Source organism: Ruegeria sp. YTSA064 (assembly GCF_059610325.1).
The window spans coordinates 170,133-226,497 of record NZ_JBXWNK010000004.1 but is presented as its reverse complement, the minus strand read 5'-3'; the positions used below and the strand labels follow the sequence as shown (position 1 = coordinate 226,497).

Genomic DNA, 56,365 nt, shown 5'->3' with positions numbered 1-56,365 from the left:
GGGATCGCCTTTCAGGCGGCGTGTGATCTGGTATTCCGTGGGCGAGTGCAGCCCTCAGGATATACTGAACCGGTGCTGCACGCGCGCCGGTTAGAACTGAAGGCAAGCTTGCGCTAAGGGTAGGGGCGGGAACGAGGGGGCCGTCTGCCCCCTCGCGCTCCCCCGAGGATATTTTGGGCCAGATGAAAGGGATCGGGCATGGTTATTTCATTGCGCAAAGCGCGGACCATCATTCGAAAAGCGCTGGAAAAAGGGCGTGAGATGGAGCTGAAGCCCCTCTCGGTTGTGGTTCTGGATGCGGGCGGTCACGTGATCGCTTTTGAACGCGAAGACGGTGCCGCGCCGGGGCGGTTTGCAATTGCGCATGGCAAAGCATACGGATCGGTGATGCTGGGCATGGCGGGTACTGCGCAGATGCAGCGCGCCGAAGGGCAGGCCTATTTCATGGCGGCGGTGAACGGGGTTTACGGCGGTCAGGTTGTACCAGTCCCAGGCGGAGTTCTGGTGCGTGACCGCAAGGGTGCAGTGATTGGTGCCGTGGGTGTCACTGGCGATACGTCCGACAATGACGCCCAAGCCGCGCTCGTTGGCATCGAGGGTGCCGGGCTCGTGGGCGAGATCTAAAACCCTCGGTTCGATTTTACAGGTGATGTGCGCGGCTGAACACGCGCTTGCGCTGCCATGCAGGGTCTGTGTCGTTGCGCGCGGCTCGGGCTGCCGATAGGTTTTGCAGAATACCTGCGAAACAAAGGACTTGGAATGGCGCGCCCCGTTGTTGGAATTATCGGCAACTCTTACTTGATGAATGATCAGTACCCGACGCATGCGGGCGGGACGATGAATTCTGATGCGGTGTCCAACGTATCGGATTGTCTGCCTCTGCTGATACCTGCTGATCCGCGCTATGTATCGGTCGACGAATTGCTAGAGGTTTGCGACGGTTTTTTGCTGACAGGCGGGCGCCCCAATGTTCATCCTGAGGAATATGGCGAGCCCGCAACCGAAGCGCATGGTGAGTTCGACCGCGCGCGGGATGCGATCACGCTGCCTCTGGTCCGGGCTTGTGCCGAGCGGGGGCAGCCGTTTTTTGGGATCTGCCGAGGGTTTCAGGAAGTGAACGTCGCCTTGGGTGGCACGCTTTATCCCGAAATTCGCGATCTTCCTGGGCGCCAGAACCACCGAATGCCACCCGATGGCACGTTGGAGGAAAAGTTTGCCTTGCGGCACGTCGTGAAGATGACCGAAGGTGGAGTTTTCCACCGCTTGTTGGGTGCGGCTGAGGTGATGACCAATACACTGCACGGGCAGGGGATCAAAACATTGGGCGAGAATGTGGTGATTGACGGCCACGCCCCTGATGGAACACCCGAGGCGATTTATGTCAAGGATGCGCCCGGATTTACCCTGTCGGTCCAGTGGCATCCAGAGTGGGATGCGGCGAATGACCCGGTCTCGCGGCCGCTGTTCCAGGCGTTCGGACGCGCTGTACACGCTTGGGCGGAAGGGAATGAAGCGGCTCGTTTCCAGCGCACGGCCTGAAGGTGAATTGGCCCGACGCGGCGCCGGACCAAATCGTTCTTAGACCATCAAGTTGAACTGTTTGTTCAGCGGCAGGCTGCGCGCGCGCTCTCCGGTCAGATCAAACAATGCGTTCCCCAAAGCGGGCATCGAGGGCGGAGTACCCGGCTCACCGACACCACCCAGATGTTTCTGGGTTTCGAGTATCCGGACTTCTGTTACTGGAGTGTTGTGCATCCGAAGCCCGTCATAGTCCGGGAAGTTCAGTTGTTCGACTTCACCATCCGAGAAGGTGATCTCGCCTGAGGTCGCAGCCGAAAGGCCATAGATCATGCCGCCAATCATCTGCGCCTCAACTGTTGCCGGATCAAGCGCGAGGCCCACATCGCAGGCGATCCAGGCTTTGCGGATTCGGATGGTACCATCCTCGTCCACCACCTCGATCACCTGTGCGACCGGGGTCCCAAAGCTGTAAGTCATCGCCACGCCACGTCCGACACCATTTGGGGTCTTGCCGGTCCAACCTGACATCTCCTTGACGGCTTCAAGACATCCCGCAGCTGGGGCGAATTCGGTCTTGGTCAGTTCAATCCGAAAGTCCAGCGGATCACGCCCGGCGGCATGGGCCATCTCGTCCAAAAAGGTCTCGTGAAAGAAACCATTGTGGCTGTTGCCGACCGATCGCCAGAACCCAACCGGTACGGCCAGATCAGCGATGTGGCCGCTCATGCGATAATTCGGAACGGCGTAAGGTTGGTTGAAGAAACCTTCGACAAGGACTTTGTCGGGTCCCCCGCCGGAAAAGCCGGTATATCGCTTCACGGCTTGCTGGGTTGGGGATTGGGAGGCGACCTTGCCGTCGATCAGAACGGCTTTGCCGTCCTTCACCGCACCACGCATTCGGGCCATGGCACCTGGACGGTAGTAATCGTGGCGCATATCCTCTTCACGGCTCCAGGTGGTCTGAACCGGGGTGCCGGGCATCGCCATGGCGACTTTGGTTGCGATCTCGCCGAAATCCAGCTCGCCCCGGCGGCCGAAGCCTCCACCCAGATAAGTGGTGTGAATCTCAACTGCCTCGGTCTCAAGCCCGGCGGTGTTGGCCACCCGCATCTGGATCAGCGTCGGGGCCTGATTGCCGCACCACAGGTCCAGCTTGCTGCCGGTATAGAGCGCGGTGGCGTTCATTGGTTCCATCGTGGCGTGGGCCAGATAAGGAACAGTGTAGTCCGCCGTGATTTCGGTGGCCCCTTCGGGCAGAACATCTACATCTCCATCATCACGCATGGTCGAGTTCGAAGCGTCATCAAACGCTTTGGCGATCTGTTCAAACAATGCATCGGTTTCGGGAGGATAGGGGGCGTCGCCCCAATCTACGTCGATCGCCTCGACCGCCTGCATCGCAAGCCATGTGTTGTTGGCTATCACAGCAACGCCCGTGCCCAGATCAACGATTTTTTCGACCCCGGGCATGGTTTCGGCCGCGCTGGCGTCGAAGCCGTTCATCGTGCCGCCCAGCTTGGGGTTCATGCGGACCGAGGCGAATTTCAACCCCTCAGGCCGTACGTCGATACCAAAGGTTGCGGTGCCAGTAGACTTTCCCGGAATATCAACGCGCGGGAGGGATTTGCCGATCAAACGCCACTCTGACGGATCGCGCAGGGTGACCTCGGGCGGCTCGATCTGGCCTGCGGCCTCGGCTAGTTCGGTGTAGGGAATGCGCGTGCCGTCCGGTGCGATCACAGCGCCATTTTCGGTCTTGAGTTGGTCGCGATCAACGCCCAACTGGTCCGCAGCGGCCTGTTTCAACGTCTCGCGCGCGGTGGCTCCAGCCATCCGCATCCGTTCGAATCCGTCTTTCATCGATGTCGACCCACCGGTGACCTGCAGGCTGAGTGTTCGGCCCAAAACGCCCAGTGCCTCACCCAAATTGTGCTGGAAATCCGAGACGTCATAGCCTTTGTTTGGCAGGCTTTCCCCCATGAGGGCGTGGTTGTAATAGGCCGCAGCAGCAGGACCGTGCAGCACGCGGATATCGTCCAGTTCGACATCCAATTCTTCGGCGATCAGCGCCGCCCAGGTGGTCATCACGCCCTGACCCATCTCAGCACGCGGCGCGAACAGGGTCACGCCCTGCTGGTCGATCAGAACAAAGGGGCTGAGCGCGGTTTCACCTTCACGCGGCTTCAGCGGATTCGCGGCAGGACGAGTGACATAATAGGCGCCAAAGGCCACGCCACCGACAATGGCGGCTGATCCGATCAGGAAGGTGCGGCGCAGGATTTTTCCGATGCTTGCCATGAATCAGGCCTCCTTCAGTTTGGATGCGGCGTCGTTGATGGCGGCGCGGATGCGAGGATAGGTGCCGCAGCGGCATAGGTTGCCCTGCATGGCGTCGTCGATTTCAGCGTCCGATGGGGCCGGGTTTTCGGCCAGAAGGGCTGCGGCCTGCATGACCTGGCCCGACTGGCAATAGCCGCATTGGGCCACTTGGTGATCAGCCCAGGCCTTCTGGATCGTTGCCATGGCGTCAGGCGTACCAAGCCCTTCGACCGTGGTGACATCTCCCCAAACATCCGAAAGTGACACCTGGCAGGACCGCACGGCCTCACCATCAATATGAACTGTGCAGGCACCGCAGGCGGCCACGCCGCAACCGAACTTAGTGCCGGTCAGTCCAACCTCATCTCGCAGCACCCACAGCAAGGGCACATCATCAGGCAGATCAACCTGATGGGTCTTTCCGTTGATCTTTAGGGCCGTCGCCATGGCGCACCTCTCTTAGCTTTGGCTGGTTCCTGACATATTTAATGGAAAATGTCAGCTTGTCAATTGACAAAATATACAAGAAATGTCAGAGGTTCTCTCATGACGAGTGCAAGTGAAGAATCCAAGACTGCGGCCATTCTGAGTTCGGCTTTTCGAGCCTTCGCAGCTTATGGGTTTCGCAAGACGTCCATGGATGACATCGCCAAAGGGGCAGGGATGTCGCGGCCCGCAGTATATCTGCATTACAAAAATAAAGAGGCCATCGTCCGCGAGCTGACTCAGTATTACTACGACGAAAAAGTCATACTGGTGGCGGAGGCATTGGCCGGTGAAGGCTCATTGCCGGAAATTCTTGCAGGCGCTGTCCAAGCACAATCCCAAGGGATGGCCGAGATTTTGGCATCGCCCCATGGGCTTGAAATGCTCGATGCAACAAAGTCCATGTCGACCGACATCGTTCAGGAGGGTGAGGCCAAACTAACGCGTCTTTACGCGGATTGGTTGCGTCGTGAAGATTCTGCTGGTCGTGCGCATTTGCCGGTTGGCCCGGATGAGGCCGCAAAAACGATAACAACATCGCTGAAGGGCATCAAAATGACGGCCTCCAGCGCTGAAGAATTCGAGCAGGGCATTTCGCAATTGGCCACGCTGTTGGGCGCGGCACTGGAGATCAGGTAACGCGCTGACGGATTTTGTATTCCGGCTTGTCCCACAATTTGTTGGTGATGATGTCGGCAAGAATTTGGGCGGCCTGTTCCACATCACCTTCATCGATATACAACGGCGTGAAGCCGAAACGCATGATATCGGGCGCTCGGAAATCACCGATCACGCCACGCGCGATCAAGGCCTGCATGGCAGCGTAACCTTCATCAAAATGAAACGAGACCTGACTGCCGCGCTGGGCAGGATCACGGGGGCTCGCCAGGGATAGGTCGGGGCAGGTGGCTTCGACGCGAGCGATGAACAACTCGGTCAATTCGATGGATTTGGCACGCACATCGGCCATTTCGGCCATATCCCAGATATCCATCGCCGCCGACAAGGCGGCCATCTGGATGACCGGTGGGGTGCCAACCCGCATCCGCTCGATCCCGGCACCGGGACGATAGTCGAGATCGAAAGCAAAGGGTGCCTCGTGTCCCAGCCAGCCTGAAAGCGCCGGGCGCACTTTTCCAGACAAGCGTGGGGCCACATAGATAAAGGCGGGCGCACCCGGGCCACCGTTGAGATATTTGTACGTGCAGCCAACAGCGAAATCCGCATTGCAGCCGGACAGATCAACCGGGACGGCCCCCGCAGAGTGTGCCAGATCCCAGACCGTCACGACGCCATTGGCATGGGCGAGTTCGGTCAGTGCTTTCATGTCATGCATACGACCCGAGCGATAGTCGACTTCGGTCAGCATCAGAACCGCGACCTCTTCGGTGATGTGCTCGGCAACATCCTGAGGGTCGACCACGCGCAATTCATAGTCGGGCCCCAGTGACCGCAACAGACCGTCGGCCATGTATAGGTCAGACGGGAAATTGCCGTTGTCAGACAGGACGACCCTGCGAGTCGGGTTCAGTTCCAGCGCTGAGGCAACTGCCTGATATACCTTGATCGACAGAGTGTCACCCACCACAACGCTGCCAGGCTCAGCCCCGATCAGCCGTCCGATCCTGTCGCCCAGTCCGGTCGGCATACCCATCCACCCGGCCTTGTTCCAACCGGTGATAAGCATCTGCCCCCACTCATCCTTCAACATGCTCTCGACGCGCTTCGCCGCTGATTTCGGCAAAGGACCCAGAGAGTTGCCGTCCAGATACAACACGCCTTCGGGTAGATGGAACATGGATTTGGTTGTGGCGAAATCGGTCATGGATTTTCTTTTCTACTGCTTTGGTTCGGATGATTGACTTTGGCCTATCTGATCTGAACCAACCTGTCCATTCTTGGCATCTCGTGCCTTGCTGGCTTGAACGTGCGCTAACTTTTCAGGATGCGACAACCTTTGCTTTTGCCTTCAAAGTCAGAAAGCGATAACACAGCGCCCAGAAACGACATGCGTGGGTGTGTGTCACCGCTTTGGGGAAGGCCATGCGCCGGATCGATCTTCCACCTGTTTGGCTTGTGGGCTTCGCCGCGTTGGCTTGGGTGCAAGCGCGCGTGCTGCCGATGGGGCTGTCTCTGGACGGGGCGGTGACGGATTTGCTCAGCGGCATTCTTATCGGCGGCGGTATTATTCTTGCGATCATGGCTGTGGTCGAATTCCGTCGTCACCGCACCTCTGTTCTTCCGCATGAAACGCCGTCGGCGATGGTTCAATCAGGTATCTACAAACGCAGCCGCAACCCGATTTATTTGGGCGATGTGCTGATATTGGCGGGATTGATCTTGCGCTTCGACGCGGTGTTGTCGTTGGTGTTGCTTCCGATCTTTGTCTGGCTTTTGGAGCGCCGTTTTATCATTCCCGAGGAAGACCGGTTGCGCCGCACATTCCGAGCAGATTTCGCACGATACGAACGCAAAACACGGCGATGGATTTAAGGGTGTGGTCATCATGACACAGCGTCTCAATTGCTGCGCTTGCGAAATAATCTTGCGCAGGATACATGTCGGCTTGTCATTCTATGCTGAACACCCACCTGGCCTGAATCTAAAATTAGGGGGAACCGACTGGTGAAAATTGGGACGCCAAAGGAAACGTATAAGGGCGAGAACCGGGTCGCGATGACTCCGGACTCGGCCGTGCAGTTGCAGAAACTGGGTTTTGAATGCCTGATCGAAAAAGGCGCGGGCGCGGCTGCGGGGTTTTCGGATGCCGCTTATGAAGCTGCTGGCGTCGAGGTCATAAAGACCGCAGCCTCGCTTTGGAAGGCGGCAGATATCATTGCCAAGGTTCGTCAGCCTGATGCCACCGAGCTAAAGCGGCTGAACAAGGACAAGACCCTGATTTCTTTCTTCAACCCTGCCGGGAACGAAGAGGGAATGGAGGCCGCCAAGTCCAAGGGCGCGACTGTAATCGCGATGGAGATGGTGCCGCGTATTTCGCGCGCGCAGAAGATGGACGCGCTGTCTTCGATGGCCAATATTGCCGGTTACCGAGCGGTAATCGAAGCGGGCAACAACTTTGGCCGATTCTTTACCGGTCAGGTGACGGCGGCCGGTAAAGTTCCACCTGCCAAGGTACTGATCGTGGGCGCCGGAGTGGCCGGGCTGGCGGCGATCGGGACGTCGACTTCGCTAGGTGCGATCACCTATGCCTTTGACGTGCGCCCCGAAGTGGCCGAGCAGGTCGAATCCATGGGGGCCGAGTTCGTCTATCTGGACTTCGAGGAGGAACAGCAAGACGGAGCGGCGACCGGTGGTTACGCCTCGGTCCAGTCTGAAGAATTCCGCGAGGCACAACTGGCCAAGTTCCGCGAGCTTGCTCCGGAAATGGATATCGTCATAACCACTGCGCTGATCCCAAACCGCGAAGCACCCGAGCTTTGGACCAAGGACATGGTCGAGGCGATGAAGCCGGGTTCGGTCATCGTTGATTTGGCTGCAGAAAAGGGCGGCAACTGTAAGCTCACCGTGCCGGATGAGAAGATCGTGACCGACAACGGCGTGACCATCATCGGCTATACTGACTTCCCCAGCCGGATGGCAGCGCAGTCTTCGTCGCTGTATGCGACCAACATCCGACACATGATGACCGACCTGACGCCCGAGAAGGACGGCAAAGTCAATCACGACATGGAAGATGACGTGATCCGCGGCGCGACCGTGACCCACGAGGGTGAGATCACCTTCCCGCCGCCACCGCCCAAGGTGCAGGCAATTGCGGCGCAGAAAAAGCCCGAGGTCAAAGAACTGACCCCTGAAGAGAAAAAGTTGCAGGAGATCGCGGCCTTCAAGGCGCAAACCAAGCAGCAGTTTACCTTGCTGGGTGTCGGTGGTGCGCTGATGCTGCTGGTCGGGCTGGTTGCTCCGGCCAGCTTTATGCAGCATTTTATCGTCTTTGTGTTGGCGATCTTCGTGGGCTTCCAAGTGATCTGGAACGTCTCACACAGCTTACACACTCCGCTGATGGCGATCACTAACGCGATCTCGTCGATCATCATCGTCGGGGCCTTGATGCAGATCGGATCGGGGTCATTCCTGGTCATTCTGCTTGCGGCGCTGGCTGTCTTCATGGCCGGGATCAACATCTTCGGCGGCTTCCTCGTAACCCGGCGCATGCTCGCCATGTTCCAGAAATCTTAAGGAGGCCGGGCAAATGGAATTTGGCTTCACTACTGCCGCCTACGTTGTTGCGGCTGTTCTGTTCATCCTTTCGCTCGGCGGTCTGTCGAACCAAGAAAGCGCTAAGCGCGCGGTTTGGTACGGCATCGTCGGTATGGCGCTGGCGGTCTTTGCCACGCTGGTTGGCCCGGGTTCCGGCCTGTGGTTGCTGTCGCTGCTCCTGATCGTCGGCGGCGGTCTGATCGGTCAGTACGTGGCGCAGCGCGTCCAGATGACCGAGATGCCGCAGCTTGTGGCCGCGATGCACTCGCTGGTCGGTCTGGCGGCTGTGTTCGTGGGTTTCAATGCGCATTTTGAGATTGGCAACGTGGCGCAAGCCATGGCTATTGCTGACAGCGCGAAAGAAGCGGACCTGTCCAATCTGGGCGCCTTTGGCAAGCTGATTGCTAAGAAAACATCGGCCGAGTTGGCGATCCTGCATGTTGAACTGTTCCTCGGAATCTTCATCGGCGCGATCACCTTTACTGGTTCGGTCGTGGCCTATGGCAAGCTGGCCGGGAAGGTGACCTCGGCGGCGACCAAGCTACCCGGCGGCCACGCGCTGAACGCGGCAGCTGCGGGTCTCTCGCTGATCTGCCTGGTGTGGTACACCTCGACCGGTGGCTTCTTCCCGTTGTTCCTGATGACGCTGGCGGCGCTGTTTATCGGCTATCACCTGATCATGGGCATCGGTGGTGCCGACATGCCGGTGGTTGTGTCGATGCTGAACTCGTATTCGGGCTGGGCAGCGGCGGCCATTGGTTTCTCGCTGGGCAACGACCTGCTGATTGTGGTTGGTGCGCTGGTGGGCTCGTCTGGCGCGATCCTGTCTTACATCATGTGCAAGGCGATGAACCGTCACTTTGTGAGCGTGATCTTGGGCGGCTTTGGCGGCCCGCAGGGTGAACAGATGGCTGTTGAAGGCGAGCAGGTCGCGATTGAAGCTGACGGCGTGGCTGCGGCACTGAACGACGCCGATAGCATCGTCATCATCCCCGGTTACGGCATGGCCGTGGCACAGGCGCAGCAATCGGTCAGTGAACTGGTCCGTAAGCTGCGTGCCAAAGGCAAGAACGTGCGCTTCGCGATCCACCCAGTTGCGGGTCGTCTGCCCGGCCATATGAACGTTCTGCTGGCCGAGGCAAAGGTGCCGTATGATATCGTTCTGGAAATGGACGAAATCAATGATGACTTCCCTGACACGGATGTCGCCATCGTAATCGGCTCGAACGACATTGTGAACCCTGCGGCGCAGGAGGACCCCAACAGCCCGATCGCCGGGATGCCGGTTCTGGAATGCTGGAAAGCGAAGCAGGTGTTCGTGTCGAAACGCGGTCAGGGTACCGGGTATTCTGGAATCGAAAACCCGCTGTTCTTCAAGGAAAACACCCGCATGTTCTATGGCGATGCAAAGGCGTCCTTGGACAAGCTGTTGCCAATGATCGATTGATCACGGGACATGACCAAATTGCAAAGGGCGCCTTGGGGCGCCCTTTTCTTTTTTGATTGAGGGGGCTTTGCCCCCTTGGACCCCCCGGAGTATTTGGGGCCAGATGAAGCAAGCGGATATGGTATTACGGTGACGTTGGGCGATTGTTGGGAGGATTCAGATGCAGAAAGTGAATGGCATAGGTGGCGTGTTTTTTCGCGCTAAAGATCCGGAGGCTCTGAGTGCGTGGTATGAGGAGCATCTGGGAGTTAATCACTACGACCCCGTCCCCTGGAAACAGCGTGAAGGCTATACCGTGTTTGCGCCGTTTGCGCAGGATACCGATTATTTCGGCAGGGCTGATCAGCAATGGATGATCAATTTTCGTGTCGATGATTTGGATGCCATGATTGCACAGCTAGAGACTGCCGGAATTACAGTTGAAACGCATCCTGATTGGGATAGCGAGGTCGGCAATTTTGCACGTATTCACGATCCCGAGGGGAACCCCATCGAGCTCTGGCAGCCAAATCAATGACATAGCGGGTTGTATACCATTGTATCCTCTTAACTATATGAAATAAAAAGATAATTGATGTATTCCGTGAGCTGCGTATAGTGCCGGAAGCCTTGGGGAATGATCCATGACTCCGATAGATGACCATCCGCTGCGCTATGCGCTGGCCAATGAACTGCATGCGCGACCCTTTCCGGTGGCTTCAGCACCCTGCACCGTGGTATTTCTGGCGATCAAGAAAACGGATGCCGCAGCGGCCCGGGATCGCAATCTGGATATGGCGCATCTGATCGACTTGCTGAATCGCCACGGTGCGCAGCACCCGCAGCCAGGCGCGACGCATTATGCTGGTCAAATCGGGCGCCATTGGCTGAAATGGGAACAGCATACCGAGTTTGTGACATACACGGCCATTGCGCAGAATGTCAGTGATCGGGCTTTTAATCCCGCGGATTTCGAAGTGTTCCCGCCCGATTGGTTGATGGCTAGCCCGGGACGGCGGATCACATCGATCATGATGCGTGTGGTCGAGCGGTCAGAGGATGCCCTGGTCACGCAAGCGCTGTCGGACTGGTTCGAGCCTGAAAGCCTGGCTGTGGCTAGCGTTCTGGATGACTCGGCGATTTGCGCCAGCGATTTTCGTATCGACCCGACCGGTCACATGCGGTTTGCGCTGTTTGTTTCGAATTTTGCCGGTCAACGAAGAACCGGTCGAATTCTCCAGCGTCTTTGCGAAATCGAAACCTATAAAGCGATGTCCATGCTCGGCTTCGCCCGCGTCAAAGACCTGATGCCACGCATCGGTGAACTTGATAAGAAACTGTCCGATCTGATGGTCCAGATGACCGATGAATCCGCAGCCCCTGACGATCTGTTGCTGCAATTGTTGTCGACTTCGACCGAGTTGGAAACAATATCCGCGCGCACTTCGTTCCGTTTTGGGGCGACCGGAGCCTATGAGGCGATCGTCAACCAGAGGATAACGGTTCTGCGCGAGGAACGGTTTCAGGGTCGTCAGAACTTTGCTGACTTCATGATGCGCAGGTATGACCCTGCGATCCGAACAGTGAAATCCACCGAACGTCGCCTGCAAGCCTTATCCGACCGCGCCATTCGGGCGGGTGAGCTGTTGCGTACCCGGGTGGATGTTGAGCGTAGTGCGCAGAACCAGGCTTTGCTGGAAAGCATGGACCGACGCGCCGATCTGGCGTTGCGGTTGCAGCACACCGTCGAAGGGCTTTCAGTGGTTGCGATCAGCTATTATGCGGTCTCGCTTGTTAGCTACTTTCTGTATCCACTGACGAAGATCGGGATCAGCAAGGGGATGCTGACAGCAGCGGTGACAGTCCCGGTTGTACTGGGAGTTTGGCTTGCCATACGTCAAATTCGCAAGCGGTTGGAATAGACGGTATTTGCCAAATGCCGAAGGACCTGTAGAACCGTCATAATTTGGCAATATTCTCGAGGGTAATCCGTGATCGGTATATTGGCAGCATGGCGCGCAGTCGCCGCCATGTTCATCCTAAATGGTGCTTTGTTTGGCATTTGGGCCTCGCGCATTCCAGCGGTACGCGACCGGCTGGAACTAAGCCACGAGGCACTAGGGTATGGCCTACTGTTTATGGCAGCAGGTGCGGTTTGTTCTTTTCCTATCACCGGGAAACTGACGGATCGGTTTGGGGCTGTGGCGATCACCCGGATCATCGCGGTTCTTTATACTGCCTCGCTGATCCTGCTGGCGTTTGCGAATGGGTTCTGGGCGCTGACCGCGTTCCTGTTCGTATTTGGTGCATTTCACGGTTCGATGGACGTAGCCATGAACGCTTGGGCCGCCGAAGTTGAGCAGACCTATGACAAACCAGTCATGTCATCGTTCCATGCAATGTGGAGCCTCGGCGCAGGGCTAGGGGCTCTCAGCGGCTATGCTGCGGTTCAAATGGGGCTGAGCGTGGTTCAGCATTTCCTGCTGGCAGGGGGCATCGTTGTGGGGCTGGCATTGGCTCTGTCCTGGGTGCAATGGACGTCTCGTCGGTCGGAAGCCAAGAAAGGATCGGTTTTTGCATTGCCTTCCGGTGCTTTGGTGCTGGTTGGATTTACGGCACTCTGTGGAGCTTTGGGTGAGGGCGCGGTGGCAGATTGGAGTGCGATCTTCCTGCGTGACGTGACAGGTGCCGCTGAGAGCATTGCAGCGCTAGGCTATGCTATATTCTCGGTAACAATGGTGCTGTTTAGATTGGCAGGCGGTTTTGTAATTTCCCGATTTGGACCCGTGGCGACGGCACGTTTTGGCGGCATCTGCGCTGCACTGGGTGTGTATACCGTGGTATCAGCCAGTGAGGCAGGGCTCGCTCTGGCAGGGTTTGCCCTGATGGGGCTCGGCTATGCTGTGATCATGCCTTTGGCGTTTAGTCGTGCCGCAAATGATCCGCGTGTCCCACCGGGTCAGGCGATCGCTAGTGTCGCGACTTTGGGGTACGGAGGGTTGTTGATCGGGCCGCCCCTGATCGGGTTCTTGGCGGAATTGATGACCTTGAGATTGGCGTTTGCGGTTCTTTTGCCGCTGGCCGTCCTGATCATTGTGCTAGCCGGCGCGCTGAAGCGCGCCGACTGAAGTTGCTTAGCGTCCGCGAATACGCGGATCGAGCGCGTCGCGTAGTCCGTCGCCCAGATAGTTCACGCTCAACACGGTCAGCGATATTGCAAGTCCGGGCCAGAACACTCGCTCAGGGTATTGCTGCAAATAGTCGACGCCGTCGAACAGCAGGCGGCCCCATGTCGGGAAGTCCGGCGGGAAGCCGAGGCCGAGGAAGGATAGAGCGCTTTCTGTGATGATCGCCGTCGCGATACCCAAGGTTGCAGACACCATGATTGGAGACAACACGTTCGGCAGGATATGCCGCGTAATGATCTGCGTGTTGCTGGTGCCGATGGACCGTGCAGCAAGAACGAACTCACGTTCCTTGATTGCCAACACATCGCCGCGCACGATCCGGGCGGTGGGCATCCAAGAGGTGATCCCGATGGCGCAGACGATCAGTATGAAAATCCCGCGTTCCAGCCCGAATGCAGCGGACAAAGGCTCGCGAAACAGCAGCATCATCACCAACAACAAGGGCAACAGAGGCAGGGCCAGGAACAAATCGGTCAGGCGCATCAGCGGCCCATCAAGGCGTTTGAAGAACCCGGCGACTACTCCGATCAATGACCCAAGGAACAGAGCCAGCAGCATCGCAGTGATGCCCACTGAAACCGAGGTCTGCCCACCCGACATCATCCGCGCCAGAATATCGCGACCCAACTGGTCGGTCCCAAAGGGATGCGCCCAACTGGGACCTTGATTGCGCGAACGGATGTCGATCTGAGTGGGATCAATGCTCCACAAGTAGGGACCCAAATAAACACCGGCTACGATGAAGATGAACAGAATCGCTCCAATCATCGCGCCTTTGTGGGTTTTGAACTGGTCCCAGACATCGCGCCACTGGCTGCGGGGTGGCGTAGTCAGCTCTTCCATAACGTCAGTGGTTGGCAGAGCGGTCGAGGCGGGCGCAAGTCCTTCGTCCGGGACCAGCGTATCGGTACGATCATGATCAGTCATAGCGAATCCTCGGGTCCAGAATGCCGTAGAGCACATCGGCGATCAGGTTGAACAGCACGATCAGCACCGCAAAGATGAAGGTTAGCGTCTGCACCATCGGCAGATCATTGGCCTGGATGGCCCCGATCAGTAATTGGCCGATACCGTTCACCTTGAACACCTGCTCGGTGATGATGGCGCCGCCGAAGATGGCCGGGATACCCAGTGCAATCACGGTGACCACGGGGATCATTGAGTTGCGCAGGACATGGACCATGACCACGGTGTACTCGCTGAGGCCCTTGGCACGCGCGGTACGGACGTAATCCTGATTGAGATTGTCCAGCATCGAAGCGCGCATGAAGCGGCTCAACTGCGCAGTGATCTGCAACGCCAAAACCATGACCGGCATGATCATCTGTTTCAGCTGCAACATGAAACTGTCCCAACTGTTCACCACCAGGGTGGTATCGTAAATCGACGGAAACCAGCCGAGCTGAACCGAGAAGATCACGATTACCAGCACGCCCGAGAAGAAGGGCGGAACCGAGAAACCGACCATCGACACGAATGTGCCCATCTGGTCGAACCAGGAATACTGACGGTACGCGGAATAGATGCCGATGGGCAGGGCGATCAGAATGGCGACCACATAGGCGGTGCCAACAACCCACAGGGTCTGCGGGATACGCTGAACGACGATGTCCATGACGGGTGAACGAGTCTGCCACGAAATCACACGCAGATCACCTTCGGAAAAGGTCGTGCCAAACATCGCATCGATTAGCACCTGCGGTTCAATCCAGAAGAATTGCACGATCCATTTCCAGAACCGGATATGCATCGGCTGACCGAGGCCAAGTGCCTCGCGCATCTTCTCTTTGACTTCGGGGGGGACGGTGAGCGGGACCTGCGCCATCGGGTCGCCAGGTGCGAGTTCGAGGAGCAGGAAGATGACGAGGCTGATGAACAGAAGCGTCGGAACCGCCAGCACCAGTCGTCGAATGGTAAAGTTAAGCATTAAGAGGCGCCTTTATATGCGTCTTCTTGTTGGAGTGGTCTGCAACTGACCGCGCCCCGAAAGTGATCGGGGCGCGGTTTTGCAAGGCTAACGCTTAGGAACCTGTCTTGCGGTACCAGTCCGCAATGTTCCACAGCTCGCTGTCCCAAACATTCAGGACAACACCACCCAGAGTGTTTGCGTGCGCTGACAGACGACCGCGGTGAACCAGCGGGATCATACCGCCGTTTTCGACCATGATGTCATTCAACTGACGCGCGATCTGCGCGCGCTCATCCGCACCAGCGGTTTCGGCCAGCTGTGCGTGCAGCTTGTCATAGTCCGCGTTGCAGAAACGGCTGATGTTTTCGCCCTGCCACTGGCTTTCCGGCTTGGGTGCCTTATCGCACAGGCCGTTGCCCAGATAGGACTGCGGATCGGTGCCATTGAAGGTGTTCGCATACATCTCAACGTCTGCGTAGAACTTCTGGAAGGTATCGGGCGAGCCCGGATCTCCGCCGAAGAAGACAGATGCGTTGATATTGCGCAGCTCGGTTTCGATGCCGATCTGGCTCCACCACTCCTTGATCAGCGCTTGGAAGTCCTGACGGACGGCGTTGGTCGAGGTCTGATAGACCACTTTCAGTGGCACACCGTCTTTTTCACGAACGCCGTCGCCATCGGAATCGACGATGCCCGCATCATCAAGCAGCTTTTTCGCGCCTTCTATGTCCTGCGTGTCGCAGCTGAAGGTGTCGGAATTCACCGCTGCAGGTGCGGGAACCCAGTTACAGGTGACCTTACCGGCCTGACCGTATCCGATTTCAACCAGCAGTGGCCGGTCGATGGCCAGCGACATCGCCTTATATACAGCCGGATCCTGCAGGAACGGATGCGGATGCGTTGCAGTTGAACGCTCGCCTTCCGGCAGATCTGGCGACGGGTTGGTCTGGTTCAGCATGATGCGTTCAACCAACGGACCAAAGCCTGCAACCGGAGTACCTTTGCCGCCTTCCTGCATCTGCGCGATGACTTCAGGTGCCAGCTGCAGGTTCCAAGCATAGTCAAACTCGCCGGTTTCCATCACCGCACGGCCAGCTGCTGTCGCGTCGCCGCCGCCTTTGAAGGTCACGGTTGCAAAGGCTGGTTTCGCCGGGTCGCGATAGTTGTCGTTAGCCTTGAAGGTGATCACGTCATTGGGCTTGAATTCGGTGACAACAAATGGGCCGGTGCCGATCGGGTTAAAGTTCTGCTCGGTGCATTCGGGTGCTTTGGCCCCCATGCAATCCGCGAACTGGGCCGCCTGGATGATCGGGCTTTCGCCACCCACGAACGGGCCATAGGGGAACGGAGTCGGCGCATCGAATGTGACTTTGACAGTCAGATCATCGACAGCCTCAACATTGGTGACGCCTTCAAATTTGGTCACCTGCGCACAACCGCCTTCTGGGTCCATGCAATAATTTGCGGTAAACACAACGTCAGCTGAGGTGAACGGTGTGCCGTCTGACCATGTGATTCCCGGCGCGATTTTCCAGGTGATTGAGGTCAGGTCTTCGCTGACACCACCATTTGCAACCGTTGGGATCTCGGATGCCAGGAACGGAACCATTTCGCCGTCTTGGTTGTACCGGGCCAGGGGCTCAATCACCAACGAGGCTGATTCCACATCCTTGGTGCCACCCGAAAGGAACGGGTTCAGAATTGATGGGGCCTGCCAGTAAATAATGCTGACATTGCCGTCCGATCCGCGCTCGGCCATGGCCATTGGGGCCATTGCCGTGCTTGCAATCGCACCAAGCAAAAGGGTTTTGATTTTCATCATACACTCCATGTTGGACACGTACGTGTCTCGATTATCTCCGCGATGCCCGCGGATTTGGCGTTGCCGTCAAAAGGGGTAAGAGTATGGAAACAAACGAAAACGATAGTTTCGCCCACGTGTTTTCCGTCCTCTCCCCAGAACGGTTACGCGGCGTATCGAAACAGAGTTTTGGAAAATTGCAAGCCTTGCCGTGCGAATTTTGACCAATCGGTTTGACTTTTCACATCCCTCGGCCTTAGCGTTTGGCACTCAGTCCGAATAGCCGCCAAGGGGAGAGCGCGCGTGCTGGATCAGCCAATTGCCCAGATCAAAAAACTACGGGTCGAATTCCAAACAAAAGATGGCCCGGTGGTCGGGGTCGAGGATGTCTCGTTCGAGGTCAATCCGGGCGAAACCGTCTGTATCGTAGGCGAATCGGGGTCGGGCAAGTCGGTCTCATCCTTGTCGTTGATGCGCCTGGTCGAGTTCGGCGGAGGCGAAATTGCGGGCGGGCAGTTGCTGTTCGACCGCCGAGATGGCGAAGAGATGAATTTGGCCGGTGCCGATCAGGATCTGATGAAACAGATTCGCGGAAACGAGATCGGAATGATCTTTCAGGAGCCGATGACGGCCTTGAACCCAGTGTTCACCGTTGGACGGCAATTGACTGAAGGATTACGAATCCACAAGGACATGAACAAAGCGCAGGCCGAGGACCGCGCGCTGGAGCTGCTGCGGCAGGTGAGAATCCCCGAACCCGAACGGCGCCTGAAACAATATCCGCATGAACTGTCCGGCGGTATGCGCCAACGCGTGGTAATCGCCATGGCGATGGCATGTGAGCCGCGCCTGCTGATCGCGGACGAGCCCACAACAGCACTGGACGTGACCATTCAGGCCGAGATCCTGGCGTTGATGGATCGCCTCAAGCGTGAAACCGGCACAGCGGTCATGTTCATCACCCACGATATGGCTGTGGTTGCACAGATGGCGGATCGTGTTGTGGTCATGTTCAGGGGTAACAAAGTCGAAGAGGGTACGGTCAAAGAAATCTTCGAGAACCCGCAGCACGACTACACCAAGGCACTGTTGGCAGCGGTTCCGAAACTGGGTGAGATGCAAGGCAAAGCCGCACCTGAGCCAATGAAACTGCTGGGTGAGGAAGGCCAGACCATCGCGCCGATCCCGGGCACCAACGAGGTTCTGCTGACGGTCAAGAACCTGACCACGCGCTTTGCGGTGAAAGGCGGATTGCTGCGCCGGACTATCTCGAACGTGCATGCGGTCGAAGATGTCTCGTTCACGCTGAACCGGGGGCAGACCCTCAGCCTCGTGGGCGAATCTGGGTGCGGCAAGTCTTCGGCAGGGCGCTCGATCCTGCGGCTGGTCGAACCGATGGCGGGAGAGGTCGATCTAGACGGTGTCGACATCATGAAGCTGGATCCGGCTGGTCTGCGCAAGGCGCGGCTGGACATGCAGATGATCTTTCAGGATCCGTTCGCCTCGCTCAATCCGCAGATGCAGTTGGTCGATCAGGTGGCCGAGCCAATGCGCAACTATAGCGTTGCCTCCGGATCTGAATTGCAGGATCGCGTGGCGCAACTTTTCGACAAGGTGCAGCTGCCGCGCAGCTTCATGCGCCGTTTCCCGCATGAGATGTCCGGTGGTCAGCGGCAACGGATCGCGATCGCCCGCGCACTGGCGCTGAACCCCAAGCTGATCATCGCGGATGAGGCTGTATCGGCGCTGGACGTCTCGGTTCAGGCACAGGTGCTGAATCTGATGATGGAGCTGCAATCCGAACTTAGCCTCAGCTATCTGTTCATCAGCCACGATATGGCAGTAGTCGAGCGGGTCAGCCACCATGTCGGTGTGATGTATCTGGGGCGTATTGTCGAACTGGGTCCGCGTGCCCGCGTATTCGAAAACCCGCAGCATGCATACACGCAAGCCTTGATGAAAGCGGTTCCGATTGCGGACCCGAACAAGCGCAAGTCTGAAAAAGATCTGAACTTCAAGCCTATTCCGTCCCCGATTCATCCAATCGGTTACGAGCCGGAGCCATCGGAGTACAATGAGGTCGAGCCCGGTCACTTCGTGTTGACGACTGACAGCGGATATTAATTCCCATGGCCGAACGCCTGACGCCGCTTGAAATCATGGCCCGGCTGATTTCGTTCCCAACGGTCAGCCGCGACACAAACCTTCCGCTGGTGGATTGGGTCGAGGGGTATCTGCAAAGCCATGGAATCGACTCCCATCGCTGGCCGGATCCGGACCAGCCGCACAAGGCGGCAATTTTCGCGCATGTCGGCCCTTGGGAAGAGGGTGCTATCGTGCTGTCGGGGCACACGGATGTTGTGCCGGTCGATGGCCAACCCTGGGATACAGATCCTTTTGTTGTAACCGAGAAAGACGGAAAGTATTACGGGCGTGGCACCTGCGATATGAAGGGCTTTGACGCACTGGCGATTTGGGCTCTGGTTGAGGCGCATTACGCTGATGTGAAACGCCCCCTGCAACTGGCGCTGAGCTTTGATGAAGAGGTGGGATGCACAGGTGCGCCGCCGATGATTCAAGCTATGCAGAAGGTCTTACCCAAGGGCTCGGCAGTGATCGTGGGCGAGCCGTCAACGATGCAGGCCGTTACCGGACACAAAGGCGGGTTCGGCTACGACACACATGTGGTGGGGTTCGAAGTTCACAGCTCGATCATGCATACCGGTGTTAATGCGATCATGGCGGCCGCACCGCTGATCGATTGGGCCAATCAGCGCAACGCTGAAAATATGGCGGCGGAACCATCAGACATTGCCGCCGTATTCGACCCGCCGTGGACGACATGTCATGTCGGCATGATCGAGGGTGGCACAGCGCATAACATCACCGCCAAGGATTGCCGGTTCATGATGGATTTCCGGGTTGTACCCGGCGAACAAGCTGCACAATGGCGCAACGCCTATCTTGATCAGGTTCGGCAGGCCGAGGTGCAGATTCAGGCCGTTCATCCCGAAGCACGCATAGACGTGTCCGATCATTTCGCTGTGCCTGCATTGGTGCCTGAAACCGAAGGTGAGGCTGAGATACTTGTACGCTCTCTGACTGGCGACAATGCGACTCATGTCGTCAGCTACGGCACAGAGGCGGGACAATTCCAAGAGGCCGGGTACTCGGCGGTAATTTGCGGCCCCGGTGATATAGCCCAAGCGCATCAACCTAATGAATTCATAGAAGTTTCGCAGTTCAATGCGGGTCACAAATTCATGGAGCGTCTGGTCCAGCGTCTCTGCAAATAACACCTGAAGGGAGATCTAAGATGCCCGTCAAGAACCGGCTTGCCGAAATGCATGGTCAAATCACCAAGTGGCGCCGCCATCTGCATATGCACCCTGAGTTGCTGTACGATGTCGAAGAAACGGCGGGTTTTGTCGTTGATCGTCTACGCGAGATCGGAGTCGATGACATCACGCCTGGCATCGGTAAAACTGGTGTTGTCGCGGTGATCAAAGGGCGCGAAGATACGAAGGGTCGGGTTATCGGACTGCGTGCCGATATGGATGCTCTGCCGATTGAAGAGGCGACCGGGCTTGATTATGCCTCGACCGTTTCGGGCAAGATGCATGCATGCGGCCATGACGGGCATACCTCGATGCTGCTGGGGGCGGCGAAATATCTCGCTGAGACGCGGAATTTCGATGGCACCGTGGTTCTGATCTTTCAACCTGCCGAGGAAGGCGGGGCAGGTGGTCTGGCGATGTGCCAGGACGGGCTGATGGACCGTTGGGGCATCCAAGAAGTCTATGGGATGCACAATATGCCCGGGATGCCGGTTGGGGAATTCGCCATCCGCCCAGGCGCATTGCTGGCCTCATCAGACGAGTTCGAAATTGTGGTGACTGGCAAAGGCGGCCATGCTGCTGCGCCGCATGATGCGGTGGATACGACGCTGGTTGCATCGCATATTGTCGTTGCACTGCAATCGGTTGTGTCGCGTACCGTCGATCCGATCAAACGTGTCGTGCTGACCGTCGGAACATTTGAAACCGACAGCGCTGCTTCGAATGTGATCGCCCATACGGTACGTCTGCAAGGCACGGTTCGCACGCTTGATCCCGAATATCGCAAGATCGCGGAAGAGCGCGTGCGACGGATCGCTGAAGATACGGCCTCGGCCTTTGGGGCAACCGCGAAAATGACATGGACACCAGGGTATCCGGTGACCGTGAACTCCGAGGCTGAAACGGTTTTTGCTGCTGAAGCCGCAGAGGCGGTCTCAGGTAAGATCAACGACAGTACCGATCCGATCATGCCATCAGAAGATTTCGCTTACATGCTTGAAGAACGGCCCGGAGCCTACATCTTTATCGGGAATGGGGACACGGCCATGTGCCATCACCCAGAATACAATTTTGACGACGACGCCATACCCGCCGGTTGCAGTTGGTTTGCAGAACTGGTGGAACGACGAATGCCCGTCGCCTGATTTGGGAGGATCAGATGCCAATCAAGAACCGACTTGCCGAAATGCACGAAGAAATCACCGGTTGGCGGCGGGATATCCATCAACATCCCGAGATCCTCTATGACACCCACCGCACCAGCGCCTTGGTGGCCGAAAAGCTGAAAGAGTTCGGTTGCGATGAGGTCGTGAGCGGCATTGGCCGGACCGGTGTTGTTGGCGTGATCAAAGGTAAAACCGACACGCAGGGCCGCGTGATCGGGCTGCGCGCCGATATGGACGCGCTGCCAATGCAAGAACAGACTGGTCTCGACTATGCGTCGAAGACTGATGGCGCCATGCATGCCTGTGGGCATGATGGCCATACCGCGATGGTTCTGGGGGCGGCGAAATACTTGTCCGAGACGCGTAATTTCGATGGCACAGCCATCGTGATTTTCCAACCCGCCGAAGAGGGCGGAAACGGGGCCGAGGCGATGTGCAAGGATGGTCTGATGGACCGTTTCGGCATTCAGGAAGTCTATGCCATGCACAATGTACCCGGTGTGCCGACGGGTCAGTTCGCCATCCGGTCCGGACCACTGCTGGCGGCTGCGGATGAGTTCGACATTCATCTGGAAGGCCGGGGCGGCCACGCGGCCAAACCGCATGAAACCATTGATACGACAGTGGTGCTGTCGCAACTGATCGTGGCCTTGCAAACCATCGTTTCGCGCAATGCGGACCCGATTTTGCAGGCGGTTTTGTCGGTGACTTCGGTCGAGACGTCTTCGAAGGCGTTCAACGTGATCCCTCAATCGGCGCAGGTGCGCGGTACAGTGCGGACGCATTCGAACGAAATGCGCGACCTGATCGAGACGCGGCTGACCGAGGTGGCTCAGGGCATTGCCGAGACCTTCGGGGGCACAGTCAAAGTCACCTATACGCGCGGGGTTCCGGTGACGATCAACGCCGAGGAACAGACGGGTTATGCCGCCAAGGCCGCAATTTCGGTGGGCGGAACTTGCGGCGAAGCACCGATGGTGATGGGGGGCGAGGATTTCTCGTTCATGCTGGAAGAGCGCCCCGGCGCCTTTATCGTGCTGGGCAATGGCGATACCGCCGGGCTGCACCACCCCGAATACAACTTCAACGATGAGATCATCCCGCTGGGATGTTCATGGTTCGCCGAAATGGTCGAGCGCCGGATGCCCGCCGCTTGAATTAGGAGAGAGAAAAGATGCCAGTTAAGAACCGCTTTGCTGAATTGCAGGCCGAAATCACCGAATGGCGACGTGATATTCATGAAAACCCAGAGATTCTGTTTGAAACTCACCGCACCAGCGCCCTGGTCGCGGACAAACTAAATGAGTTTGGCTGTGACGAGGTCGTCACTGGGATCGGGCGCACCGGTGTTGTTGGTGTGATTAAGGGCAAATCTGATTCCAACGGAAAGGTCATCGGCCTGCGTGCTGATATGGATGCGCTGCCGATTCTTGAGGCGACGGGGCTGGCTTATGCCTCAAAGACCGATGGCGCGATGCATGCCTGTGGTCATGATGGTCATACAGCAATGCTGCTTGGTGCAGCGAAATATCTGTCGGAGACGCGCAATTTCGACGGCACAGTCGTTGTGATTTTCCAACCTGCCGAAGAAGGTGGCGGCGGCGGTCGTGAGATGTGCGAAGACGGCATGATGGAGCGTTGGAATATCCAAGAGGTCTACGGCATGCACAACTGGCCTGGCCGTCCGGTGGGCAGTTTCGCCATCCGTCCGGGTTCGTTCTTTGCTGCGACTGATCAGTTTGACATTACCTTTGAGGGCCGCGGTGGCCATGCCGCGAAGCCACAGGAGACCATCGACACAACCGTCATGACCGCTCAGGCGGTTCTGGCGTTGCAGACGATTGCTTCGCGCAATGCGGACCCGATCGATCAGGTTGTGGTGTCAGTGACGTCGTTCGAGACGTCTTCGAAGGCGTTCAATGTTATTCCACAAACGGTGCAGATCAAAGGTACCGTGCGTACCATGAGCAAAGAGATGCGTGATTTGGCGGAAAAGCGGATCAATGAGATTTGCAATGGTGTCGCGGCAACGTTCGGTGGATCGGCAGATGTGACCTATATTCGCGGGTATCCGGTCATGGTGAACAGCGACGAACAGACGGATTTTGCTGCCGGGGTAGCGAAGTCGGTCTCGGGCAGTTGCGATGAGGCACCCTTGGTTATGGGTGGTGAGGATTTCGCATTTATGCTCGAAGAACGTCCGGGCGCTTATATCCTGGTGGGCAATGGCGACACGGCGATGGTTCATCACCCGGAGTATAACTTCAACGATGAGGCTATTCCTGCCGGGTGCAGCTGGTGGGCTGAGATTGTCGAGCAGAGGATGCCTGCTGCTTGAAGGTGAGAGGCGAGGGGCCAGCCCCTCGCGCTCTCCGGGATATTTTTAACCAGAAGAAGCGGGATCGGTGCCCAAGGTCAGTGGAGTGAAAGGCGGTTGCACAGCGTGTCGATCACCTCGTCCAACGCGGATTTTTGCGTGTTGACGCAGGCTTGGGCTGCGGTTTGCGCTGCGGCAAGAACGTCCTTTTCCGACAGCCATAGGGCGACCGAATCTGAAAGGTCGCTGGCAGAATTGACCAAGACCGCGCCGCCGGTTTCGATCAAGGGTGCAAATGTTTCGGCAAAATTGAAGAAGCCCGGACCAGTGATTACTGCGGCCCCGGCTTGCGCAGGTTCAAAAGGGTTGTGGCCTCCGATCTCCTTGAGCGAGCCACCTAGGAAAACGATCGGGCAAAGTGCGTACCAGGTTCCGGTTTCGCCTAATGTATCTGCGACATAAACCTGAGTGTCTGACCTGATCGGCTGATCCGTACTGCGTTGAGCAGTCGACAGGCCGGCATCGCCTGCGAGTTTAATAACCTCATCCCTGCGTTCAGGGTGGCGCGGGATCAGTAGCAGCAGAAGATCAGGCCAACGCTGCAACAATAACCGATGAGCCGCCAGAACGATTTCTTCCTCACCTGAATGCGTCGAACTGGCGATCCACATTGGGCGTCCAGCGATCTGTGATTTGATCGCGTCTAGTGTTTCCTGGTGGACGGGCAGCGGATCAGACATGGCTTTGAGGTTCGTGCCGGGTTGGACACGTTTAGCATCAGCGCCCATGTCGATCAGGTTGTCGGCTGTTTTGGTGTTTTGAGTTAGAAACAGCTTGAACTGATCTAGAATGAAGCGTGCGGTTTTGGGGCGTTTTTTCCATCCAGTGGCTGATTTGTCTGACAGACGGGCATTGAGCAATGCCAGTGGCGCGCCATTCTTGGTGGCTTCAACAATCAATCGTGGCCAGATTTCGCTTTCAACGAAGATTCCTGCGCTGGGCTGCCAATGGTCCAGAAACCGGTGCACCGGAGTCGCGCTGTCCAGCGGTGGGTATTGATGGCGGGTGCGCGCAGGAAGGCGTTTCCCGATCAGTTCCGCGGAAGTCGGGGTACCTGAAGTGATCAGAAATTCGGCTTCCGGTAAGCTATTTCCCAATCGATTGATCAGGCTTAGGACTGAAAGGCTTTCACCTACACTGGCGGCGTGGAACCAGATCAGTTGCCCTTGCGGGCGAGGCAGACTGGCATGGCCCAGTCGTTCCTGCTGGCGAGTATTGGAGACGCCTGCAGCCTGCATTTTTCCACGGACTTTACGCCAGACCAGCGGTTCGGCGGTCGTCATCAGGCCGCAGTACAAATTGTACAGCAGAGTAGGCTGTGGGCTTTCGGGCATTTCAGCCGCCTGTATGGCTCATATGACGGCTCATTTGGCCGTCGATAGACTGCCTCGAGTAATCGAAGTCATGACCCTTGGGCTTGAGGTTGATAGCAGCCCGGATCGCCTTTTCAAGCGGTTGCTCCGTATCGGGATGGTCGCGCAGAGGACCGCGCAGATCCGCCATGTCTTCTTGACCCAGGCACATATACAGCTCACCCGTGCAGGTTAGGCGCACGCGATTGCAGCTTTCGCAGAAATTATGCGAAAGGGGTGTGATGAAACCTATTTTCTGACCCGTTTCTTCTAGCCGCACATAGCGCGCCGGGCCGCCGGTGCGTTCAGCCAGATCGGTGACAGCATAGTGGTTTTCGTATTCCTTGCGGACGTCTTTGAGCGACCAATATTGATCTAGGCGGTCCTCGTTGCCGATATCGCCCATGGGCATGACCTCGATCCAGGTAAGGTCCATGTCGCGCTCGGCACACCAGTCAGTGATCTTGGGCAGTTCTGGTTCGTTGAAACCTTTAAGCGCAACAGCGTTGATCTTGACACGCAGCCCGGCCTTTTGCGCCGCGTCGATGCCGTTCAGTACCTGTTTGAGGCGGCCCCAGCGGGTGACCTTTGCGAATTTGTCCTCGTCCAGAGTATCCAGCGATACATTCACACGTCGCACGCCCGCCGCATAAAGTTCTTCGGCGAAACGATGCAGTTGTGAACCATTGGTTGTCAGTGTCAGCTCTTTCAGGGCACCGCTATCCAGATGCCGTGTCATGCTGTTGAAGAAAGACATGATGTTCCGGCGCACCAGGGGCTCTCCTCCGGTGATGCGCAGCTTTTCGACGCCCAGGTTCACGAACGTGGTGCACATGCGGTCCAGTTCTTCCAGCGTCAGAAGGTCTTTTTTGGGGAGGAACTTCATATCCTCGGACATGCAATAGACGCAGCGAAAATCACAGCGGTCCGTGACGGAGACGCGGAGATAGGTGATGGCGCGGGCAAATGGGTCGATTAGCGGAGCTGTCATGGCTCATAGGTAAAGCGGAGGCCCGGCCGCGGCAAGGGCGAACTGAGTTTTGGGCTGGAACAGTCAAGCTGAGAAGAATAGGGTTTTCGGCATGAAACATGCTTTGGTTTTGGTTTGTGTTTTTGTCGCTGGCTGCGATGCGGTTCGGTCCGCCACGGACCGAGTGTTTAGTGGGTCATCCACAGCGCCTGTGACCGCGCCTGCCGCACCAGAGACTGCTGAGGAGGTGCCCGAACCTGTCGTCGCTACGGTCGGTTGGGCGGGTGCAAAAACGACGGTCGCAGGACTTGGCGATCCGAATACGCCGGGACGTTGGCTGCAAACGCCCCTGGTTAAGACCGAAATCAATGGTCGTATCGTTGTACCGCGTACAGGCGCGCAGGCCTATGTTGCGCTTATCCCTGCGCCGGGGCCTGAAGGCGGTGGAAGCCGTTTGTCACTAGAGGCAATGCGCGCATTGCTTGTGCCGTTTGATGAGCTGGTAGAACTGGAAGTCTATTCCGACTGAGCGCGCAGGTATTTGCCCGCTTCTTTGCGGGCAAATGGTTTCATGTTTGCGCCGTGCGTTTCAAGAAATGCGACGACGCGCTGTGAATCGTGCTTTGACAATTCGCGCAGCCACCATGCGATGGCTTTCTGGATAAACCATTCCCGGTCAGGGACATAGCTTGCAGCCCAACCAAGAATACGGTCGCGGCACTCCAACTCTTCCGGTTTTGGGTGGTTCTGTTTGGTCCAGGGCAAGGTGGCGACCAGCGCGGCACGCTTAGTCCACATGTGGTTTGATTTGGTCCACTGTTCGACCTGATCCAGCCGCGTCGGATCGGCTGTCAGGCGCTTTTGCATTGCCATGCAGGCATGGTCGGCCACCGCCCAGGCGTCGAATTCTGGCAGCCAGCTTTGCAACAGATCCCATACCGTGTCATCGGGGCGGATTCGGGCTTGGGTCAACAACTTTGCCGCAGCGACCCGTGCTTCATGGATGTTGGTCCGCCACAAACTGTCGGCGACGGCGACGCGGTCAGCGATTTCGAGTTCACGCCGCCACTCCTTGGTCAGATCGTTGAGCACCGGATTCGGAACACCCAGATAAGGACGATCAACCTTGTGATAGGCCGCCACCTGTTCTGCGCGTTCAGGATCGGCATGTGCTTTGATCTGATCCAGATAGGCCAGCATGTGCCGTCACTCGACCGTGACGGATTTTGCCAGATTGCGCGGCTGATCCACATCTGTACCTTTAGCCACCGCCGTGTGGTAGGCCAGCAGTTGCGCGGGCACCGAATAGAGGATTGGTGCAAGGCTGGTGTGCACATGTGGCATACGGATCGTACTCCAAACCCCATCTTCAGCCTCAGCGATACCGTCATCATCCGAGACAAGGATAACCTTGCCCTTACGCGCCATCACCTCCTGCATGTTCGAAACTGTCTTGTCGAAAACTGCGTCGCGCGGTGCCATGACAACAACCGGCATATGCTTGTCGATCAGGGCGATGGGGCCGTGTTTCAGCTCACCCGACGCGTAACCTTCGGCGTGGATGTAGCTAATTTCCTTGAGCTTCAGCGCACCTTCCATGGCCAGAGGGTACATGAGGCCACGGCCCAGGAACAGCACGTCGCGCGCCTCGGATAGACGTTGGGCAGATTGGCGAATAGCGTCGTTCTGATCCAGCGCTGCATTCAGAACTGTCGGCAAGCCGCGAAGGGCGGCCGCGTGATCGGCGATCTCTTCATCGTTCAGCGTGCCTCGATCTGCAGCGGCTTTGAGGGCAAGCATCAGCAACACGCTAAGCTGACAGGTGAACGCCTTGGTCGAGGCAACACCGATCTCAACACCCGCATGGATTGGTAAAGCCATATCGCTTTCGCGCGCAATCGAGCTTTCGGCGACATTGACGACCGAGACGATCTTGTCTGCCTTGCCTTCGCAATAGCGCAGGGCAGCAAGCGTGTCGGCGGTTTCGCCTGACTGGCTGACAAACAGCGCAAGCGTCCGGTCCGAGATCGGAGGCTCGCGATAGCGGAACTCGCTGGCGATATCGACTTCAACTGGCATCTTGGCCAGTTGTTCGAACCAGTATTTCGCCGTCAGGCAGGCATAGAATGCAGTACCGCAGGCCACCATGGTCAGACGGTCCAGCTTGGTGAAATCCAGATCGTCACCGGGCAACACCACCTGATCGCCTCCGGTCGGAAGATACGAGCGGATGGCTTCGGCCACCACAACAGGCTGCTCGGCAATTTCCTTGGCCATATAGTGCTTGTGGCCGCCTTTGTCGGCACGGGTCTGATCGATTTGAATTTGCCGGATTTCGCGGTTGGCAAGCTCACCGATTTCGGTTCGAATCTCCAGCGAAGTGCGGGTCAGTACCGCCCGATCACCTTCTTCAAGATAGGTGATGCGATCGGTTAGCGGGGCCAATGCGATAGCGTCCGAGCCGACAAACATCTCACCATCGCCATGACCTATCGCCAGAGGCGAGCCCTTACGCGCTGCGACGATCAGATCTTCTTGCCCGTCGAATAGGAAGGCGAGTGCGAATGCGCCTTTGAGCCGGTCGATCGTATTGAACGCAGCGTCAATCGGCGATTGTCCTTCGGACATGTACCGTTCTGTCATCAAGGCAACGGTCTCGGTGTCAGTGTCCGTGACGAAGTCAACACCATGTTCAGCCAACTCAGCCCGCAGTTCGCGATAGTTTTCGACGATACCATTGTGCACAACAGCGACAGGTCCCGCCCTATGCGGATGCGCGTTGTTCACTGATGGCGCCCCATGGGTCGCCCAGCGGGTATGACCGATGCCGGATTTCCCGGCCAATGGCTCATGCACCAAAAGGTCGCTCAGGTTCACCAACTTGCCAACAGCCCGACGACGCCCAAGCGCGCCATCATTAACAGTAGCGATACCCGCACTGTCATAGCCGCGATACTCAAGTCGCTTCAGTGCTTCGACCAGAATAGGGGCGGCTTCGTGGCTGCCCAGAACACCAACAATTCCACACATAATTCAGGCTCCTTTGTCGCGGCGAGCCTTCTTCGCCTTCAACATTTCAAACAATTTGCGCGCGTAGCCGGGCTTATTCTCTTGCTTGGCACGCGCCACGGCCAATGCGTCTGGCTCAACATCCTTGGTGACTACGGTCCCCGTGGCGGTCATCGCGCCGTCACCCAGAGTGACCGGGGCCACAAGCATCGTGTTCGATCCGATGAACACGTTTTCCCCGATGGTCGTTTTGTGCTTCATCACGCCGTCATAGTTGCAGGTGATGGTTCCAGCACCGATATTTGTAGCCGCCCCAACCGAAGCGTCGCCGATATAGCTGAGGTGATTCACCTTTGCGCCTTCTGCGATCTCGGCGTTCTTGATCTCAACAAAGTTGCCGATTTTCGCGTTTTCAGCCAGCTCTGCACCCGGGCGTAGGCGGGCATAGGGTCCGACCACGGAACCTCGGCTGACATGGCAGCCTTCGAGATGCGAAAACGCCCGGATCGTTGCGCCGCTTTCCACGGTTACACCGGGGCCAAAAACCACATTTGGTTCAATGACAGTGTCGCGACCAATCACGGTATCTGCTGCCAGATACACAGTACCAGGTGCCATCAAAGTGACTCCCAGATCAAGTAGTTCGGAGCGCGCCTGTTCTTGGAACACTGCATCCGCTGCCGCCAGATCCGCGCGGGAGTTCACACCCAATGTCTGCGCTTCATCGCAGGCCACGGCAGTTACGTTAAGACCCTTGTAGCGGGCTATCTCAACGACGTCGGTCAAATAATATTCACCCGAGGCATTGTCGTTTCCAACCGCATCGATAAGTGAGAAAAGGGTTTCAGCGTCACACACCAAAAGGCCTGAGTTACAGAAGGTTATGGCGCGTTGTTCGTTAGTGGCATCCTTGAATTCAACAATCCGCTCGAGCGAGTCACCATCCATGACCAAGCGACCATAACGGGCGGGATCTGCAGCTTCGAACCCAAGAATGACCAGATCGTTTTTTGTGCGCGCTTCAATCATTCGCTGCAGGGTGTCGGGCTGCAGAAACGGGGTATCGCCATAGAGGACAACCACGTCCCCCTGAAAACCATCCAGCGCGGCACGCGCCTGCGCAACCGCGTGGGCCGTGCCAAGCTGCTCTTCCTGCACCGCAATGCTGGCGTTTTCATCTTCGGCTTCAGCCACGCGTGCAACGGCTTCCGCGCCGTGGCCGGTAACAATCACGGTGCGCTCGGGAGTCAGGACAGCACCGGCACGCATGGCATGAACCAGCATCGGCACCTGAGCAATCGGGTGAAGGACTTTGGGAATATCAGAGTTCATCCTTGTGCCTTTTCCGGCGGCAAGAATGACAAGGGCATTGCTCATGAAATCATTTTCTCTTTTGTTTTGTTGTGGCCCGTTTTATCCGCTGTGGTCAAAGGCGCAAGCGGTTCGGCCATCAAAGAAGATTGCCGTTTGCAACACGACATGGCGGAATCCCGCCGGTTCAGGAGGTAAGAATGCGTACGGTAATCTTCGATTTGGATGGAACTTTGGCAGATACGTCCGGTGATTTGCTGGCCGCTGCAAACCACTGTTTTCGCGAGATGGGTCATGGAGATGTACTGATGCCCGAGCTTGATGCGGCGGTTTCGGTGCGCGGTGCACGTTTGATGTTGTCCCATGGATTGAAGCGGGTCGGCGCCTATGATGCGGATGTTGTCGAAGCCTATTATCCGGTCTTTCTGGAGGTCTATGGGCAAGCGATCGATACGCATACCTATTTCTATCCCGGTGCGCTTGAAGCCGTCGAAGCACTGAAAGGTGCGGGTTATGGCGTGGGTATCTGCACCAACAAGCCAGAAGGCCTTGCTGATCTGCTGCTGTCCCGGATGGGCGCGCGCGATCGTTTCGCTTCGCTGGTAGGGGCCGATACGTTGCCGGTGCGCAAACCTGATCCTGAGCCTTTGCGTGAAGCGGCGCGCCGCGCCGGGGGGCATCCCGATCATTGCGTGCTGATCGGCGACTCGGATACCGACCGGAACACGGCGCGGGCTGCAGGCGTGCCTTCGGTTCTGGTGACTTTCGGCCCGTCAGGCGATGAAATGGCCGCGCTGCAGCCCGAGGCGTTGCTGCATCATTTTGATGATTTACCGAAACTGGTCTCCGATTTGATCGGAGCGGCCGTGTGATCCCTTGACCCGCTTGAGACTCCGCACCAAAACAGACCTATGACCGAGACATTCACGGGTAATTTCACCCAGCAAGAGCCCATCCCCGAAGACGCCATTGAGGCTGCCGTGGCCGTCCTGCGCCATGGTCGGTTGCATCGCTATAACGTTGCTCCGGACGAATTGAGCGAAACTGCGCTGCTGGAACAGGAATTCGCCGCCCAGATGGGGGCGAAATACTGTCTGGCGGTCTCATCGGGAGGCTACGCTCTGGCCACAGCGTTGCGGGCAGTTGGCGTAAAACCGGGCGATCCGGTTCTGACCAACGCGTTCACTCTGGCGCCGGTGCCGGGGGCGATTGCGTCGGTAAGCGCAAAGCCGGTCTTTGTTGGTGTGACCGAAGCCCTGACCATCGATCTGGATGATCTTGAGGCCAAGCTGGATCAGGCTAAGGTGTTGATGCTGAGCCACATGCGTGGGCATCTATGCGATATGGATCGCCTGATGCAGATGTGTGATGCGGCGGGTGTGATCGTGATCGAAGATTGCGCCCATACCATGGGCGCTGCCTGGCGCGGGCAGCTGTCTGGGCGGCAGGGGGCCATCGGATGTTACTCGTGCCAGACCTATAAACATGTCAATTCGGGCGAGGGCGGGTTGCTGATCACGGATGATCCGGAACTGGGCGCCAAGGCTACGATGTTGTCCGGGTCTTACATGCTTTATGAACGCCATCTGGCAGCGCCCGGGCCGGAGGTTTTCGAGCAGATCAAATACACCACCCCCAATGTCTCGGGCCGGATGGACAATTTGCGTGCGGCGATCTTACGTCCGCAGTTGCGCGATCTGGACCGGCAGGTGCAGCGCTGGAATGAACGATATGATGAAATCGAGCATGGTCTGCGGGGAACACCCGGTTTGAAAATCGTAGAGCGGCCCGATGCTGAGACCTATGTCGGTTCGTCGATCCAATTCCTGTTGCTGGACTGGACGCCCGAGCGTATTGCCGAGGTCATCCAGCGCTGCGCCGCGCGCGGGGTTGAACTGAAGTGGTTCGGAGGGGCCGAGCCGTCGGGCTTTACCTCACGCTATGACAGTTGGCGCTATGCCGACAGTACCCCTATGCAGGTCAGTGATCGGATATTGGCCGGGATCATGGATATGCGCGTTCCGCTGACCTTCTCGCTAGAGGATTGTGGCCAGATCGCGCGCATTATCCGGGCTGAGGTCAGCGCGGTCTATCAGTCGTAATCCAGCGGAGTGCGCTTTCAGCGCACGCTCGACCTTTTTGGAAAACGCCGCCCCTTGCCGGGCGGCGTTTTGCGTTTGCCTGCGCGTCGTCGTTGACCGTAGGGGGAATCGCTGCTATTTGGTTATTGAACGCTTGTTCATTAATGCAATCGGAGGAGCCCTGCATGTTTATGGCCACAATGCAATTCGATCTGGGCGAGGACGTGAACGCCCTGCGTGAGATGGTTCACCGTTGGGCGCAGGAACGGGTCAAGCCGATGGCGGCCGAGATTGACGCCTCCAATGCCTTTCCGAACGAGCTGTGGAAAGAGATGGGCGATCTTGGCCTGCTGGGCGTCACCGTGCCAGAAGAGTATGGCGGTGCAGGAATGTCCTATCTGGCGCATACCATTGCAGTGGAAGAGGTGGCGCGCGCCTCGGCCTCGGTCTCGTTGTCTTATGGGGCGCATTCGAACCTGTGTGTGAACCAGATCAAGCTGAATGGGACGGATGAGCAGAAACAGAAATATCTGCCGCGCCTGATTTCGGGTGATCATGTGGGCGCGCTTGCAATGTCCGAGTCCTCGGCTGGGTCGGATGTGGTCTCGATGAAGCTGCGGGCGGAAAAGCGCAATGATCACTATCGCCTGAATGGCAACAAATATTGGATCACCAATGGGCCGGATGCAGATACTCTGGTCGTTTATGCCAAGACGGACCCCGAGGCCGGATCGAAGGGGATCACGGCTTTTTTGATCGAGAAAGAGATGAAGGGATTCTCGACGTCTCCGCATTTCGACAAGCTAGGGATGCGTGGTTCGAATACGGCTGAGCTGATCTTTGAAGACGTCGAAGTGCCGTTCGAGAATGTTCTGGGCGAAGAGGGCAGGGGTGTAGCCGTCCTGATGTCCGGTTTGGATTACGAGCGCGTCGTACTCGCTGGGATTGGGACAGGTATCATGGCGGCTTGTCTGGATGAGGTCATGCCCTATCTGGCCGAGCGCAAGCAATTCGGCAAGCCGATCGGGTCGTTCCAGCTGATGCAGGGCAAGATCGCTGACATGTACACCGCAATGAATTCAGCCCGGGCTTATGTCTACGAGGTCGCAAAAGCCTGTGATCGGGGGGATGTGACCCGACAGGATGCTGCAGCGTGCTGTCTTTATGCGTCGGAGCAGGCAATGGTGCAGGCGCATCAGGCCGTTCAGGCTTTGGGCGGGGCCGGGTTCCTGTCGGATTCGCCGGTCAGCCGGATTTTCCGTGATGCGAAGCTGATGGAGATCGGCGCGGGTACCAGCGAAATCCGCCGGATGCTGATTGGGCGCGAAATGATGAACAAGATGTTGTGACGAAAAACCCCGCAGTTCATTGAACCACGGGGCTTTTCGCGATTGGATCAGAAACGATGCACGTAGGACAGGCCAATCAGGAACGGGTCGATTTCGGCAGTGCCGATGTCGTTGCCGTCGAGTTTGACGTCCGAGTCGATGTCGAACCAGCGCACGTTCAGACGCACCGCGCCTTTCTCCGTGACCATGTAGTCCAGACCGGCCTGCAGCGAGACGCCAAAGGAATTGTCCAGATCCAAATCACCCAGGGGCGAGTCTTCTTCGAAGAAGATGGTGTAGTTCAGACCCGCGCCGACATAGGGTTTCCACGCGCTATTGGTCGGGAAATGATAGTTCAGCGAAAGGGTGGGCGGCAGGTGTTTGACGCTTCCGGCATCAACGCTGCCACCAAGAGTGACGTCATGTTTGTAGGGGGTCGAGGCCAGCAATTCGATCCCGAGGTTGTCCTGAACGAAGTACTCGACGGTGAAGATGGGGCGCGTGTCCGAGTCAACGTCGGCGTCAAACCCAGCGAGCGAGCCGTTATCGGATTTGGGATCCAGATAACCGACACCAACACCGACCGTCCAATCACCCTGCGATTGGGCGAATGCGGGGGCAGCCAGCGCGACAAGCACGGTGGAAAGGGTCAAAGCGGCGAGTTTCTTTGTCATATTCATGCCTTTGGTTGCGTCAATGTGGACCTTGTGGATGGCGCGATGCCGCCAAACTCTGATCTGCATCAATTTCGCATCGAAATTGCACCGATGAAGCATGGATCAACTGTCAGTAAAATAAGGGAGAATCTGAGTGTCTCCTGCTAGGGTCATACCGGGTCTGCGCAGTGATCAAATCTGGGCCATACCGGATCGATTGAATATGGCGCGACAGTGCCTTTCTCAGCCTTCAGAACAGGTTGCAATACTGGACCTGACGGCTTCTGATCCGCGTGAAGTTACGTTCGGCGATCTGGGTGAAATGGTAGATGGTATTGCGCGTGCTCTGATCAACGACGTCCGACCCGGCGATCGAGTGGGCGTGTTGCTGAGCCAGTCGCCCGGGTGTGCGGCGGCACATTTGGCAATCTGGAAAATCGGCGCGATTTCGGTACCCCTGTTCAAGTTGTTCAAACACGATGCGCTATCATCGCGTGTCGGTGACGCGGGCTTAAAATTTGTTTTGACAGATTCCGAAGGGGCCGCGCTTGTTGGTGATCTGGCCAAACCAGTGCTTGCCGATCAGATCGGGCAAGAGGGACCACCTGTCCCGTTTGCCGACACCAGCCCCGAGGAACCTGCGGTATTGATCTACACCTCTGGCACCACCGGGAGCCCAAAGGGGGCACTGCACGGGCACCGGGTACTGACGGGTCACCTGCCGGGCGTATCGATCAGCCACAATCATCTGCGTCAGGGCGATTGTCTGTGGACACCGGCCGATTGGGCCTGGATCGGCGGTCTGTTCGATGTGCTGATGCCCGGTCTAGCGCTGGGTGTACCGATCGTTGCGGCGAGGTTGGATAAGTTCACTCCCGAGGCCTGCGCGGATCTCGTCATGCGTGGCGGGGTACGGAATGTGTTCTTCCCGCCGACCGCCCTTCGTATGTTGAAAGCTGCGGACCAGACGATCCCCGGTTTGCGCTCGGTTGCGTCCGGCGGGGAGCCTCTGGGGGTCGAGATGTTGGCCTGGGGTAAAAAGGCGTTTGGCCTGACGATCAACGAATTTTACGGCCAGACCGAATGCAATATGGTCGTGTCCTCCTGTGCCGAGGATTTCCCAGCGCACCCCGGCTGTATCGGCAAGCCGGTGCCCGGGCATGAAGTTGCGGTGATTGATGGCGACGGCCGGCCGACCAATGAAGAGGGCGACGTCGCTATCCGGCGCGGCTCGGCCTCGATGATGCTGGAATACTGGAACCGGCCCGATGCGACGACTGAGAAGTTCCGTGGTGATTGGCTGATCACCGGAGACCGTGGCGTGTGGGAGGGCGACTATCTGCGCTTTGTCGGTCGCGATGATGACGTGATCACGTCGGCCGGATACCGCATCGGACCCGCTGAGATCGAAGATTGCCTGCTGACCCATCCGGCAGTGGCAACTGTGGGTGTGGTCGGTAAGCCTGATCCGCTGCGGACCGAGATCGTGAAGGCCTATGTGGTGTTGAAACCGGGCGCTGAGGCTGCGGAGCAGGAGTTGCAGGATTGGGTCAAGGACCGTCTGGCTCAGTACTCCTATCCGCGCGAGGTGGCGTTTCTGGACGAGTTGCCGATGACGGTGACGGGGAAGGTGATCCGCAAGGAGTTGAAGGCGCGGGCTGCGGGGGAGGTAATTACATGATGCGAATTGCAGTTGCTGCGATACTGGTTCCATCGCTTGTCTACGCTCAGGGCGCTTGGGTAGACCAGTCGTACATTCAACAGTGTTTTTCCCAGTCGCAGCAGGGCGATAGCTTGTCATCATGTCTAGGCGCAGCTGCCAATACCTGCCAAACGATACCGGGAAATGAAACAACCATTGGCATTACCGAATGTATTCAAGCTGAAACCCAAGTTTGGGATTCATTTCTGAACGAACAGTATAAACTGCGTAGGGCGGAACTGGCTGAGCAAAGTCCCGAACTTTCGGACCAGTTGCGAGATGCTCAACGCGCATGGATCGGGTTTCGGGACGCTGAATGCGCTCTGGCCTACGGCATATGGTCTGGTGGAACGATACGCTCGATTGTAGCCGCAAATTGCTTGCTGACCGAAACCGCTGAACGCGCTGTGGAATTGCGCGACTTGGGGAAGATGGAATGAAACTAAAATCCAAAGCCATACCAACCTCCGAGGGGTTCAAGGCGAACCGAGCTGCACATCTGGATGCGCTGGCACGTATCTCTGAGGCCGCCGAAGCCGCCCGCATGGGCGGAGGTGAGAGATCCCGCGCGCGGCATGAATCTCGGGGCAAGATGCTGCCGCGTCGCCGGGTGGCAAACCTTCTTGATCCGGGCTCTCCGTTTCTTGAAATCGGCGCGACGGCGGCGCATGGGATGTACGGGGGCGCCGCACCTTGTGCCGGGGTCATCGCCGGGATTGGCCGGGTGCAGGGACGCGAGGTCATGGTGGTGTGCAACGATGCCACCGTGAAGGGCGGTACTTACTATCCGATGACGGTCAAGAAACACCTGCGCGCGCAGGAGATTGCTGAGGAAAACCATCTGCCCTGCATCTATCTGGTCGATAGCGGTGGTGCCAACCTGCCCAATCAGGATGAAGTGTTCCCCGACCGAGACCACTTTGGCCGCATCTTTTACAATCAGGCGCGGATGAGCGCGAAGGGGATCGCTCAGATCGCTGTTGTCATGGGATCCTGTACGGCGGGCGGGGCCTATGTGCCCGCGATGTCTGATGTGACGATCATCGTGAAAGAGCAGGGGACAATCTTTCTGGCCGGGCCACCTCTGGTCAAGGCGGCGACGGGAGAGGTCGTCAGCGCCGAGGATCTGGGCGGCGGTGATGTACACACGCGCCTGTCGGGTGTGGCGGATTATCTGGCCGAGGATGATGCGCATGCGTTGGCTCTGGCCCGGCGCGCCGTCGGGTCGTTGGGCGGTGCCGGGCTGAAGCCCGGCCTACGGTTCGAGGCATCCGAGGAGCCAGATTACGACCCAGAAGAGGTACTTGGCGTTGTCCCTGCTGATCTGAGAACCCCCTATGACATTCGGGAGGTGATTGCGCGTCTGGTCGATGGCTCTCGGTTTGATGAGTTCAAGCCGCGTTTTGGCGAGACGCTGGTGACCGGTTTCGCCCATGTCAAAGGCTGCCCGGTTGGGATCATCGCCAACAATGGCGTGCTGTTTTCCGAGGCCGCGCAGAAGGGCGCGCATTTTGTCGAGCTGTGTTCTCAGCGCAAAACACCGCTGGTATTCCTGCAGAACATCACCGGCTTCATGGTTGGCCGCAAATACGAAAACGAAGGCATCGCGCGGCATGGGGCCAAGATGGTTACGGCGGTGGCGACGACGAGCGTTCCCAAGATCACCATGCTGGTCGGCGGTTCTTTCGGAGCTGGAAACTACGGCATGGCAGGTCGCGCCTATCAGCCTCGTTTCCTGTGGACCTGGCCGAATTCGCGCATCTCGGTGATGGGGGGCGAGCAGGCTGCGGGCGTTCTTGCCACCGTCAAGCGCGACGGGATCGAACGGCAGGGCGGCACGTGGTCGGCTGAAGAGGAAGCCGAGTTCAAACGTCCGACGCTGGACATGTTCGAGGAACAATCCCACCCGCTTTATGCTTCGGCCCGGCTCTGGGATGACGGCATCATCGACCCACGCAAAAGCCGCGACGTGTTGGCCTTGTCGCTGAGTGCTGCACTGAACGCCCCGATTGAGGAGACACGTTTCGGCGTGTTCAGGATGTAAGATGAGCGTTTCATTGAATGACGTCATGGCCCGCTATCCGGGTGCTCAGACTTTCAAGTTTGGTGACAACGCATCGCTGAGTGCTGAGCTGCTGGCGTTGGTGCGATCAGGCCGAAAAACGGCAACCTGTGGTGCGTTACGTGACTACCCCGATGGCAGTGCTGACACCCCCGTTGTTGGGCGGCAGGATATTGCGCTGGAATGGGATGATCGCCCGGCTTTGGTGATCGAAACGGTCGAGGTCTCGACCTGCCGATATTGCGATGTGACCGAAGACTTCGCATTGGCCGAGGGTGAGAATGAAACGCTTGAGGGGTGGCGCGAGGATCATCGCCGGTATTTCGAACGAAATGGCGGGTTTGATCCCGAGATGGAATTGCTGTGCGAACGGTTCCGCCTTGTCGAAGATCTGGCGGCTGAGGGGTAAGCTATGTTCAACAAAATCCTGATTGCTAACCGAGGCGAGATTGCTTGTCGGGTGATGGAAACGGCTCAGAAGATGGGTGTGTCCTGCGTGGCTGTGTATTCGGATGCCGATGCCTCGGCCAAGCATGTGCAGATGGCGGATGAGGCCGTGCATATCGGCGGCGCGGCCCCAGCTGACAGTTATCTGAAGGGTGATGTGATCATTCAGGCGGCGCTGGATACAGGCGCGCAGGCGATCCACCCGGGCTATGGCTTTCTGTCCGAGAATCCAGATTTCGTGGATGCGGTTGAGGCGGCAGGCCTGACCTTCATCGGACCATCGGCGGACGCGATCCGCAAGATGGGCCTTAAGGACGCAGCAAAGGTTCTGATGGAGCAGGCGGGCGTTCCGGTTGTGCCCGGCTATCATGGCGACAATCAAGACCCCGAACACCTAGCAGGCGCGGCGGAAACCATTGGTTATCCTGTTCTGATCAAAGCTGTTGCAGGCGGTGGCGGCAAAGGGATGCGTCTAGTCGAGAAGCCCGAGGAGTTCTCGGCTGCTTTGGACAGCGCGCGCGGTGAGGCCAAGACGGCCTTCGGTAACGATGCCGTGCTGGTCGAGAAATTCGTCGCCAAACCACGTCATATCGAGGTGCAGGTATTCGGTGACGGCACCCAAGCGGTGCATCTGTTTGAACGCGACTGCTCGTTGCAGCGGCGGCACCAGAAGGTGATCGAAGAGGCTCCGGCCCCCGGCATGACCGCTGAAATGCGCGAAGCGATGGGGCAGGCGGGCGTGCGTGCGGCAGAGGCGATTGGATACAAGGGCGCAGGGACGGTTGAGTTCATCGTCGATGCTTCGGACGGGTTACGCCCGGATCGGTTTTGGTTCATGGAGATGAACACGCGCCTGCAAGTCGAACATCCGGTGACCGAGGCAATAACGGGTGTCGATCTGGTCGAATGGCAGTTGCAGGTAGCTGCGGGTGAAAGCCTGCCGAAACAGCAGGGTGATTTGTCGATCAACGGGCATTCCTTTGAGGCGCGGCTTTATGCCGAGGACGTTCCCAAGGGTTTTCTGCCCGCGACGGGTACGCTGACCCATCTGCACTTCCCGCCGGAGTGCCGCGCCGATAGCGGCGTGCGGGCTGGGGATACGATCAGCCCTTGGTACGATCCCATGATTGCCAAGGTCGTGGTGCATGGCCCGACGCGAGCGGTTGCTTTGGAAAGCCTGCACCGCGTCTTGCGCCAAACCGAAGTTGCCGGGACGGTAACCAACCTTGCGTTTCTTGGGGCTCTGACGCGGCACAGCGGGTTTGCGTCGGGCGACGTGGATACCGGGCTGATCGGGCGAGACCTTGACGATCTTGTGCAGGAAGCTGGCGCAAGCAACGCGTCAACCGTGGCTGCAGCGATGACGGCGCTGGGTCTGGCCGAGACGGTATCAGAAACGGGCTTTACCCTATGGGCGCCATTACATCGCGCTGCGCAATTGCTGCGGGATGGAGAGGTTGTTGATCTGGATGTCCAGGTCGAAGGTCCGGATCGGCAGGTTTGGGAGATCGAAGGCACGCAGCTAATCGCGCAACGCCGTGGCGCTGGCTGGACCATCGATGGGACACCTATGCCAAATGTTGTCATGGCCGGGTCTCAGGTCACAGTATTTGACGACTATGGGCAGGTGTTTGAGGTTGTTGATCCTCTGGACCGCGACGCAAGCGCGGGGGGCGACACCAATGTGATCGAGGCGCCGATGCCAGGTCTGGTCAAAGCCGTCTTTGCCTCGGCAGGGCTGGAGGTGAAGGAAGGCGACCGGCTGGCCATTCTGGAAGCGATGAAGATGGAGCATTCTCTGCTGGCCGCCCGCGATGGCGTGGTCGCAGAAGTGCTGGCCGAAGCGGGCGCACAGGTCGAGGCTGGGGCAGCGCTGGTTCGGTTGGCCGAGGATTGATCTGTTCGGCCCGTGGATTGCGTGGCACAGTCGGGCCATCCGTAATTGAAACGATAAGAAACCGGGAAGGGATGCGCTGATGAAAGAACGGGTCGAGATTTTCGAGGTCGGGCCACGCGACGGCCTGCAGAACGAGCAGCGCGAGATCCCGGTGGCAAAAAAAATCGCCTTGGTCGATTGCCTCAGCCGTTGCGGGTTCAACCGGATTGAGGTTGCAAGCTTTGTCTCACCCAAATGGGTGCCGCAAATGGCGGGCAGCGGTGAGGTTCTGGCCGGAATAACGCGGACTGAAGGCGTACGCTATGCGGCGCTGACGCCGAATTTGCGCGGGTATGAGGATGCCTTGGCGGCCAAGGCGGATGAGATCGCGGTGTTTGCGTCAGCGTCCGAGGGGTTCTCGAAAGCGAATATCAACGCGACCATCGCTGAATCCATCGAACGGTTCGTGCCGATCCTTGAGGCCGCGCGGCATATCGATTTGCCCGTGCGTGGTTATGTGTCCTGCGTGACTGATTGCCCCTATGACGGCCCGACCCCGCCTGAAAAAGTGGCTGAGGTGGCGGACGCATTGTTCGCGCATGGCTGCTACGAGATTTCGCTGGGCGATACGATTGGGCAGGGGACCCCGGACAAGATCGCGCATATGCTGTTGGCCGTGCGCGAACGGGTCCCGGTCACTCGGCTTGCTGGGCATTTCCATGACACCAACGGGCGGGCGATCGACAATATCGATGCTTCTTTGGCGCTGGGTGTACGGGTGTTTGATGCCGCCGTCGGCGGGCTTGGGGGTTGCCCCTATGCGCCAGGTGCAGCGGGTAATGTGGCAACCGAAGCGGTGGCCGCGCATCTGGAACGGTTGGGATATGAAACCGGGTTGGACGCGTCTGTGCTGGAAGAAGCTGCAGACATGGCGCGGGCTATGCGAGCGGAATAGAAATGTACGAAACGATAACTTTAAAGACAGATGGTCGCGGCGTAGCCACGTTAACGCTGGATCGACCAGAGAAGCACAATGCGCTGTCGGCGCAGATGATTGCTGAACTGACACAAGCCGCCGGGCAACTGGCCAGTGATGAAGCTGTCCGGGTGGTGGTTCTGGCCGCGTCAGGCAAAAGCTTTTGCGCCGGGGGTGATCTGGGTTGGATGCAGGCGCAAATGGCCGCCGATCCCGATACGCGCTTCACCGAGGCGCGCAAGCTGGCCGAGATGCTGAATGCCCTGAATACGCTGCCCAAGCCTCTGATTGGCGCATTGCAGGGCAATGCGTTTGGTGGTGGAGTGGGAATGGCCTCGGTCTGTGATGTGGCGATCGGGGTGGATAGCCTGAAGATGGGCCTGACCGAAACGCGACTTGGCCTGATCCCGGCCACGATTGGCCCCTATGTTATTGCTCGTATGGGTGAGGCAAGGTCGCGGCGGGTCTTCATGTCCGCACGTCTCTTTGATGCAGCGGAGGCTGTCGAGCTGGGCTTGTTGGCGTGCGCGGTGCCCGCTGATGCCTTGGCAGAGGCGGTCGAGGCCGAAGTGCGTCCCTATCTATCCTGCGCGCCAGGCGCTGTTTCTTCGGCAAAGCAATTGATCCAATCGCTGGGACCACGCATTGACGATGCTGTGATCGACCACACCATTCGACAGCTGGTAACGCGTTGGGAAACCGACGAGGCGCAAGAGGGAATCAGGGCCTTTTTCGACAAACGAAAACCTGCATGGAATAGGTAGGTTTAGCCGCGTCGGGCCGTTTCAAGGTATTCTAAGCCATAGCCTGCTGGGCGATTGTAATAATGCCCATCTGCGCGTTTCTGTTCGGTTGACCCTCTGACCCCACAGAGATAGAGAATGTCCAGTCAACACGCCAATTGACGGCGCACCCTTTCGGGACATGCGCAGGAAAGGAGCTATACGTGGAAGACCTGTTGCGGGAGTACCTCCCGATCCTGGTGTTTCTGGCCGTCGCTGTAGGCCTTGGAATCGTCTTGATTCTCGCTGCTGTGGTGCTTGCCGTCCGCAATCCAGACCCTGAAAAAGTCAGTGCATATGAATGTGGCTTTAACGCATTCGACGATGCGCGGATGAAATTCGACGTCCGATTCTATCTGGTCGCGATTCTCTTCATCATCTTCGATCTGGAAATCGCCTTCCTGTTTCCTTGGGCCGTTGGCTTCAAAGACATCAGCGATGTTGGGTTTTGGTCCATGATGGTGTTTCTGGCGGTGCTGACCATCGGCTTTGCCTATGAATGGAAGAAAGGGGCCCTGGAATGGGAGTGATGACGGGCGCAAACACCGCGGGCGTCGACAAAGAAGTCGCCACCCAGGCCCTGAACGCCGAGCTGCAGGACAAAGGTTTCCTGCTGACCTCGACCGAAGACATCATCAACTGGGCCCGTACCGGTAGCTTGCACTGGATGACCTTTGGTCTGGCCTGCTGCGCGGTCGAGATGATGCATACCTCGATGCCGCGTTATGATGCGGAACGGTTTGGCATTGCCCCCCGAGCGTCCCCGCGTCAGTCGGATGTGATGATCGTGGCCGGAACCCTGACCAACAAGATGGCCCCAGCGCTGCGTAAAGTTTACGACCAGATGCCCGAGCCGCGCTATGTGATCTCGATGGGCTCCTGCGCCAATGGCGGTGGTTATTACCACTATTCCTATTCTGTCGTGCGCGGTTGCGACCGGGTTGTTCCGGTGGACATCTACGTGCCCGGCTGCCCTCCAACCGCTGAGGCGTTGCTGTATGGCCTGATGCAGTTGCAGCGCAAAATACGCCGTACCGGCACCATTGTACGCTGAGGGAGAGGGCAGATGAGCGAAACACTCAAAGAACTCGGCGCGCAGTTGGAGCTAAAACGAACCGATTGCGTTCTGTCCTGGGACGTGACGCATGGTGAGCTGAACGTCGATGTGGCCCCGTCGAATCTTGTGGAATTCATCGAATTCCTGAAGTCTGACCGCAGTTGCCAGTTCTCAACGCTGGTGGACATTACCGGTGTCGACTACCCCGAACGCGCCAAGCGGTTTGATGTGGTTTATCACTTTCTGTCGATGTACCAGAACCAGCGCATCCGCCTGCGGGTGTCGATCCGTGAAGAAGATATGGTGCCTTCAATTGTCGACGTTCATCCCTCGGCCAACTGGTTCGAGCGTGAGGTGTTCGACATGTTCGGCATCTTGTTCTCGGGTCATCCCGATTTGCGGCGCATCCTGACCGACTATGGGTTCCGCGGCTATCCGCTGCGCAAGGATTTTCCGACCACCGGTTATACCGAAGTTCGCTACGACGAGGCGCAAAAGCGCGTGGTCTATGAACCAGTGTCGCTGGTGCAGGAATACCGTCAGTTTGATTTCATGTCCCCGTGGGAAGGTGCGAACTACATTCTTCCGGGGGATGAAAAACAGGAGACTGAATAATGGGTGGCATCTGGTGGCTGATCCTGTCTGCACTGACCATCATTCCGATGGTGAAGATATTGCCGTTTTTCGGGATCAACAAATACTGGTGCCTGCTCTGTCTGGTTCCCTTTGGCACGATCGCGTTGCTGTGGTGGGTCGGGCTTAAACTGCAAGAGCTGGAGCGTCGCTGATGGGTCTGGGGGAGCTGATCGCGTTGGGGGCGCTGGGGGTTCTGCTGGCCGGGGCTGCTGCCAAAGCGGCTGAGGCGGAAAAGGTCCGGGTTCGGGCCGAAGCGAAGAAGAAACGAGGGCGTTGATGGACGGCTCAAGATACGATGACAGCAGCACGGACGCGCTGAGCGGGGAACAGAAGATCCGCAACTTCAACATCAACTTCGGCCCGCAACACCCTGCGGCGCACGGAGTTCTGCGTCTTGTGCTTGAGCTGGACGGTGAGATCGTCGAGCGTTGTGATCCGCATATCGGCCTGCTGCACCGTGGCACCGAAAAGCTGATGGAAAGCCGGACGTATCTGCAGAACCTGCCGTATTTCGACCGGCTGGATTACGTGGCGCCGATGAACCAGGAACATGCGTGGTGTCTGGCCATCGAAAAGCTGACCGGGGTTGAAGTGCCGCGTCGCGGTTCTCTGATCCGGGTCCTCTATTCCGAGATCGGCCGTATTCTTAACCACCTGTTGAACGTGACCACTCAGGCCATGGACGTCGGCGCGCTGACCCCACCGCTTTGGGGCTTTGAAGAGCGCGAAAAGCTGATGGTGTTCTACGAGCGTGCCTGCGGTGCCCGCCTGCACGCAGCTTATTTCCGCCCCGGTGGCGTTCATCAGGACCTGCCGCCGGAACTGCTGGACGATATCGAGGCGTGGAGCCACGAATTCCCCGCTGTTCTCGATGATATCGACGGTCTGCTGACCGAAAACCGCATCTTCAAACAGCGCAACGCCGATATCGGTGTGGTGACTGAGGATGACATTCAAAAATACGGCTTCTCGGGCGTTATGGTCCGTGGCTCGGGTCTGGCATGGGACCTGCGTCGCGCGCAGCCCTATGAATGCTATGACGAGTTCGAGTTCCAGATTCCCGTCGGCAAGAACGGTGACTGCTATGACCGTTATCTGGTGCGCATGGAAGAGATGCGCCAGTCGCTGCTGATCATCCGCCAGGCCATCGCCAAAATTCGCGACTGCCCAGGCGACGTTCTGGCACGCGGCAAGATCACCCCGCCGAAACGCTCAGACATGAAGACCTCGATGGAAAGCCTGATCCATCACTTCAAGCTTTATACCGAAGGCTTCCACGTCCCCGCGGGCGAAGTCTACGCCGCCGTCGAGGCCCCCAAGGGCGAATTCGGCGTCTATCTGGTCGCCGACGGCACCAACAAACCCTATCGCGCCAAACTCCGCGCGCCGGGGTTCCTGCATCTACAAGCCATGGACCACGTTGCCGGAGGCCACCAACTGGCCGACGTCGCCGCGATTATCGGCACCATGGACGTCGTATTTGGAGAGATTGACCGCTAATGCTCCGCCGTCTTCACGCCGAACAACCCGAAAGTTTCGCCTTCACCGCTGCTAACCAGCAATGGGCCGAAGCGCAAATAACCAAATATCCCGAGGGGCGTCAGGCCAGTGCGGTCATCCCGCTGCTGTGGCGCGCGCAGGAGCAGGAGGGCTGGTTGAGCCGTCCGGCGATCGAATCGGTCGCCGACATGCTTGGTATGGCCTATATCCGCGTGCTTGAGGTTGCTTCGTTCTACTTCATGTTCCAACTGCAGCCGGTTGGTTCGGTCGCGCATATTCAGGTGTGCGGCACGACATCCTGCCTGATCTGCGGAGCAGAGGATCTGATTGCTGTCTGCAAGGAAAAGATCGCTGCAAAGCCGCATGAACTGTCCGATGACGGCAAGCTGAGCTGGGAAGAGGTTGAATGCCTTGGGTCCTGCACCAACGCGCCGATGGCTCAGATCGGCAAGGATTACTACGAAGACCTGACGACCGAGAGCTTTGGCAAGATTCTTGATGATCTGGTGTCGGGCAAAGTGCCGACTCCGGGTCCGCAGAATGGTCGGTATGCGGCGGAACCTCTGAAAGGGCTGACCAGCCTGACGGAGTATGACAGTGGCCGGACGCAATACAACGCCAGTGTTCAGCTTGCGAGCGAACTGGGCGATACCGTCAAGCGTATTGACGGAACCGAGGTTCCAATCCTGACCCCGTGGCTGGGCAAGGATGGCAAAGCTGCTGCAACCAAAGCTGCTCCGAAACCGCCAAAAGCGCCAGCCTCGGCGAAACCTGCAGTGAAACAGGCAGCTGAGGCGAAAGCGGCGAAAGAGGAACAGCCCGAAACGCTGTCTGTTGCACGGGATGGCAAGCCTGATGATCTGAAAATGCTGAAGGGCGTAGGTCCAAAGCTGGAAGAGACTCTGAACGAGCTGGGCTTTTTCCACTTCGACCAGATTGCTGCATGGACATCAGAGCATGTGGCCTGGGTCGACACGCGCCTGAAATTCAAAGGCCGGATCGAACGGGACGGATGGATCGAACAGGCTGCAAAACTGGCAGCTGGTGAAGAAACCGAATTCGCTAAACGTGCCAAGGAAGATGGCACTTACGAGGACTAAGCAGGTGCCCGTGCGGGGCACCAGGACGAGATGGATAAAGACAGGGAACACGCCATAGCCCGCAAGGGTCGTCACATAGGCATCGTCATCGCCGTTACGATGGTGCTTTGGCTTGGCATGACCTTGTTCATAGGCCCCGCAATGGGTTTGCCGGGGCGCTATGCGCTGCTGTTTGATTTCGCTGCTCTTGCGGGATTCATCTATGCAGGTGTGAACATATTTCAACTCTGGCGCATGCGTCAGGACAGCTGAAGGTAAGACATGATGCTGAAGGATCAGGACCGGATCTTTACCAACATCTACGGGATGCATGAGCGCACGCTGAAAGGCGCGCAAGCCCGCGGGCATTGGGACGGCACAGCTGGCCTGATCAAAAATGGCCGTGACTGGATCATCCAGACAATGAAGGATTCGGGGCTGCGCGGTCGCGGCGGGGCGGGCTTCCCTACCGGCTTGAAATGGTCGTTCATGCCCAAAGAAAGCGACGGACGTCCGGCCTATCTGGTTGTGAACGCAGATGAATCCGAGCCGGGCACCTGCAAAGACCGCGAGATTATGCGTCATGATCCGCACACGCTGATCGAGGGGTGCCTGATCGCGTCTTTCGCAATGAACGCGCATACTTGCTACATCTACCTGCGCGGCGAATACATCCGCGAGCGTGAGGCTCTGCAGGCCGCGATTGACGAAGCCTATGACGCGGGTCTGCTTGGGAAGAATGCCGCTGGTTCCGGCTGGGATTTCGACTTGTTCCTGCATCACGGGGCGGGTGCGTATATCTGCGGCGAGGAAACAGCTCTGATTGAAAGCCTTGAGGGCAAGAAGGGCATGCCGCGGATGAAGCCTCCGTTCCCGGCAGGCGCGGGCCTTTATGGCTGCCCGACCACGGTGAACAATGTGGAATCGATTGCCGTTGTGCCGACCATCCTGCGCCGGGGCGCCGACTGGTTTGCAGGCTTTGGCCGTCAGAACAACGCGGGCACAAAGCTGTTTGCGATCTCGGGCCATGTGAACAACCCCTGTGTCGTCGAAGAAGCGATGTCGATTTCCTTCGAAGAACTGATTGAAACCCATTGCGGCGGTATTCGCGGCGGCTGGGACAATCTGCTGGCGGTGATCCCCGGTGGCTCGTCGGTGCCGTGCGTGCGCGGCGAAAACATGCGCGATGCGATCATGGATTTCGATTATCTGCGCGGAGAGTTGGGTTCGGGTCTGGGTACAGCCGCTGTGATTGTGATGGACAAGTCCACGGATATCATCAAAGCGATCTGGCGGTTGTCGAAGTTCTACAAGCACGAAAGCTGTGGTCAGTGCACGCCTTGCCGTGAAGGCACTGGCTGGATGATGCGTGTGATGGATCGTCTTGTACGTGGCGAAGCCGAGCTGGAGGAGATCGATATGCTCTTCGACGTCACCAAACAGGTCGAGGGCCACACAATCTGCGCGCTTGGCGATGCCGCCGCTTGGCCAATCCAAGGCCTTATCCGTAATTTCCGGGAAGAGATCGAAGACCGCATCAAGGCTCAGAAATCGGGCCGTATGGGTGCGATGGCAGCGGAGTAAACCTGATGGAAGCCTACGCCGAATATTCCCACGCAATTGCGTCATTGGTGATTTTCACCCTGATCGTTTTGTTCATGTCGCCGTTTTCGGCGCTCGCAAAAGCCGGCAAGGGGCTGGCACCAGGGGCGACCCCGGATCAGGACTATTCTGACAAGGCTTATCGTTTGAACCGCGCGTATCTGAACGGTACTGAAACGCTGCCTGCGTTTTTGACCGTTACAGTTGCGGCAATTCTGCTGGGTGTCAGCCCGTTCTGGGTGAACCTGCTGGCCTCGGTCGCGCTGTTAGCGCGGGTGGTCATGCTGGTGATCCATCTGCGCGGGATCGGCAAACCGCATAGCGGGGTTCGCTCTGTGTCTTATGTAGTTGGGTGGGCCTGCATGGCCGTTCTCGGCCTTATGGCATTGGTGGCTGCATTTTGATCCAGCCCGACGGATATCACTTGGCCGAATTGAATGTTGGTCGTTTGTTGGCGCCTACCGACGATCCACGCGTGGCCGAATTCATGGCCAACCTTGACCGCGTTAACGGACTCGGCAAGCGGATGCCGGGCTTTGTCTGGATGATGGAAGGTTCAGGTGAACCAGGAACCGGAAATACCGAAAACAGCATCGGAAGCGATCCGCAGTTTGTCGCAAATCTAACGGTCTGGGAAGATGTCGCCAGCCTTGAGAAGTTTGTTTGGGGTACCATCCACAAGCAGTTCTACGAACGTCGGCAAGAATGGTTCGAAATACTCGGCGAGCAACATTTTGTCATGTGGTGGGTGCCCAATGGTCACCAGCCTAGTTTGGAAGAAGCGCTGGAACGACTAGAGACGTTGCGCACAAAAGGTGCGAGCGAAAGTGCCTTTGGATGGGCAGAATTGAAACAGGCCAGCATGTGGCGCGACCACCGTTGCGTTCAGGTCGCGGCAGAGTAAGGGGATGGTGATGGACACGATATCCCAGACGCACCGGCAGATACCGCATGCGCCAGCCACGATGCAGGAGTGGTCATGATGGCGAAACGAGGAATTTTGGTGATGTCGGTTTTGGTGGGGGCACTGCTCTCCGCCTGCGGAGAGGCGCCATCACAGGCGACGCGGGTTGCGTTTGACGGCATTTATTTCAGGGCCAGCGCGAAACACGTGGACAAGAGAACCACACCTTCCGAGTTTACCGTGACAGTAAACGGCGTTTCGCAATCGTTCGACGGTGCGCGTGAAGCTGGCCGCTACGAAGCCACCAAGTTCTGCGTTCAGAATTTTGGCTCTTCCAGGATTGCCTGGAAGGTTGGACCGGATACGGAACCGCAAAACCTGCGTATTGAGAACGATAAACTGACCTTTGCCGGACGCTGCCAACGACCATGAGCAACCGTATCGCATATCACGGCAGGACCGGTGGCTTGTTATTGCATAGCAAGCGCGTCGACCATCGTCTTGGGAATCCCAAGACGAAAGGAAATGTTATGTCTTTGATACGACTGGTCGCCGCGATTTGCGTAATATCTTTCCCGGTTCTGGCTGAGGCGAAGCCACCCTTGCGCGAAGTCAAAGAGATCGACAACGAACTCTATTACATCGCGATCGCAAACGAGATTTCGGAGTATTGTCCGTCAATAAGCGGGCGTCGGCTCAAGGCGATTGGTGTCATGTGGGATTTGCGCTCGAAAGCGAACAAACTTGGATATTCGGACAAGGAAATCCGGGCTTATGTGGATTCGGATTCTGAAAAAGATCGTATGCGCGCCAAGGGCGAGAGCTATCTGGCGCAGAACGGCGTATCTTACGAAAATCCCAAAACCTTCTGCGCGTTGGGCAAGAAGGAAATTGAAAGAAACAGCGCCATCGGCGTGTATTTGAGGGCGAACTAGACCATGTCTGACCTCCGCAAAGTCAATATCGACGGACAGGAAATCGAAGTCGATGGCGCGATGACACTGATCCAAGCCTGTGAGCAGGCCGGGGTCGAGGTGCCGCGCTTTTGCTATCACGAGCGTCTGTCGATTGCCGGGAACTGCCGGATGTGTCTGGTCGAGGTCGTTGGCGGCCCGCCGAAACCTGCGGCCTCCTGCGCGATGCAGGTACGCGACTTGCGTCCGGGTCCGGAAGGGCAGGCACCTGTGGTCAAGACAAACTCACCCATGGTCAAGAAGGCCCGCGAAGGGGTGATGGAGTTTCTGCTGATCAACCACCCGTTGGATTGCCCGATCTGCGATCAGGGCGGTGAGTGTGACCTGCAGGATCAGGCGATGGCCTATGGTCTGTCAGGCACACGCTTCAAAGAAGCCAAGCGTGCCGTGGATGATCTGGACCTTGGCCCGCTGGTTGGCACCGCAATGACGCGCTGCATCAGCTGTACCCGCTGCGTGCGTTTCACAACCGAGGTTGCTGGGATTACCCAAATGGGCCAGACCGGGCGAGGGGAAGATGCCGAGATCACGTCGTATCTAAACCAGACTCTCGACTCGAACCTGCAGGGCAACATCATCGATCTGTGCCCTGTCGGGGCGCTGACTTCGAAGCCGTATGCCTTCACCGCCCGCCCTTGGGAACTGACCAAGACCGAAAGCATCGATGTCATGGATGCCATGGGCTCGAACATCCGCGTGGATACCAAAGGCCGTGAAGTGATGCGCTTCTTGCCGCGCAATCATGATGGTGTGAACGAGGAATGGATCAGCGACAAGACCCGCTTTGTCTGGGATGGTCTGCGCCGTCAGCGCCTGGATCGGCCTTACGTGCGGGAAAACGGCAAACTACGCCCGGCGTCGTGGCCAGAGGCACTGAACAAAGCCGCCGAGGCGCTGAAAGGGGCTGATAAACCTGCAGGCATCGTGGGCGATCTGGCCCCGGTCGAGGCCGCATTCGCGCTGAAACAGATGATCGAAGGGCAGGGCGGTGTTGTCGAATGTCGCACCGATGGTGCCAAGCTGCCGGCGGGTAACCGTGGGGCATATGCCGGTACAGCCGCGATTGAAGATATCGACAGCGCCGAGCGTATCCTTCTGGTTGGCACCAATCCACGTGATGAAGCGCCGGTTCTGAACGCCCGCATCCGCAAGGCATGGGCACACGGTGCCGAGGTGGCCTTGGTCGGGCCCGCCATCGATCTGACCTACGAGTATCACCATGTAGGCGACGACCGTGCTGCGCTGCAAACCGTCGTTGATATGGGTGGCAATGATGAGATCAAGAGCAAGCGCTCTCTGGTCATCGTCGGGCAAGGCGCGCTGCAAGAGGCTGATGGCTCTGCCGTTCTGGCCGCCGCACAAACCATTGCAAGCAATACCGAAAGTGGGCTTATCGTTCTGCACACCGCAGCATCGCGCGTGGGTGCCATGGATGTGGATGCGACCAGCGAAGGCGGCATGGATGCGGTAAGCGCGGCCGATGTGATCTATAATCTCGGCGCCGATGAGGTCGAGATCGGCGAGGGCGCATTTGTGATCTATCAGGGCAGTCACGGCGATCGTGGAGCGCACCGCGCCGATGTGATACTGCCGGGTGCGGCTTACACAGAAGAAAACGGCCTGTTCGTCAACACGGAAGGTCGACCTCAACTCGCGATGCGTGCAGGATTCGCCCCGGGTGAGGCCAAGGAGAACTGGGCCATCCTGCGTGCCCTTTCTGCCGAGCTTGGTGCAACACTGCCCTACGACTCTCTGGCGCAACTGCGCACTGTTCTGATCGAAGCGGTTCCGCATCTGGCGCGTATCGATGAAGTGATCGAGAATGACGTTCGGGCTCTGGACGCAGGCCCGTTGGGCAAGGCGACATTCCGCGATGCCGTCAAAGATTTCTATCTAACCAACCCGATAGCACGCGCCTCGCAACTGATGGCCGAGCTATCGGCACAAGCGCAGGCCCGCAAGACTGAGAAGATTGCGGCGGAATGAACCAGACACGTTTCATATCGCAGACAAACGCGGTGCCCGGGTGGCAGTTAGCCGCGCCGGAATTGCGTGTGAAATTGAAGATTAAGGGTGGCGTAAAGACGGCAGATGCTGTTTACACCAACGCGCCGACCCAGCCGCAGATTGCGCAGGCAACTGGCCTTTGCATCGCACGCGGAAAACGGAATACCCACGGTGTGAGGACCAATGGCTGAATTCTTTAACACCCCAGGCGGAATAGCCATCATTATTCTGGCGCAAGTGCTTGCAGTTGTGGCCTTTGTGATGATCTCGCTGTTGTTCCTCGTTTACGGCGACCGCAAGATTTGGGCAGCGGTCCAGATGCGCCGCGGCCCCAATGTGGTCGGCGTCTACGGCCTGCTGCAATCGGTGGCGGACGCACTAAAATATGTGGTGAAAGAGGTCGTCATTCCCGCGGGCGCTGACCGCACGGTGTTTATCCTCGCACCATTGACCAGTTTTGTTCTGGCGATGATCGCTTGGGCAGTGATCCCGTTCAACGATGGCTGGGTTCTGTCGGATATCAACGTCGCCATCCTCTATGTCTTTGCCGTGTCTTCATTGGAAGTTTATGGCGTGATCATGGGCGGTTGGGCGTCGAACTCAAAGTACCCATTCCTGGGATCGCTGCGCTCAGCCGCGCAGATGATTTCCTACGAAGTGTCGATCGGCCTGATCATCATTGGCATCATCATCTCGACCGGATCGATGAACTTCGGTGATATCGTTCGCGCGCAGGATGGCTCGTTTGGCTTCTTCAGCTGGTACTGGTTGCCGCATTTCCCGATGGTGTTCCTGTTCTTCATCTCGGCGCTGGCCGAGACCAACCGGCCACCCTTCGACCTTCCCGAAGCGGAATCCGAGTTGGTTGCCGGCTACCAGGTCGAGTACTCAGCCACGCCTTTCCTGCTTTTCATGGCGGGTGAGTACATCGCTATCTTCCTGATGTGCGCCCTGACCACGCTGCTGTTCTTCGGCGGCTGGCTGTCGCCGATCCCGGGCTTGCCCGATGGCGTGTTGTGGATGGTTGCCAAGATGGCGTTCTTCTTCTTCATCTTCGCGATGGTCAAGGCCATTACCCCCCGCTACCGCTATGACCAGCTGATGCGGCTGGGCTGGAAAGTATTCCTGCCGTTCTCACTGGCTTGGGTGGTCTTCGTGGCCTTCGCAGCGAAATTCGACTGGTTCTGGGGTGCGTTCGCCCGTTGGAGCGTAGGAGGCTGATCATGACTCAAATCGACTACACCCGCGCTGCCAAATACTTCCTTTTGCAGGACTTCTGGGTCGGCATGAAGCTGGGGCTGAAGTATTTCTTCGCCCCCAAAGCCACCGTGAACTATCCGCACGAAAAAGGACCTCTGTCGCCGCGTTTCCGGGGTGAACACGCCCTGCGCCGCTATCCGAATGGCGAGGAACGCTGCATCGCCTGCAAACTGTGCGAGGCGATATGCCCGGCGCAGGCCATCACAATCGACGCCGAACCACGCGAAGACGGTAGCCGCCGCACAACGCGGTATGACATCGACATGACTAAGTGCATCTATTGCGGTTTCTGCCAGGAGGCCTGCCCGGTCGATGCTATCGTCGAAGGCCCGAATTTTGAATTCGCCACGGAAACCCGGGAAGAGCTGTTCTACGACAAGGAAAAACTGCTGAATAACGGAGAACGCTGGGAAGCCGAGATCGCCCGCAATCTGGAAATGGATGCGCCGTACCGATGAGTGACAGCCCGACAAATCCGTTTGAGCTGATGATGAAGCAGGCTCAGGACATGGCCAAGGCGATGAACCCGGCGATGGAGAATTTTTCGCCCAAAGGGTTCGAGGCGCTGTGGCCGACCATGCCGAAAGAGGTCATGGAGATGATGTTCGGCAACACAGTCAACAAGGACGGGCTGGACGCCAAGACCCGGCTTTTGCTGACTCTTGCCGGGTTGACCTGTCAGGGCGCGCAAGCGGACTCGGCAGTGCGTCAGACTGTGCGCCACGCGTTGGAGGCTGGTGCCAAGAAACAAGAGATCGTGGAATCGATCGGCCAGATGTCGGTCTTTGCCGGCATCCCGGCCATGACCCGTGCGCTGGATCTAGCGCAAGAGGTCATGGGCGACAACGAGGATGAGGATCAATGACCGTCTTTGCCTTCTATCTGTTTGCCATCAGCGCCATCACCGGTGGGCTGTTCACGGTGATCAGCCGCCAGCCGGTGCACTCGGTCCTATGGCTGATCTTGTCCTTCCTGTCTTCGGCGGGACTGTTCGTGCTGCTGGGGGCCGAGTTTGTGGCGATGCTGCTGATCATCGTTTATGTCGGCGCGGTCGCGGTTCTGTTCTTGTTCGTGGTGATGATGCTCGACGTGGACTTTGCCGAGCTCAAGGCCGAGATGGCACGCTATATGCCGCTCGCCCTGCTGATCGGTCTGGTCATTCTGATGCAGTTCGTCATGGCCTTTGGGGCTTGGGACAGCGCTCAGGGCGCGGCGGCCAATCTGGCGCAGCCGGTCCCGGTCGACCGCCACAACACCGAGGCGCTGGGTGTCATCCTCTATGATCAATACTTCCTTCTGTTCCAATTGGCGGGGCTGATCCTGCTGGTGGCCATGATCGGCGCAATCGTGTTGACGCTGCGCCACCGTCAGGACATCAAACGTCAGGACATCATCGGCCAGATGATGCGCGACCCGGCCAAAGCGATGGAGTTGAAGGACGTGAAACCGGGGCAGGGGCTATAAGACGATGATCGGACTTGAACACTATCTTACGGTCGCGGCGACGCTGTTTGTCATCGGCATCTTCGGTCTCTTCCTGAACCGCAAGAACGTCATCATCCTACTGATGAGCATCGAACTGATGCTGCTGGCGGTGAATATCAACCTTGTGGCATTTTCCAGTTTCCTCGGCGATCTGGTCGGGCAGGTGTTTACGCTGTTCGTTCTGACCGTGGCGGCGGCCGAGGCGGCGATCGGGCTGGCCATTCTGGTCTGCTTCTTCCGCAACCGCGGCACCATCGCGGTTGAAGACGTCAATATGATGAAGGGGTAAGAGAACATGGAAACCACCATCCTCTTTGCCCCGCTGGTGGGCGCGCTGCTCTGCGGGTTTGGCTGGCGCTTTATCGGCGAGAAAGCCGCCATGTGGACCGCAACAGGCCTGCTGTTTCTGGCCTGTCTGCTGTCTTGGATCGTGTTCTTCGCGTTCGACGGGGTTACGCAACAAATCGAGATCATGCGCTGGATCGAGAGCGGATCTTTGTCGACAAGCTGGGCTATTCGTCTGGACCGTCTGACGGCGATCATGCTGATCGTGGTGACGACCGTCTCGGCGCTCGTGCACCTCTATTCCTTCGGCTACATGGACCACGATCCGCAATGGCGCGAGGGCGAGAGCTATAAGCCGCGTTTCTTTGCCTATCTGTCCTTCTTCACCTTCGCCATGCTGATGTTGGTGACCGCAGATAATCTGGTTCAGATGTTCTTTGGCTGGGAAGGCGTGGGCGTTGCCTCGTATCTTCTAATCGGCTTCTACTATCGTAAGCCGTCGGCCAATGCCGCGGCGATGAAAGCGTTCATCGTCAACCGAGTGGGCGACTTTGGCTTTGCACTGGGGATTTTCGCGCTGTTCTTCCTGACGGACAGCATCAACTTTTCCGACATCTTCGCGTCGGCGCCCGCGCTGGCAGAAGAAAAGCTGCACTTCCTGTGGGGGGAGTGGACCGCGATTGAAGTGATCTGCGTCCTGCTGTTCATCGGCGCGATGGGTAAATCAGCGCAGTTGATCCTTCACACCTGGTTGCCCGACGCGATGGAAGGCCCAACGCCTGTATCGGCACTGATCCACGCGGCGACGATGGTGACCGCGGGTGTGTTCCTGGTCTGCCGCATGTCGCCGCTGATGGAGTTCGCTCCGGGAGCGACCGGGTTCATCACTTTCCTTGGCGCATCGACCGCGTTCTTCGCCGCGACTGTGGGTCTGGTTCAGACCGACATCAAACGCGTCATCGCCTATTCGACCTGTTCTCAGCTGGGATACATGTTCGTGGCCGCTGGCGTCGGCATGTATTCAGCGGCGATGTTCCACCTGCTGACACACGCATTCTTCAAGGCGCTGCTATTCCTTGGCGCAGGCTCTGTCATCCATGCAATGCATCACGAGCAGGAAATGACCGAATATGGTGGCCTGCGGAAGAAGATACCTTATACGTTCTGGGCGATGTTGATCGGCACTCTGGCGATTACTGGCGTGGGTATTCCGCTGACCACTTTCGGCTTCGCCGGTTTCCTTTCCAAAGATGCCATCATCGAAAGCGCGTATGC

59 protein-coding genes (2 of these 59 only partly in view) are annotated in these 56,365 nt (G+C 57.8%); 47 read left to right on the top strand and 12 right to left on the bottom strand.

The window, feature by feature from the left end; all coding sequences use genetic code 11:
• The 3 genes from AC2FI7_RS08010 to AC2FI7_RS08000 form a co-directional block, all read left to right on the top strand.
• Window positions 1–117, top strand: the 3' portion of a protein-coding gene (locus tag AC2FI7_RS08010; protein ID WP_010442817.1) for a malate synthase G. The gene continues 2,019 nt to the left of window position 1, outside the view; the window shows 117 of its 2,136 coding nt (coding positions 2,020–2,136); the start codon falls outside the window, past its left edge; the stop codon is at window positions 115–117.
• An 81-nt stretch (window positions 118–198) separates the two neighbouring features.
• Entirely contained in the window at window positions 199–624 is a 426-nt protein-coding gene (locus AC2FI7_RS08005; RefSeq protein WP_010442816.1) for a GlcG/HbpS family heme-binding protein, read from the top strand.
• A 135-nt stretch (window positions 625–759) separates the two neighbouring features.
• Window positions 760–1,539, top strand: a complete 780-nt coding sequence (locus AC2FI7_RS08000) for a gamma-glutamyl-gamma-aminobutyrate hydrolase family protein (protein ID WP_029622151.1) — start codon at window positions 760–762, stop codon at window positions 1,537–1,539.
• Window positions 1,540–1,578: 39 nt separating this feature from the next.
• Here AC2FI7_RS08000 and AC2FI7_RS07995 read toward each other — a convergent pair whose 3' ends face one another.
• Window positions 1,579–3,819: a xanthine dehydrogenase family protein molybdopterin-binding subunit gene (locus tag AC2FI7_RS07995; protein WP_010442814.1), complete on the bottom strand. Its 2,241-nt coding sequence runs from the start codon at window positions 3,817–3,819 to the stop codon at window positions 1,579–1,581.
• Between the two features lie 3 nt (window positions 3,820–3,822).
• Window positions 3,823–4,287, bottom strand: a complete 465-nt coding sequence (locus tag AC2FI7_RS07990; protein WP_010442813.1) for a (2Fe-2S)-binding protein — start codon at window positions 4,285–4,287, stop codon at window positions 3,823–3,825.
• Between the two features lie 99 nt (window positions 4,288–4,386).
• Between AC2FI7_RS07990 and AC2FI7_RS07985 the strand changes: the two genes are divergently transcribed.
• Complete coding sequence (locus AC2FI7_RS07985; protein ID WP_010442812.1) at window positions 4,387–4,965, top strand: TetR/AcrR family transcriptional regulator; 579 nt, start codon at window positions 4,387–4,389, stop codon at window positions 4,963–4,965.
• Here the strand turns inward: AC2FI7_RS07985 and kynU are convergent.
• Entirely contained in the window at window positions 4,958–6,151 is a 1,194-nt protein-coding gene (gene kynU, locus AC2FI7_RS07980) for a kynureninase (protein WP_010442811.1), read from the bottom strand. The genes AC2FI7_RS07985 and kynU overlap by 8 nt on opposite strands.
• Window positions 6,152–6,369: 218 nt before the next feature.
• On the opposite strand from kynU, the gene AC2FI7_RS07975 reads away from it, so the two are divergent.
• The 6 genes from AC2FI7_RS07975 (at window position 6,370) to AC2FI7_RS07950 (ending at window position 13,098) form a co-directional block, all read left to right on the top strand.
• The gene (locus tag AC2FI7_RS07975) at window positions 6,370–6,819 is read left to right on the top strand and encodes a methyltransferase family protein (protein ID WP_010442810.1); all 450 of its coding nucleotides are present in this window, start codon (window positions 6,370–6,372) and stop codon (window positions 6,817–6,819) included.
• Between the two features lie 132 nt (window positions 6,820–6,951).
• Entirely contained in the window at window positions 6,952–8,523 is a 1,572-nt protein-coding gene (locus AC2FI7_RS07970; protein WP_010442809.1) for a Re/Si-specific NAD(P)(+) transhydrogenase subunit alpha, read from the top strand.
• Between the two features lie 13 nt (window positions 8,524–8,536).
• Entirely contained in the window at window positions 8,537–9,991 is a 1,455-nt protein-coding gene (locus tag AC2FI7_RS07965; RefSeq protein WP_010442808.1) for an NAD(P)(+) transhydrogenase (Re/Si-specific) subunit beta, read from the top strand.
• A gap of 160 nt (window positions 9,992–10,151) precedes the next feature.
• On the top strand, window positions 10,152–10,508 hold the full coding sequence (locus AC2FI7_RS07960; protein ID WP_010442807.1) for a VOC family protein: 357 nt from the start codon (window positions 10,152–10,154) through the stop codon (window positions 10,506–10,508).
• Between the two features lie 106 nt (window positions 10,509–10,614).
• Window positions 10,615–11,892, top strand: a complete 1,278-nt coding sequence (locus tag AC2FI7_RS07955) for a DUF3422 family protein (RefSeq protein ID WP_010442806.1) — start codon at window positions 10,615–10,617, stop codon at window positions 11,890–11,892.
• Between the two features lie 69 nt (window positions 11,893–11,961).
• Window positions 11,962–13,098, top strand: coding sequence for an MFS transporter (locus AC2FI7_RS07950; protein WP_010442805.1), 1,137 nt, complete (start codon window positions 11,962–11,964; stop codon window positions 13,096–13,098).
• Between the two features lie 6 nt (window positions 13,099–13,104).
• Here the strand turns inward: AC2FI7_RS07950 and AC2FI7_RS07945 are convergent, their stop codons facing one another.
• From AC2FI7_RS07945 to AC2FI7_RS07935, 3 genes are all read right to left on the bottom strand, one after another.
• Window positions 13,105–14,085 (bottom strand): ABC transporter permease, encoded by a 981-nt coding sequence (locus AC2FI7_RS07945; RefSeq protein ID WP_010442804.1) that lies wholly within the window; start codon window positions 14,083–14,085, stop codon window positions 13,105–13,107.
• Entirely contained in the window at window positions 14,078–15,085 is a 1,008-nt protein-coding gene (locus tag AC2FI7_RS07940) for an ABC transporter permease (protein WP_010442803.1), read from the bottom strand. The genes AC2FI7_RS07945 and AC2FI7_RS07940 overlap by 8 nt, the downstream gene beginning before the upstream one ends.
• 94 nt (window positions 15,086–15,179) lie before the next feature.
• Window positions 15,180–16,886 carry a peptide ABC transporter substrate-binding protein gene (locus AC2FI7_RS07935; protein ID WP_010442802.1) on the bottom strand — a complete coding sequence of 569 codons (1,707 nt, stop codon included), beginning with the start codon at window positions 16,884–16,886 and terminating at the stop codon, window positions 15,180–15,182.
• A gap of 285 nt (window positions 16,887–17,171) precedes the next feature.
• Here AC2FI7_RS07935 and AC2FI7_RS07930 point away from each other — a divergent pair, with 285 nt between their 5' ends.
• The 5 genes from AC2FI7_RS07930 to AC2FI7_RS07910 are packed head-to-tail and all read left to right on the top strand — an operon-like array spanning window position 17,172 to window position 23,710.
• Complete coding sequence (locus AC2FI7_RS07930) at window positions 17,172–18,992, top strand: ABC transporter ATP-binding protein (protein WP_496815642.1); 1,821 nt, start codon at window positions 17,172–17,174, stop codon at window positions 18,990–18,992.
• A 5-nt stretch (window positions 18,993–18,997) separates the two neighbouring features.
• A complete protein-coding gene (gene argE / locus AC2FI7_RS07925) occupies window positions 18,998–20,164 on the top strand; it encodes an acetylornithine deacetylase (RefSeq protein ID WP_496815643.1) in 1,167 nt (388 codons plus the stop codon).
• A gap of 20 nt (window positions 20,165–20,184) precedes the next feature.
• A complete protein-coding gene (locus AC2FI7_RS07920) occupies window positions 20,185–21,351 on the top strand; it encodes a M20 aminoacylase family protein (protein ID WP_496815644.1) in 1,167 nt (388 codons plus the stop codon).
• 14 nt (window positions 21,352–21,365) lie between these two features.
• Window positions 21,366–22,529 carry a M20 aminoacylase family protein gene (locus AC2FI7_RS07915; RefSeq protein ID WP_496815645.1) on the top strand — a complete coding sequence of 388 codons (1,164 nt, stop codon included), beginning with the start codon at window positions 21,366–21,368 and terminating at the stop codon, window positions 22,527–22,529.
• A 17-nt stretch (window positions 22,530–22,546) separates the two neighbouring features.
• Entirely contained in the window at window positions 22,547–23,710 is a 1,164-nt protein-coding gene (locus AC2FI7_RS07910) for a M20 aminoacylase family protein (RefSeq protein WP_010442797.1), read from the top strand.
• A 77-nt stretch (window positions 23,711–23,787) separates the two neighbouring features.
• Here the strand turns inward: AC2FI7_RS07910 and AC2FI7_RS07905 are convergent, their stop codons facing one another.
• The gene (locus AC2FI7_RS07905; RefSeq protein ID WP_010442796.1) at window positions 23,788–25,083 is read right to left on the bottom strand and encodes a 3-deoxy-D-manno-octulosonic acid transferase; all 1,296 of its coding nucleotides are present in this window, start codon (window positions 25,081–25,083) and stop codon (window positions 23,788–23,790) included.
• A gap of 1 nt (window position 25,084) precedes the next feature.
• The gene (moaA, locus tag AC2FI7_RS07900) at window positions 25,085–26,092 is read right to left on the bottom strand and encodes a GTP 3',8-cyclase MoaA (RefSeq protein ID WP_010442795.1); all 1,008 of its coding nucleotides are present in this window, start codon (window positions 26,090–26,092) and stop codon (window positions 25,085–25,087) included.
• 91 nt (window positions 26,093–26,183) lie between these two features.
• Between moaA and AC2FI7_RS07895 the strand changes: the two genes are divergently transcribed.
• Complete coding sequence (locus AC2FI7_RS07895; protein ID WP_496815646.1) at window positions 26,184–26,600, top strand: hypothetical protein; 417 nt, start codon at window positions 26,184–26,186, stop codon at window positions 26,598–26,600.
• Here AC2FI7_RS07895 and AC2FI7_RS07890 read toward each other — a convergent pair.
• The 3 genes from AC2FI7_RS07890 to glmU are packed head-to-tail and all read right to left on the bottom strand — an operon-like array spanning window position 26,588 to window position 30,457.
• A complete protein-coding gene (locus AC2FI7_RS07890; RefSeq protein ID WP_010442793.1) occupies window positions 26,588–27,271 on the bottom strand; it encodes a DNA alkylation repair protein in 684 nt (227 codons plus the stop codon). The genes AC2FI7_RS07895 and AC2FI7_RS07890 overlap by 13 nt on opposite strands.
• A gap of 6 nt (window positions 27,272–27,277) precedes the next feature.
• A complete protein-coding gene (glmS, locus tag AC2FI7_RS07885; RefSeq protein WP_010442792.1) occupies window positions 27,278–29,101 on the bottom strand; it encodes a glutamine--fructose-6-phosphate transaminase (isomerizing) in 1,824 nt (607 codons plus the stop codon).
• A 3-nt stretch (window positions 29,102–29,104) separates the two neighbouring features.
• Window positions 29,105–30,457, bottom strand: coding sequence for a bifunctional UDP-N-acetylglucosamine diphosphorylase/glucosamine-1-phosphate N-acetyltransferase GlmU (gene glmU / locus AC2FI7_RS07880; RefSeq protein WP_010442791.1), 1,353 nt, complete (start codon window positions 30,455–30,457; stop codon window positions 29,105–29,107).
• Window positions 30,458–30,591: 134 nt separating this feature from the next.
• On the opposite strand from glmU, the gene AC2FI7_RS07875 reads away from it, so the two are divergent.
• From AC2FI7_RS07875 to AC2FI7_RS07865, 3 genes are all read left to right on the top strand, one after another.
• Window positions 30,592–31,263, top strand: coding sequence for an HAD-IA family hydrolase (locus tag AC2FI7_RS07875; RefSeq protein WP_010442789.1), 672 nt, complete (start codon window positions 30,592–30,594; stop codon window positions 31,261–31,263).
• 39 nt (window positions 31,264–31,302) lie between these two features.
• Window positions 31,303–32,493: a DegT/DnrJ/EryC1/StrS family aminotransferase gene (locus AC2FI7_RS07870; RefSeq protein WP_496815647.1), complete on the top strand. Its 1,191-nt coding sequence runs from the start codon at window positions 31,303–31,305 to the stop codon at window positions 32,491–32,493.
• Between the two features lie 164 nt (window positions 32,494–32,657).
• Entirely contained in the window at window positions 32,658–33,821 is a 1,164-nt protein-coding gene (locus tag AC2FI7_RS07865; RefSeq protein WP_010442787.1) for an isovaleryl-CoA dehydrogenase, read from the top strand.
• A 47-nt stretch (window positions 33,822–33,868) separates the two neighbouring features.
• Here AC2FI7_RS07865 and AC2FI7_RS07860 read toward each other — a convergent pair whose 3' ends face one another.
• Entirely contained in the window at window positions 33,869–34,474 is a 606-nt protein-coding gene (locus tag AC2FI7_RS07860) for an OmpW/AlkL family protein (RefSeq protein ID WP_496815689.1), read from the bottom strand.
• A 136-nt stretch (window positions 34,475–34,610) separates the two neighbouring features.
• On the opposite strand from AC2FI7_RS07860, the gene AC2FI7_RS07855 reads away from it, so the two are divergent.
• From AC2FI7_RS07855 to nuoL, 28 genes are all read left to right on the top strand, one after another.
• Entirely contained in the window at window positions 34,611–36,137 is a 1,527-nt protein-coding gene (locus AC2FI7_RS07855) for an AMP-binding protein (protein ID WP_010442785.1), read from the top strand.
• Window positions 36,134–36,598, top strand: coding sequence for a lysozyme inhibitor LprI family protein (locus AC2FI7_RS07850; RefSeq protein ID WP_010442784.1), 465 nt, complete (start codon window positions 36,134–36,136; stop codon window positions 36,596–36,598). Before AC2FI7_RS07855 ends, AC2FI7_RS07850 begins: the two co-directional genes overlap by 4 nt.
• Window positions 36,595–38,202, top strand: coding sequence for a carboxyl transferase domain-containing protein (locus AC2FI7_RS07845; protein ID WP_010442783.1), 1,608 nt, complete (start codon window positions 36,595–36,597; stop codon window positions 38,200–38,202). Before AC2FI7_RS07850 ends, AC2FI7_RS07845 begins: the two co-directional genes overlap by 4 nt.
• Before the next feature lies 1 nt (window position 38,203).
• Window positions 38,204–38,629, top strand: a complete 426-nt coding sequence (locus AC2FI7_RS07840; RefSeq protein ID WP_010442782.1) for an ASCH domain-containing protein — start codon at window positions 38,204–38,206, stop codon at window positions 38,627–38,629.
• 3 nt (window positions 38,630–38,632) lie between these two features.
• Window positions 38,633–40,564, top strand: a complete 1,932-nt coding sequence (locus AC2FI7_RS07835; protein WP_496815648.1) for an acetyl/propionyl/methylcrotonyl-CoA carboxylase subunit alpha — start codon at window positions 38,633–38,635, stop codon at window positions 40,562–40,564.
• Window positions 40,565–40,643: 79 nt separating this feature from the next.
• A complete protein-coding gene (locus tag AC2FI7_RS07830) occupies window positions 40,644–41,498 on the top strand; it encodes a hydroxymethylglutaryl-CoA lyase (protein WP_010442780.1) in 855 nt (284 codons plus the stop codon).
• Between the two features lie 2 nt (window positions 41,499–41,500).
• Window positions 41,501–42,283, top strand: a complete 783-nt coding sequence (locus AC2FI7_RS07825) for a crotonase/enoyl-CoA hydratase family protein (protein ID WP_010442779.1) — start codon at window positions 41,501–41,503, stop codon at window positions 42,281–42,283.
• A 182-nt stretch (window positions 42,284–42,465) separates the two neighbouring features.
• Window positions 42,466–42,831, top strand: a complete 366-nt coding sequence (locus tag AC2FI7_RS07820) for an NADH-quinone oxidoreductase subunit A (protein WP_010442778.1) — start codon at window positions 42,466–42,468, stop codon at window positions 42,829–42,831.
• Window positions 42,822–43,355, top strand: coding sequence for a NuoB/complex I 20 kDa subunit family protein (locus AC2FI7_RS07815; protein ID WP_010442777.1), 534 nt, complete (start codon window positions 42,822–42,824; stop codon window positions 43,353–43,355). Before AC2FI7_RS07820 ends, AC2FI7_RS07815 begins: the two co-directional genes overlap by 10 nt.
• Window positions 43,356–43,367: 12 nt before the next feature.
• The gene (locus AC2FI7_RS07810; RefSeq protein WP_010442776.1) at window positions 43,368–43,973 is read left to right on the top strand and encodes an NADH-quinone oxidoreductase subunit C; all 606 of its coding nucleotides are present in this window, start codon (window positions 43,368–43,370) and stop codon (window positions 43,971–43,973) included.
• Entirely contained in the window at window positions 43,973–44,146 is a 174-nt protein-coding gene (locus tag AC2FI7_RS07805) for a hypothetical protein (protein ID WP_010442775.1), read from the top strand. Before AC2FI7_RS07810 ends, AC2FI7_RS07805 begins: the two co-directional genes overlap by 1 nt.
• Complete coding sequence (locus tag AC2FI7_RS07800; protein ID WP_010442774.1) at window positions 44,146–44,271, top strand: hypothetical protein; 126 nt, start codon at window positions 44,146–44,148, stop codon at window positions 44,269–44,271. The genes AC2FI7_RS07805 and AC2FI7_RS07800 overlap by 1 nt, the downstream gene beginning before the upstream one ends.
• Entirely contained in the window at window positions 44,271–45,494 is a 1,224-nt protein-coding gene (locus AC2FI7_RS07795) for an NADH-quinone oxidoreductase subunit D (protein ID WP_496815649.1), read from the top strand. The genes AC2FI7_RS07800 and AC2FI7_RS07795 overlap by 1 nt, the downstream gene beginning before the upstream one ends.
• A complete protein-coding gene (nuoE, locus tag AC2FI7_RS07790) occupies window positions 45,494–46,594 on the top strand; it encodes an NADH-quinone oxidoreductase subunit NuoE (protein ID WP_496815650.1) in 1,101 nt (366 codons plus the stop codon). The genes AC2FI7_RS07795 and nuoE overlap by 1 nt, the downstream gene beginning before the upstream one ends.
• Window positions 46,595–46,624: 30 nt before the next feature.
• Window positions 46,625–46,846, top strand: a complete 222-nt coding sequence (locus AC2FI7_RS07785) for a DUF5337 domain-containing protein (RefSeq protein WP_010442771.1) — start codon at window positions 46,625–46,627, stop codon at window positions 46,844–46,846.
• A gap of 12 nt (window positions 46,847–46,858) precedes the next feature.
• Complete coding sequence (nuoF, locus tag AC2FI7_RS07780) at window positions 46,859–48,157, top strand: NADH-quinone oxidoreductase subunit NuoF (RefSeq protein ID WP_010442770.1); 1,299 nt, start codon at window positions 46,859–46,861, stop codon at window positions 48,155–48,157.
• Window positions 48,158–48,162: 5 nt separating this feature from the next.
• Entirely contained in the window at window positions 48,163–48,579 is a 417-nt protein-coding gene (locus AC2FI7_RS07775) for an MAPEG family protein (protein WP_010442769.1), read from the top strand.
• The gene (locus tag AC2FI7_RS07770) at window positions 48,576–49,079 is read left to right on the top strand and encodes a DUF3291 domain-containing protein (RefSeq protein WP_010442768.1); all 504 of its coding nucleotides are present in this window, start codon (window positions 48,576–48,578) and stop codon (window positions 49,077–49,079) included. Before AC2FI7_RS07775 ends, AC2FI7_RS07770 begins: the two co-directional genes overlap by 4 nt.
• A gap of 75 nt (window positions 49,080–49,154) precedes the next feature.
• Window positions 49,155–49,511, top strand: coding sequence for a hypothetical protein (locus AC2FI7_RS07765; protein ID WP_010442767.1), 357 nt, complete (start codon window positions 49,155–49,157; stop codon window positions 49,509–49,511).
• A gap of 98 nt (window positions 49,512–49,609) precedes the next feature.
• A complete protein-coding gene (locus tag AC2FI7_RS07760; protein WP_029622146.1) occupies window positions 49,610–50,014 on the top strand; it encodes a DUF5333 domain-containing protein in 405 nt (134 codons plus the stop codon).
• A gap of 3 nt (window positions 50,015–50,017) precedes the next feature.
• Window positions 50,018–52,039: an NADH-quinone oxidoreductase subunit NuoG gene (gene nuoG / locus AC2FI7_RS07755; RefSeq protein WP_010442765.1), complete on the top strand. Its 2,022-nt coding sequence runs from the start codon at window positions 50,018–50,020 to the stop codon at window positions 52,037–52,039.
• Window positions 52,036–52,251, top strand: a complete 216-nt coding sequence (locus tag AC2FI7_RS07750; protein ID WP_010442764.1) for a hypothetical protein — start codon at window positions 52,036–52,038, stop codon at window positions 52,249–52,251. Before nuoG ends, AC2FI7_RS07750 begins: the two co-directional genes overlap by 4 nt.
• Entirely contained in the window at window positions 52,244–53,281 is a 1,038-nt protein-coding gene (gene nuoH, locus AC2FI7_RS07745) for an NADH-quinone oxidoreductase subunit NuoH (RefSeq protein WP_010442763.1), read from the top strand. The genes AC2FI7_RS07750 and nuoH overlap by 8 nt, the downstream gene beginning before the upstream one ends.
• Before the next feature lie 2 nt (window positions 53,282–53,283).
• Window positions 53,284–53,778, top strand: coding sequence for an NADH-quinone oxidoreductase subunit NuoI (gene nuoI, locus AC2FI7_RS07740; protein ID WP_010442762.1), 495 nt, complete (start codon window positions 53,284–53,286; stop codon window positions 53,776–53,778).
• Entirely contained in the window at window positions 53,775–54,185 is a 411-nt protein-coding gene (locus tag AC2FI7_RS07735) for a carboxymuconolactone decarboxylase family protein (RefSeq protein WP_496815651.1), read from the top strand. The genes nuoI and AC2FI7_RS07735 overlap by 4 nt, the downstream gene beginning before the upstream one ends.
• Window positions 54,182–54,784: an NADH-quinone oxidoreductase subunit J gene (locus tag AC2FI7_RS07730; RefSeq protein ID WP_170348161.1), complete on the top strand. Its 603-nt coding sequence runs from the start codon at window positions 54,182–54,184 to the stop codon at window positions 54,782–54,784. Before AC2FI7_RS07735 ends, AC2FI7_RS07730 begins: the two co-directional genes overlap by 4 nt.
• Window positions 54,785–54,788: 4 nt before the next feature.
• Entirely contained in the window at window positions 54,789–55,094 is a 306-nt protein-coding gene (gene nuoK, locus AC2FI7_RS07725; protein ID WP_005984024.1) for an NADH-quinone oxidoreductase subunit NuoK, read from the top strand.
• A gap of 6 nt (window positions 55,095–55,100) precedes the next feature.
• Window positions 55,101–56,365, top strand: partial view of an NADH-quinone oxidoreductase subunit L gene (nuoL, locus tag AC2FI7_RS07720; RefSeq protein WP_319546622.1) — the 5' portion only. 883 nt of this gene lie beyond the right edge of the window; 1,265 of the gene's 2,148 nt are visible here — the first part of the coding sequence; it begins with the start codon at window positions 55,101–55,103; its stop codon lies off the right edge, out of view.

Coding starts and splice junctions, on each gene's coding strand:
- AC2FI7_RS07830 (WP_010442780.1), top strand. CDS start 40,644: ATGAAAGAACGGGTCGAGATTTTCGAGGTCGGGCCACGCGACGGCCTG.
- AC2FI7_RS07785 (WP_010442771.1), top strand. CDS start 46,625: ATGGATAAAGACAGGGAACACGCCATAGCCCGCAAGGGTCGTCACATA.
- AC2FI7_RS07910 (WP_010442797.1), top strand. CDS start 22,547: ATGCCAGTTAAGAACCGCTTTGCTGAATTGCAGGCCGAAATCACCGAA.
- AC2FI7_RS07985 (WP_010442812.1), top strand. CDS start 4,387: ATGACGAGTGCAAGTGAAGAATCCAAGACTGCGGCCATTCTGAGTTCG.
- AC2FI7_RS07870 (WP_496815647.1), top strand. CDS start 31,303: ATGACCGAGACATTCACGGGTAATTTCACCCAGCAAGAGCCCATCCCC.
- nuoG (WP_010442765.1), top strand. CDS start 50,018: ATGTCTGACCTCCGCAAAGTCAATATCGACGGACAGGAAATCGAAGTC.
- AC2FI7_RS08000 (WP_029622151.1), top strand. CDS start 760: ATGGCGCGCCCCGTTGTTGGAATTATCGGCAACTCTTACTTGATGAAT.
- AC2FI7_RS07955 (WP_010442806.1), top strand. CDS start 10,615: ATGACTCCGATAGATGACCATCCGCTGCGCTATGCGCTGGCCAATGAA.
- AC2FI7_RS07850 (WP_010442784.1), top strand. CDS start 36,134: ATGATGCGAATTGCAGTTGCTGCGATACTGGTTCCATCGCTTGTCTAC.
- AC2FI7_RS07895 (WP_496815646.1), top strand. CDS start 26,184: ATGAAACATGCTTTGGTTTTGGTTTGTGTTTTTGTCGCTGGCTGCGAT.
- AC2FI7_RS07995 (WP_010442814.1), bottom strand. CDS start 3,819: ATGGCAAGCATCGGAAAAATCCTGCGCCGCACCTTCCTGATCGGATCA.
- AC2FI7_RS08005 (WP_010442816.1), top strand. CDS start 199: ATGGTTATTTCATTGCGCAAAGCGCGGACCATCATTCGAAAAGCGCTG.
- kynU (WP_010442811.1), bottom strand. CDS start 6,151: ATGACCGATTTCGCCACAACCAAATCCATGTTCCATCTACCCGAAGGC.
- AC2FI7_RS07775 (WP_010442769.1), top strand. CDS start 48,163: ATGGAAGCCTACGCCGAATATTCCCACGCAATTGCGTCATTGGTGATT.
- nuoE (WP_496815650.1), top strand. CDS start 45,494: ATGCTCCGCCGTCTTCACGCCGAACAACCCGAAAGTTTCGCCTTCACC.
- glmS (WP_010442792.1), bottom strand. CDS start 29,101: ATGTGTGGAATTGTTGGTGTTCTGGGCAGCCACGAAGCCGCCCCTATT.
- AC2FI7_RS07905 (WP_010442796.1), bottom strand. CDS start 25,083: ATGCCCGAAAGCCCACAGCCTACTCTGCTGTACAATTTGTACTGCGGC.
- AC2FI7_RS07945 (WP_010442804.1), bottom strand. CDS start 14,085: ATGACTGATCATGATCGTACCGATACGCTGGTCCCGGACGAAGGACTT.
- nuoI (WP_010442762.1), top strand. CDS start 53,284: ATGACTCAAATCGACTACACCCGCGCTGCCAAATACTTCCTTTTGCAG.
- argE (WP_496815643.1), top strand. CDS start 18,998: ATGGCCGAACGCCTGACGCCGCTTGAAATCATGGCCCGGCTGATTTCG.
- AC2FI7_RS07825 (WP_010442779.1), top strand. CDS start 41,501: ATGTACGAAACGATAACTTTAAAGACAGATGGTCGCGGCGTAGCCACG.
- AC2FI7_RS07935 (WP_010442802.1), bottom strand. CDS start 16,886: ATGAAAATCAAAACCCTTTTGCTTGGTGCGATTGCAAGCACGGCAATG.
- AC2FI7_RS07800 (WP_010442774.1), top strand. CDS start 44,146: ATGGGTCTGGGGGAGCTGATCGCGTTGGGGGCGCTGGGGGTTCTGCTG.
- AC2FI7_RS07765 (WP_010442767.1), top strand. CDS start 49,155: ATGATGGCGAAACGAGGAATTTTGGTGATGTCGGTTTTGGTGGGGGCA.
- AC2FI7_RS07960 (WP_010442807.1), top strand. CDS start 10,152: ATGCAGAAAGTGAATGGCATAGGTGGCGTGTTTTTTCGCGCTAAAGAT.
- AC2FI7_RS07860 (WP_496815689.1), bottom strand. CDS start 34,474: ATGACAAAGAAACTCGCCGCTTTGACCCTTTCCACCGTGCTTGTCGCG.
- AC2FI7_RS07805 (WP_010442775.1), top strand. CDS start 43,973: ATGGGTGGCATCTGGTGGCTGATCCTGTCTGCACTGACCATCATTCCG.
- AC2FI7_RS07890 (WP_010442793.1), bottom strand. CDS start 27,271: ATGCTGGCCTATCTGGATCAGATCAAAGCACATGCCGATCCTGAACGC.
- nuoF (WP_010442770.1), top strand. CDS start 46,859: ATGCTGAAGGATCAGGACCGGATCTTTACCAACATCTACGGGATGCAT.
- moaA (WP_010442795.1), bottom strand. CDS start 26,092: ATGACAGCTCCGCTAATCGACCCATTTGCCCGCGCCATCACCTATCTC.
- AC2FI7_RS07990 (WP_010442813.1), bottom strand. CDS start 4,287: ATGGCGACGGCCCTAAAGATCAACGGAAAGACCCATCAGGTTGATCTG.
- AC2FI7_RS07760 (WP_029622146.1), top strand. CDS start 49,610: ATGTCTTTGATACGACTGGTCGCCGCGATTTGCGTAATATCTTTCCCG.
- AC2FI7_RS07835 (WP_496815648.1), top strand. CDS start 38,633: ATGTTCAACAAAATCCTGATTGCTAACCGAGGCGAGATTGCTTGTCGG.
- AC2FI7_RS07810 (WP_010442776.1), top strand. CDS start 43,368: ATGAGCGAAACACTCAAAGAACTCGGCGCGCAGTTGGAGCTAAAACGA.
- AC2FI7_RS07840 (WP_010442782.1), top strand. CDS start 38,204: ATGAGCGTTTCATTGAATGACGTCATGGCCCGCTATCCGGGTGCTCAG.
- AC2FI7_RS07735 (WP_496815651.1), top strand. CDS start 53,775: ATGAGTGACAGCCCGACAAATCCGTTTGAGCTGATGATGAAGCAGGCT.
- AC2FI7_RS07795 (WP_496815649.1), top strand. CDS start 44,271: ATGGACGGCTCAAGATACGATGACAGCAGCACGGACGCGCTGAGCGGG.
- nuoH (WP_010442763.1), top strand. CDS start 52,244: ATGGCTGAATTCTTTAACACCCCAGGCGGAATAGCCATCATTATTCTG.
- AC2FI7_RS07915 (WP_496815645.1), top strand. CDS start 21,366: ATGCCAATCAAGAACCGACTTGCCGAAATGCACGAAGAAATCACCGGT.
- AC2FI7_RS07865 (WP_010442787.1), top strand. CDS start 32,658: ATGTTTATGGCCACAATGCAATTCGATCTGGGCGAGGACGTGAACGCC.
- AC2FI7_RS07730 (WP_170348161.1), top strand. CDS start 54,182: ATGACCGTCTTTGCCTTCTATCTGTTTGCCATCAGCGCCATCACCGGT.
- AC2FI7_RS07815 (WP_010442777.1), top strand. CDS start 42,822: ATGGGAGTGATGACGGGCGCAAACACCGCGGGCGTCGACAAAGAAGTC.
- AC2FI7_RS07920 (WP_496815644.1), top strand. CDS start 20,185: ATGCCCGTCAAGAACCGGCTTGCCGAAATGCATGGTCAAATCACCAAG.
- AC2FI7_RS07750 (WP_010442764.1), top strand. CDS start 52,036: ATGAACCAGACACGTTTCATATCGCAGACAAACGCGGTGCCCGGGTGG.
- glmU (WP_010442791.1), bottom strand. CDS start 30,457: ATGAGCAATGCCCTTGTCATTCTTGCCGCCGGAAAAGGCACAAGGATG.
- AC2FI7_RS07965 (WP_010442808.1), top strand. CDS start 8,537: ATGGAATTTGGCTTCACTACTGCCGCCTACGTTGTTGCGGCTGTTCTG.
- AC2FI7_RS07975 (WP_010442810.1), top strand. CDS start 6,370: ATGCGCCGGATCGATCTTCCACCTGTTTGGCTTGTGGGCTTCGCCGCG.
- AC2FI7_RS07845 (WP_010442783.1), top strand. CDS start 36,595: ATGAAACTAAAATCCAAAGCCATACCAACCTCCGAGGGGTTCAAGGCG.
- AC2FI7_RS07940 (WP_010442803.1), bottom strand. CDS start 15,085: ATGCTTAACTTTACCATTCGACGACTGGTGCTGGCGGTTCCGACGCTT.
- AC2FI7_RS07875 (WP_010442789.1), top strand. CDS start 30,592: ATGCGTACGGTAATCTTCGATTTGGATGGAACTTTGGCAGATACGTCC.
- nuoK (WP_005984024.1), top strand. CDS start 54,789: ATGATCGGACTTGAACACTATCTTACGGTCGCGGCGACGCTGTTTGTC.